We start from the raw sequence: 57671 nt of genomic DNA, 5'->3' as shown, positions 1-57671 counted from the left end.
ACCGTCGAACACTTCAAGCTCCAATCCGGCCTTTCTGGCTCTGCCGCTTCCTTCCAGCGTCCTGCAAAGCTGGTATCTGCCGTCATGGACGTTTTTGAGAAGCCTGTTTGCTTCGGCGGTGACGCTGGAAAGCATAACGCCCAGCACGTAGCGCCTCAGGGAGATTCCCTTGTCGCCTCTTAATGTGACTCCGAAGCTGTTGTATGAGTCGTACTTTCTTATGAGCTCCAAAAGCAGCTGCTGTTCTTTTTCAATGCGCCTTATGGTTTTTTCAAACCTTGATTTTTTGTCGTTCTGTAAAGCCGATTGTTTTTCAAGCCCCTTAAGTTTGCTCTCAAGAAGCAAGACATCTTTTTTCAGGTACTCGATGTCCGGCTTTTCCTTGTTTTGTGTAAGCTTCGAAAGCCTTTCAAGGTTCTTTTCCACGGATCCCTTTTCGATGATGTAATTCTGCACTTTTTTGTCCCACTCATCCAGCGTATCCTGTGAGGCCAGGCACTGCTTGAACTCCTGAGTATCGGCAAATCCGTAGGCCATGAGCGTTTCAAGATATTCAGCCTTCTTATTTTCATATTCGGCTGTTTTCGCTTGAAGGTCTTCATCCATAAGCTTCAGTTTTGCATTTGAAGAGCTCAGGTCCTTATCCATGATTAGCTTTTTTTCAGACAGCAAGGAAAGTTCCTGCTCGTAGCTCATGATTTCTTTTTTCAGAGATGACAGCCTTTTGTTTAACGCAGCCTCATCTTCAATTCCTTCGATTTTTCTTGAGCACAGGGAGTTGTATGCAGCAGCGCTCTCTTCCTTGAGCCTGCTTTGTTCTGTCAGTCTGAGGCTGATAGTAGACAGCTCCTTTTCAAGCAAATCTGTTTCTTCCGCCAGTCTTTTGTGCTCCTGGGTGATTGTATTTAATTTTCCAGCTTCATCCTGGGCAGTCTTAAGTTCTGACAGTATGTCTTCCTTTCGGAAATTTCCCAGCGACATTAAAGTTTCATGTCTTTCTTCTTCAAGACCCTGCAATTTTTCGGCTTTAGATGATTTTGAAGCATCTATGACCGCTATTTGGTTGTTAAGCTCTGCAGCCTCGCCGTTTAAGCTGTCCAACTGGGCCCGGATTTCACTGATGAGGTTCTCATCAGCCTCTTCTGCTGATTTTTCGGCTTTCATAGGGTGGTGGATGCTGCCGCACACAGGGCAAGGCAATCCATCCTCGAGGTTTTCGCTTAACAGAAATGCTGTCTGCCTTATGTAGCCAGAGTAGGCTCGGTCGAATTTTTCCTTGTGAAGGAGGACTTCAGTCCTGTTTTTTTCCAGTGCGCCCTTAAGCTTCTTAAGGTAGATTTCGATTTTTTGGATTTCAAGCTTAGTTTCATCTATTTCAGTTGATTTTTTGTCCAACACCTTCAGCTTTTCAAATTTTTCTCTGAGTTCCGGAAGCTTTACGCTGTAGTTGTTGAAAATGTATTCTTTCTTTTCTGCATATTGTTTGAGTTTTATTCTTTTGGCAGCCAGCATGTCCTGCTTTGCTGCTTCCTGTGACTTCATTTCTTCGTATGTCTTGCCCTGAGCATCAGCTTCGGCTCTTGAGCTTGTAATCTGCCTGTAGACGTCAGCAAGGTTTTCAGTCTTAATCTTGTTCTCTCTTAACATTTCTATGCGTTCTTCGCCTTTTTTAAGCTCCTCAAGGGACGCCTGAAGCTTTTCACAGGACAAGGCGTAGGCGGAGTTCTTTTGTTTCTCATTTTCCAGCCTTGCGGAAGCTTCCTTGAACTGATTGTGAGCGCTCATGGCCAGCGAATATTTCTGTTCCACAGAAATTGCCTTTCTTCCTTTTTCAAGCTTTGAAGAAAGGATGGCTACTGTGTTTTCCTGTTCCCGTATGATTTTAAGTTCCTTTTCGGTCCTGGCCATTTCTTCAAACAGTCCGAACAGGTCGTTTTGAAGCTGCAGATTAGTTTTTTTCTGTTCCAGCTCCGACGAAATGCCGGATATGACAGCAGCGGTTGCTGCAATTTCCAAAGAGAGATGTTCTGCCTGGGCAATAAGGTCTTCTGTAGTTTCCGCATTTTCGGTTTTAAGCATCACATTGATGCCTTCCCGTTTGACTGATATGTCTCTGCTGATGTCCTTAGCTCTGCTGCATATCCACTCTGCAGCCTCCTGCCACTTTTGGGCATTGAACAGGGTGACGAGGATTTCTTCCTTTTCTTCGGATTTGGCAACCAAAAGCTTTTCAAATTTTCCCTGGGGAAGCATTATTACCTGAATGAACTGCTCGTGGTTGAGCCCTATTATGCTGCAGGCCTTTTGTTCCACGTCCTTAATTTTGGGATTTTCAAAAAATGGTATGAATATTCCGTTTCTGTCTTCGTACATGGCATTTTGAGTTACGCTGTATTCCTTTGTGCCGTTTCTTTTTGTGCGTATGTTAATGGTTCGGGTGAATCTGTATGTTTTTCCAGCTACCCTGAATATGAAGTCCACTTCGGTGGGAATGTCTTCTTTGGCCATCTGGCAGCGCATGGCTGTGATGTCACCTCGCTGGCCGCCGCTGGATTTGCCGTACAGGGCATAAGTGATGGCGTCAAGAATGGTTGTTTTTCCGGAGCCGGTTATGCCGTGAATCAGAAACACCCCCGAGTTTTCAAAATTGGAAAATTCTATTTCCTGCTTTTTTACGTATGGTCCGAAAGCCTGAAAGGATAAATAAACGGGTATCATTGAAGTCCCTCCTCTTCTTCAATTGCTGCCAGTGCCCGGTTGAACAGCTCTATCTGCTCAGTGGTGACATCATCTCCGGCTACTTCCCTGTAAAACTTTCTTAGTATGTCATCGGGGGAAAGGCTGTAAAGTTCGTCCACAGTAAGCTGATTTTCTGCTTCATCGTTCATTCTGCCGGTTATATTAAGAAGGTTAGGGTAGAAGGTCCTGAACAGCTCCACCGCTTCCATGCCGGCATAAACGTCCGTTATTTCTATTTTGACATAATCATCCCTGCTCCTGTCGTTTTGAGCAATCTGAAGAACCTCGTCGTATGTTCCTCTGATTATTTTTGTTTCTCTGAGAGGCGTCACTTCGATTTCATAGGCATTGATGCTGTCATGTATTTCAAGAACGGTTATTGATTTTTTGTGCTCTGCTTCGCTGAAGGAATACTTCAGGGGTGAACCGCTGTACCTTATGTTCGTGCCTCTGTCCTGAGGTTTGTGAAGGTGGCCCAGAGCCACGTAGTCGAAGCCGTCAAAAACTTCCGAAGGTACTGAGGATGAACCTCCAACCATGGCTGTCCTGTCACTTTCTGACAGCACAGAGCCGCTGACAAAGCAGTGGCACATGAGAATGTTTATTTTTCCTGGCTTGAACTTTTCACGGATGTTTTTCAGCACGATGCTCATGGCGTCGGAATAGTTTGAAATTTTTTCATCGGGATAAAGAGATTTCACCTCGTCCATGTTGAAGTAGGGCAGGGCATAGATGCATGCGTTGCCGACTTCCGTAAACTGTATTCCGGAGGACAGCTTTCCGTATATGTGAAGGCCGGATTTCTTCAAAAGTTCGCTGCAGGATGATAGCCTTGCAGCTCCGTCGTGGTTGCCGGCAGATATTACAACGGGGATGCCCACATCCTTGCACAATGTCGTAACAGCATAGTTGTAAAGGGAAATTGCTTCGGCACTTGAAACGGAATGGTCAAAAATATCACCTGCTATTATGACGGCATCTGCCTTTTCTTCCCTTGCGGCTTTTATGAGGAAGTCCACGAAGTGTCTTTGCTCCTGTGCCAGGGATGCGTTGTGCAGGCTTATTCCCAGATGCCAGTCAGATGTATGGATTATTTTCATAAGCTGTAATGATGCTGTAAGCATCTTCTCCTTAAAATATTTAAATTAACGCAAATAAAATGATTCTAAAATTAAGAATCATTTGTCAGCGTTATAATGTTGTCTATTTAAAAATTATACACCATGTCCCAATAATCCGCAATTGGTATTGAAAGAAGAGTAGTTTGAGAAATATCAGAATCTGCGGCCGAGCATATAGTTTCGCTATTTCAGAAGCTTTTTTATGTCCTCCGTCAACTTTAACGATTTGGGGTTGTTGAGTTTCTTCGCACATTCCTGGGCATGCGCCAGATGGGAGTTCGCCTCGTCAAAATTCTTCTTGTTTATGAGAAGCAAAGCCAGGTAGCATTCTGCCATATCCCTTCCCCAGATGCATTCGTACTTGTGAAACAGATCTATGGACAGCCTTATGTAATATTCTGCCTCATCGTATTTTTTTGTTTCATACAATGATTGGCCGATGTTGGAATAAAAAATTTCCAGTCCCTTAGAAATGCCGTTGTCCTTGCAGAGGTCGACGGCTTTTTTGTAATATGCAATGGCTTCCTCATGCCGGCCCAAGGCTGCTCTTTGCTGGCCCAGGTAATTGTAATTGGCTGATATGCTTAAGGTGTACCTGCTGTTTATCTTGTTCAGATTGTTGAAAATATTTATGGATTCATTGAAGAGCGTTTCTGCTTCATCATATTTTTTTATTTTATTGTAGTACAATCCTTTCAGCCTCAGCATGGTTCCTCTTTCTTCTATGTTGTCGTACTCGGAAAGAAGCTTGAGACTCTTGTTTATGTACTTGAACATGACTGGTATGTCATTGACCTGTATGGCATAAAAAATCATCTGTTTGTAATTGTTAAGCAGGTATATGTAATTTTCAAGCTTGTCGGCAATGCGTAGGCTGCTGTCTATGTTTTCAAGGCCTTTGCCGTATTCGCCCACGGCAATATAGTACCTGCCTGCCAGATAGCAGAACTCCATTCTGATTTTAAAGTACTCAGTGTCATTGTCATCAAGCTTTGCCAGATCATCACTGATTTCGTTCAGCTTTTCTTCTACATTGAAAATATCTTGAAAGTCGCTGTAGACAGAAGATTCAAATGAGAAAACCGGGTATGTCTCATGGTACATGGTGTAGAGATCCGTGAGATTTTCTATCTTGTACTTCAGCGACTTGTACTTGTTGCCGCATTTTTCAAAGTGGTATATAAGGTTCGGATACAGGTTCTTGTTGCCTGAAGATTTGAACCTATCTTCGAAATAATTGCCTATTTTTTCATGCAGCATCATTTTTTTGCCGGCTGACTGGCTGTCGTAAATAAATTCGCGGATTTTCTGATGGGTGAAGCTGTAAAATATATCCTTGTCCGTTATGAACTCCCGGATCAGATCCTTTTCCTGCAGCGATTCGATGATTTCGAATACTTCCATCTCATCAAAAGAAACCAGCATCTTTAAACAGTCGATGCTTACCTTATCGAAAAACAGGGAAATGTAATTGAGCAGCATTCTTTCATGTTTGTTTAAGTCCATGATTCTGCTGTTTATTATGTTTGCAGCCTTGAAAGACAATTCCCTTGTGTATCCCTTTTCCTTTATGGTCTTCAACAGCTCTGTCAGGAACAGTGCATTTCCTTCAGTGTCCTCATAGATGTTGGCCAGAAGAGAATCGGATATTTTGAATGTTGGAAGATATTCTTCAACGATGCTTCTTGTTTCATCAAACGTAAATCGGTTAAGCTTAATTTTCATGAGAAGGTCCGATTTTACCAGCGGTATGATGAAGGAATTCAGCTTGCTTTCAAAGTCGCTGCGGTAAGCTCCGAGAAAAAGGATGTTTGTGTTACAGAAACGGGATATAATGTTTGAAATGAGCATTTTGCTCATTTTGTCCATCCACTGAATATCATCGAAAACGAATATTATTTGCTTCTTTTCTGAAAGCTTCTGCAGCATCCGGATAATGACATCCACAGCCAACTCAAATATGGTGTTTTCATTTTTGTTCATGATGTCAGATTTATTGTACTTCATATCTCTGTTGAAAAGAGGAAAAACGTAGCTGATTATTTCTTCCTGCTGGGGAGAAATATATATTTTTTCTGACCTTACACAGTCGCCAAGCATGGAGAAGATATTGTGCCATGGCTTCAGAAAAAAGTCTTCTTCTGCGCTGTAGCAGGAGGACCTCAGTATGATTGTTTTATCGCTATCCAGGGAAGCGGCTATTTTATCCAGCAGCGCGGTTTTTCCTATGCCTGCTTCGCCGGTGACAAACACTGATATCCCTGATTTTTCTGCAAAGTCATAAAGATTGCTGCTTATGGAAAACAGCTCATTGTATCTGCCGTAAAAATACTGCATGCTGCCGCTTTTATCAACGGCCATGTCCTTTAATTTCAGAATCTCGCGGAACATTTTTTTCGTTGCGGATTCAGGACCTATTTCCAGGTCCTTTTTCAATATATCAGCCAGTTCATAGTACAGTTTGATGGCCTTGTTGTAATCCCCTGACAGGGCGTAAATCTTCATAAAGTATCTGTACGTCTTCTCATTGTACGGGTCGCTGCTTATCATTACCTTGCTGTAATTCTGTATGCTTTTGAAATCCCCCATGTTGACGGACTCATTGACTTTTTTTGAAACTGCATTCATGTAAAGGTTCCTGTATTCTTCCTTTTTCTCCAGAATCCAGTTCTCGAACTCCAGACAGTTTTTTATTAAAAAGTTTCCAAGAAATTCACCGCCATAGTACTCCATGATGTTTTCCTGGCTTACCATATCCGTATCTGTCTTTACCTGGATTTCGCTGTTAAGCTCTATGGAGGATTTCGAACTGTCAACAAAGACATCATCGCCAAGCACCTTTTTAATCTTGTAGATGGCATCCCGAAGATTTTTTCTTGCGGTTTCTTCCGATGTTTCAGCCCAGAACATGTTTATGGCTTCCTGTCTGGAAACCTTTTTGGTTATGCAGACATAGTAAAAAAGCCCTTCCGCTTTTTTATAAGGGAAGAACACTTCTTTACCGTTTATTTTTACTGACGGCTCTCCAAGAAGCCTTACTGAAATACTGTTCATGGTATCATTCCTTAGTTATTTGTAATATACCTTTGTATAGACAAGGGGAACCAATATGCCTCCGCCTATGAAATTTCCGATGGTTACAGGCAAAAGATTGTTCAGGACCAATTGAGACAAATTTATGGGTGCATTCAGCATCATGCCCATGGGAAGAAAAAACATGTTTGCAACGCAGTGCTCGTATCCGCAAAGAACAAACAGCATGACCGGAAACCAGCATCCCAGAAGCTTTCCTGTGGTATCCCTGGCCGTTGTGGCAAACCATACACCCAAAGAAACCAGTATGTTGCACAGTATTCCTTTAAAAAGGGCTTCAGAGAATGACAACGATATCTTATTCTTTACAATAGTTTCTATGGTCTTTGCCAAAGCCGGATTCTTATATATGCCGCTGAAATAAAGCAGGAACACTGCTATCAATGCACCGGCGAAATTGCCGAAATAAACCTGTATTAAGCTTTTAAAGTAATCTCTGCCGCTTATTTTTTTCTGCAGAAATGCAAACGTCATAAGACAATTGCCGGTAAACAATTCTCCGCCTACCAAGACTACAAGCATGAGACCTACTGGAAAAACCGCTGCTCTTAGAAATAAGCTGTCAAAGGTTACTATAAATCCCTGACCGCCCAGTGCTATATAAAGACCAGCCATAATGCTCATCATGATTCTTTTTTCAAAGGCTAATGAAGCCTTGTTTTGTGCCGATTGTATAAGAATGTCAGAAGTTTCTTTTGGTGACAGACAGCTGTTGTTCACTTTCATGCTCCTTTCGTTGTATGCAAATGTATTACAAATTAATGATATAATATTGCGGAAATAAAATCAATTAATATGTAATGGTTTTAAGGCAAAAAAAATAAATTCCTGTAGACGTTTTTTAGACGAAGCACTTTTATGATTATATAAAAATACATCCGGGAGGATTCTATGAATTTTTTAAGTGATATCGAAATAGCTCAAAAGGCTGAAATGAGAGTAATTAACGAAGTATCCGATAAAATCGGAATTCCAGACCAATACGTTGAAAATTACGGAAAGTACAAGGCTAAAATTGATTTCAGATATTTGCAGAAGGAACTAAAGGACAATGAGGATGCCAAACTGATTCTTGTTACTGCCATCAATCCCACGCCGGCAGGAGAAGGAAAGACCACCACTACCATAGGATTGGGAGACTCGCTGTCAAGATTGAACCAGAAGACAATCATCGCCCTAAGGGAACCTTCGCTGGGTCCGGTGTTCGGCGTTAAGGGCGGAGCAGCCGGAGGAGGGTATGCCCAGGTTGTACCTATGGAAGACATCAATCTTCACTTCACAGGAGATTTTCATGCCATAGGTGCAGCCAACAACCTGCTTGCTGCCATGATTGACAACCACATCCATCAGGGCAATGAGCTTGACATCGACACTCGCCGCATCGTGTGGAGAAGGGCAGTGGACATGAACGACAGACAGCTCAGACACATAGTTGACGGGCTTGGAGGAAAAACAGAAGGAGTTGTTAGGGAGGATGGATTTGATATAACCGTTGCATCAGAGGTTATGGCTGTATTTTGTCTTTCCAATGACATCAATGACCTGAAGGAGAGACTGTCAAGAATTGTGGTGGCATATGCCAGGACAGGTGAACCCGTTACCTGCGGACAGCTGAAAGCCCACGGAGCCATGGCGGCTCTTTTGAAAGACGCATTGAAACCCAATCTGGTACAAACTCTCGAAGGGACACCGGCGTTCATTCACGGGGGACCCTTCGCCAACATAGCACACGGATGCAATTCGGTCATAGCAACGAGAATGGCCAGCAAAATTGCAGACTATGTTGTTACGGAGGCAGGCTTTGGGGCAGACCTGGGAGCAGAAAAATTCATAGATATCAAGTGCCGCATGACAGGACTTAAACCCAGTGCCGTAGTCATAGTGGCATCTGTTAAGGCCCTGAAGTACAACGGAGGAGTTTTAAAAGCAGAGCTGGGTGCTGAAAATTTACAAGCACTGGAAAAAGGAATACCCAATCTGCTAAAGCACGTGGAAAACATAACGCAGGTGTTCAAGCTTCCTGCAGTTGTAGCCATAAACAAGTTCCCAACCGACACAGAAGCTGAACTGAACTTCATAAAGGACAAATGCATGGAACTGGGCGTGAATGTGGCGCTGTCAGAAGTGTGGGGCAAGGGCTCCGAAGGCGGATTGGAACTGGCACAGGAGGTGCTGAGGCTTACCGGGTCCGAAAACCAGATGGAATTCGTGTATGACCTTAACAAGGGAATAAAGGATAAGATAAGAAACATAGCAACAAAACTTTACGGTGCAGATGATGTGGAGTTTTCTACTTCAGCAGCCAAGGAAATATCCAATTTGGAAAAGATGGGGTTTGGCAGCCTGCCCATATGCATGGCTAAAAACCAGTACTCCCTCACTGACGATGCCAAGGTTTTGGGAAGACCCACAGGATTCAAAATAACCGTAAGAGATATAACATTGTCAGCAGGAGCCGGTTTCATAGTTGCCCTCACAGGCAGCATCATGAAGATGCCGGGGCTTCCAAAGGTACCTTCCGCTGAAAACATAGACGTGGATGTTGACGGAAAAATAAAAGGGCTGTTCTAACAGATATATAAAATTAGTGACTGGCTGAAAAACTAAAAACCTCCTGCTTTTGAAAAATGATTTTCTAAGCAGGAGGTTTGTTTTATTTGTTTTGCTTTTTCTAGAAGCCCAGGTTTTCACCAACCAGAATAACCTTGATCTTGTTGGCTGGTTTGCAGTATCTTGTTACAAGAATCTGGCAGCATATGGTTTCTGGAGACACGCACTCAGAACACTTGCCTGTTGAGCGGCACGGAGTGTTTGAATTTGTTCTGAATGTGTTAGGCACTGTTGCTTCCGTTCTGGCTCTTTTAAGAGCAATGTCCAAATCAGTCACAACCTTGTTCATTCCTGCTATGACTATAACGCTGTCTGGTCCGTAGCAGAAAGCTGCCAGGCGGTTGCCGTTTCCGTCAATGTTCAGAAGCTCCCCGTCCATGGTTATGGCATTGGTGCTTGTCAGGAAAATATCCGCAGTCAGAGCCTGTTTCATGAGCTTTACTCTTTCTTGGGGGGAGGTGGCCTTGTCTCTGTCTATAACTGCTATCTGCTTTTCTTCAAGCATTTTCTTTATTCCAAGTTCGTCTATGGTGTAAGAGCCTCCCCACGACACAACCTTGTCCTCATCTATCATGGACATGGCTTTTTCGACTGCTTCTTCTCTGGTGTCGAAGTAGTATCCTTCCATGCCTCTTCTTTGCAGGTTTTTGATTATGGTGGCGCTTTTTACCTTGTATGATTCCTTTAGAAAATCCATATATCCTCCTCATAAAATTAATTTACTTCCACTAATTATATAATAATACGCGGGAAAATACAAATGCAAAATTAGGTTCATTATCACCGAAGAGAATTATGCATTGGTAGAATAATTTTGCATTCTTGATTAGGCTTCAGTGCGGTGCTATAATGATGGAAGAACGGAAATTTTTTATAGGAAGGATGTAAAATGAAAGTACAAGACAGATTTTTAAGTTATGTTAAGTTTGATACGCAATCGGTTCCTGACGTTGAAACAATTCCAAGCAGCGAGAAGCAGAAAAAGCTTGGAGCATACCTTGTTGAAGAAATGAAAGAGCTTGGAATCAGCCATGCAGTCATGGATGAGCACGGATATGTCTACGGCACTTTGGAAAAAAACACGCATCGGGAGCTGCCGGTCATAGGGTTCATAGCTCACATGGATACATCGCCTGACATGCCGGGGGACGGAGTAAAACCAAGGGTTGTTTTAAACTATGACGGCAGCGATATTGTGCTGAACCAGGAAAAGAACATAATCATGAAGACTGAAATGTTTGAACATCTACAAAGCTATGCAGGAATGGACCTTATTGTAACAGACGGAACGACATTGCTGGGAGCAGACAACAAGGCAGGAATAGCAGAGATACTGTCCATGGCGGAATACTACATTTCAAATCCGGATTTGGAGCACGGCACCATAAAGATTGCCTTCACTCCTGACGAAGAGGTGGGAAACGGTGCAAATCTGTTTGACGTGGAAGGGTTCGGGGCAGATTTTGGATACACTGTAGACGGAGGAGCACTGGGCGAAATAGAATACGAAAATTTCAATGCTGCCAGCGCCAAGGTTACTGTCTGCGGTGCAAACATACATCCGGGTTCCGCAAAAAACAAGATGAAAAATTCCATATTGGTAGCTATGGAGTTCAACCAGATGCTTCCTGTACACGAAAGACCGGACAATACAGAAAATTATGAGGGATTCAGCCACCTGAACGACATGAGTGGCGATGTGGAAAAAACATTCCTCAACTACATAATCAGGGACCACAGCATGGAGAAGTTCAGCCTCAAGAAGGAAAGATTTCTTAAAATAGCAGACTACCTGAACGAAAAGTATGGAGAAGGGACAGTGGTGGTGGAACTGAAAGATTCCTACTACAACATGAAGGAAAAAATTCTGCCTCATATGCACATAATCGAAACAGCGAAACAGGCCATGGAAAACATAGGCGTTGCACCGGTGATTGTGCCCATAAGGGGAGGAACAGACGGAGCAAGGCTTTCGTACATGGGACTGCCGTGCCCGAACCTATGCACCGGCGGCCACAACTTCCATGGAAGGTATGAATACATACCAGTTCAGTCCATGGAGAAGGTAGTGGAGCTTCTGACAGAAATAGTGAATCTGTATTCGAAATAAAAAAACCTTCGGGAGCTTCATCCCGAAGGTTTTTTTGTCTATTCTTTTACTTTCTTTAAAATTCCTGTGTAGGTGTCATCTATCAGCGACTTGTTGGTTTTGTACGCTGCAAATGTCTTGATGATTTCATAATCGTTGATTCCTTCAACGAATGCTCTTTCTTTTTCTCCTATGAAGTTCAGAACATACAGCCTGTTTGCGGAATACTTGGAAAATATGCTTTGATAGTCTGTAAGGCTGGCAGTTGAAGGCTTTTCTGCCTTTTCAACCAGCAGCAGATTTACCAGTTCCACTATTTTTGCATTGTAGTTAATTGTAACCAAAGGGTTCAGCGAATATCTGTAAAGAGTGGTGTCTTTGTACAGCGAGAAGCTATACTTGCCGAAGCTGTAGTTACGAAAATCAACCGGTGTTGAACCTGCCGTGAAACCCCAATGTATATCCAAAAGAGAAGGTATGTCGTTTGCTTTTTTTAAATCGTCATATATTAAGGTTTTCAGCATTTCCTTGTTGTTGTTCTTAATGTAGTAAGCATACCTGAAGAAAAGTATGTTTGCCTTGGCATTGTCGTTGGCGGTCAGGCTGTACCATTTTTCCAACGCTCCCATGTAAAGAGTTTCTTTCACGTCATACTTGCTTACGGTTGTAAACAGCTGCATGAGCTCAGAATCCTTGAAGTCGTTTCTTGCCATTATGTTTATCAAAATCTCGTTGGCAAATTGTGCTTTTTCCGAATCCGTGTAGCCTCCGAAGGTCATCATGTAGAAGTTTGTTCCTGCCACATTGTAATAACCGCCTAAGCGGAGGGCTGCCATTGTTTCAACCGCGTTCAAATCGTAAAGGTGTGAATCCTCGGGGAAAATATATCCGCCGAAGGATACATATTCCAGAGTGTCCTTGGCTTTGATAAATTTTTTGTCGTTTGCGTTTGTAGTATTTAAGTTATAAGTGCCAAAATATGAATACATGTCTTCGCCTTTAACAGGCATAAATTCAAGTTTAGTAAGGTACTTGCTTGCATCGCTGGTCTTGATGTCAAGGTAAACCCTTTTAATAAGTGCAGCCGATTCGGCTCTTGTAATATTGTTGCTTCCTCTGAATGTGTTGTTAGTGTAACCTACAATTATTCCGGCGTTGCTGAGTCTTTTGATTTCATCGTAAAACTTGTTGTTTGTGCTGACATCTGTAAGGTTCAAAGGATTGTCATAGATGGAGTCACTGCAGAATACCGCTATCAGAGCTGCCGCTTCCTCCCTGGTTACGGCCTTGTCGGGATAGAAGTTGTTTCCTGGGAAAATGTCCTTGAATGAATAATCCCCGTTTCCTTTGAAATGTTCATACATTGAGATAACAAAAGTATAAGACCAATGACTGCTTGACATGTCCGCATAGTTCATGTCGCTTCTGTAAACTTCGTTCATCTGATTTTGCCTGTACCCCGTCTTGGAAAGAATGGTGATAAACTCTGCTCGGGTTATGTTGTTTTCCGGCTTGAAAGTGAAGTCCCCATAGCCTTTAAAAACTTTCAGGGTGTTAGAAGCAAAATCAATGTCGCTTTCTGCCCAATGATTATAAGTGTCATAATACACTGTCTTGGCAAAGGCGGTCTGAACTGAGAATACGGAAAAAATAAAAATAAGTAATAAAAGCTTGTTAAATTTTCTCAATTAACGTCATCACCTTTTTTGTATATATTTATATATAATGTTTTTTACCTCCTCTTCGTTTATATTAAACACCTTTTTCAGGAATATTTCAACACTAATTTTTCCCAAATCAGATAAATTTAGTTGAATGTTTTCCTGCGGGAGATAAAATTTAATATTATTCAGTTTGTTGGGATAATATTCGTACAGGCCGTTTCCTACCTTTTTCGCCTGGCTCTTGAAATAAAATTCAAACATGCTTGAATTCAAGTATGACACCAGGTAATCCGTATTGACGCCGCTCTTTATACCGTTCATCAGGTATACGTCTGCACTGCAAAAAAATGCATTTTCGTCATAGTAGAAGTTGCTGTTTTTGGCCTTGTATGGGAAAATTATCTTGTGGTTTTCAAAGTCATCTTCAACACGCCCCCACTGAAGCTCATACCATTTTCTGTAACCTCTGAGGCACTCTCTTCTGCCTGCAAGCTTTTCTCTATATGCAGAAAGGTATCTGATGGCATTGGGGCAGTCTTTTTCATCGGTAATATTGTTGGAATATATCAGGTACAGATTATTATATTTTATGCCTGATTCCCTTATGTTGCTGTTTTTAATCCATTTTTTAAGCAAAAAACTCTCTATACCGTATTTTTCGATTGTTTCTTCATCAACTATGAAAGCTTTGTCTAAACCTGTAATGATCCCCTGTTTGATGGTGCACACATCTTTTAAGTATGTGTTGGAAAGTGCTTCAATCCTGTCAAACAGATTCTGTTCTTCGTCCCTTAGAATAATCCAGCCTGAGCTCTTAAGGTTGTCCTGTTTGCAGGGATACTTTTCAGCATTTAGTTCCTCATGGTATTTGACGTAGGAAAAATCATTTTTGTTCCATGTTTCTTTTGACAGAACTATTACGGCAGGACTGACCATAGCGTCTGAAAAAAGGTTGTTTCCGCTGTAATCGGTCAATGAAACTATCCTGAAATTATTTTTTAAGAATATTCTAAGCCTGTCCGCATACATGGCTTCCATGAAGTACCTGGAAGTGATGAAAGAAACTATTCCGTCTTGCTTTACAACGTCATGGCTTTTTTTGAAAAAGCAGTAGGAAATATCAGACTTGTCATAGAAAACGTCCGGATAGTTGTAATAAAGAATCTTCTTGTAGTCAGATACGGAGTTCTTGTGTCCCACGTACGGAGGATTACCAACAACAATATCAAATTTTCCCAGATCTAAATCTTCTGTCAGAAAATCATTCTTATATATGTTCAGGCAGACGTCCTTTTGTCTGCTCAGGAAGAGCATGCCCATTTTAGCCAGAAAAACAGAAAAATCATCCACATCTACTCCGCACAGCATATTTTCAGCTATATATCTGTCATCAACGCCTTCCAGGTTCATTTCTTTGATTTTCCTGAAAGCTTCAACTAGAAAATATCCGCTTCCGCATGCAGGGTCCAGTATGCGCGTATGTTTGTCCACTTTCTTAAGCTCAAAGGCCTGGGTTAGCATGCTGTCAATAACCTCTTTAGGAGTGTAAACCTGACCGAGCTTTTTTTTCTCTTTTGATGTCAGCAGAAGCTCATAGAGTTCGCCGGGTTGGAAACAATCCGGATCAAAGGCATCTGAGTGTTTCATTGCAAGATTTCGGATTTTTTCTTCAGTCTTGCTGTCTTTAAGATCATATTCTTCAAATCCTGAAAATAAATTCGACAGCTGTCCTGAAATTTCCAGGGTCGGGTCAAAGCTGTCCATGAATCTTGGACTGCAGAGAAATCTGCATATGAAAAAAATCACATATTTAACCTTGAATATATAATCCGAATGTTCGATTTCATTTATAATTACAGTTACTTCCTTCGCCAGCGACTTGTCCATAAATACCTCTTGAATCAGCTTATTTAGCCAATATTATCATGATATGAAAATTAAATCAATAAATTTGCACCTCACATGCTATATAGTATTTGAAAGGGAGGTGATAGGATGGCAGTAGCAGCAAATCAGGCGGACTCAAAATTGAAGCTGGTGTTCAATGCAGGCGTGGACGAAAACAACAAGGATATCACGAAGAGTAGGACCTACGCAAATGTAAAGACAACGACAACCAATGAAAATCTGTACAACCTTGCATTGTCAATTTCAGACCTTCAGTCCTACGCATTGTCCAACATCGTCAGATACGAAGAATACCAGCTGGTAAATGAAATTTAAGGATAAATAAGAAGAAACAGTAAATAATGAAAGGGGTGATAGGATGGCTAAAAGACTGGTTATGACCTTCGTTACGGCGCAGGGTACAAATTCCTCAATGACTGTGGATGAGCCCAAGGACGAATTGACAGAGGCAGAGGTAAGGACTGTTATGGAATCAATCATAACACAGAATGTGTTCAACACTGCCAAGGGAGACCTGACAGAAATAAAATCGGCTGAAATAATAACCACAACAGAACAAATTTTAATATAACAATTTCCTCACTTATGATATAATTATAGGAAAATAAAGTCAAAATCTATAAATCTTCAACTGAAGGACCTCTTCAGAGGTCCTCAGTTTTGGCAGGTATAAGCTATATAATAAAACACGGTCCAGGAGGAATCCATGAATAAAGATGAACTCATAAAAGACAACAAAGAGCTTAAGAGAGTATCAGAACTTAAGGAGGTGCTGTGGCTCAATCCCAGGCTCCTTCCATACCATGAAGCAGCAGAAAAGATCAAAATGGATCTGTCAGCCATTGATGACGCAGAGAATCGCCTGAAAAAATTTGCCCCGCTCATTGAAATACTATTTCCTGAAACAAGATCATCACATGGAATCATCGAATCTTTGCTGAAGGAAATTTCGTCCATGAAACAGGAGCTGGAATCCTTCTATGGCTGCTGTATATCAGGGAGGCTTTTGCTTAAGATGGACAGCCACCTGGCCATTGCAGGAAGCGTCAAGGCAAGGGGCGGTATTTACGAAGTGCTTAAGTATGCTGAAACTCTGGCCCTGCAAAACAACCTCATAAAAGAGGATGACGACTATTCGGTGCTGGCCGGGCAAAAATACAGGGATTTTTTCAATCAGTACAAAATTCAGGTAGGCTCCACGGGAAATCTGGGCTTAAGCATCGGTATAACCTCAGCAGCGCTGGGATTCAATGTTACAGTACACATGTCATCAGATGCCAAGCAGTGGAAGAAGGACCTTTTGAGATCCAAGGGAGCAGAGGTTGTAGAATACGACAGTGATTTTTCCAAGGCTGTTGAAGAAGGCAGGAAGCTTTCGGATCAGGACCCCATGAGTTACTTTGTGGATGATGAAAATTCCATGAATTTGTTTTTGGGATACAGCGTTGCTGCTAGAAGGCTTAAGAAACAGCTGGATGATTTGAATGTAACTGTCGATGATGAGCATCCCCTGTTTGTGTACCTGCCCTGCGGAGTTGGCGGAGCGCCTGGAGGAATCACATACGGTCTTAAGTCAGTATACCGGGACAACGTGCACTGCTTCTTTGTGGAACCAACCCATGCACCCAGCATGCTGGCAGGCATGGCCACCGGACTTCACAACGACATATGCGTCCAGGACCTGGGCATAGACGGCAGGACACACGCTGACGGTCTTGCAGTTGGAAGACCTTCAAAGCTGGTAGGGAAGATGATGGATTATGTGCTGGGAGGCATATTTACAGTTGACGATTACAAGCTGTACGACAACATGAGACTGCTTCACAGCTCAGAAAACATAGATATAGAGCCCTCTGCCTGCGCGGCCTTTGAGGGAGCAGTCATGCTTGAAAAATATGCTAGCGGCAAAACGTACATAAATAATCATGGCCTTGCGGATAAGATGGCAAATGCATCCCACATAGCATGGGCAACAGGAGGAAGCTTAGTTCCCTATGAAATAAACAGACACTTCCTGGATACGCATCTGGATAAGCAGGTGTAATGCCGGAAGTCGATTCTGAGCGCAGCGAAGAATCTCATCTTTTTGATACACTTGGTTAACGGTCATGATTACAGCATGAAGAACGCTTATTAAAAAAATATTGTAATTGCAATTCATATTTGATAACATAGAAAATAATTAAACGCATAACGGAGGTTTATATGAAGGTTAACTTTAACCCTGCCAAGGGCATGAGAGACATCACGCCGCAGGAAAAGGAAGTAAGGGATTACGTGGAAGGCGTGATAGTGAGTACATACAAACAAAGCGGATTTGAACTTATTGAAACACCGGTTGTTGAAAACATAGAAAATTTGATTGGAAGCAAGGGCGGAGAAAACCTTAAACTGATATTCAAGATATTGAAAAGAGGAGAGAAGCTTGACTTCGCCAAGGAAGGGCTCACAGAGGAAGAACTGGCAGACCTGGGGCTTAGATATGACCTTACGGTTCCCTTAAGCCGTTTCTACTGCAACAACAGAGCAAGTCTCCCTGCAGTGTTCAAGTCCATGCAGGTTGGCAACGTGTTCAGGGCTGAAAGGGCGCAAAAGGGAAGATACAGAAGCTTCAAGCAATGCGACATAGACATTATCGGCGACGGAACAAAAGCTGCGGAACTGGAACTTATTGCCACAACTGCAAAGGCGCTGACAGCTTTAAATGTTACAAACTTCGTTGTAAGATTCAATGACAGAAGAGTGCTGAAGTCAGTCATACTAAACTGCGGATTTTCCGAAGAAGAGTTCGACGGAGTATGCATAGTGGTCGACAAGCTTGACAAGGTTGGACTTGATGGCGTAGCGAAGGAAATGAAGGAAAAAGAATACAGTGAGGCTGCCATCTTACAGTTGGTGAAAGCTCTTGAAAGTATAAATGAAAAGGGAACAAAGTGTCTGGCCCAGTACGGAGTACCGGAAGATGTTGTCAGTGATGTGGAAGAAGTATTGAATCAGGCAAGAGAGTTTGCCGGAGGAAAGTACGACGTTGAATTTGACTTTACCCTCATCAGGGGCATGGGCTACTATACAGGTTCCATATTTGAAATAGCCTACAAGGACCTGGGATATTCCATTGCAGGCGGAGGCAGATACGACGAGATGGTTGGAAATTTCATCGGTGAAAAGATTCCGGCCATAGGTTTTTCCATAGGTTTTGAAAGGCTTGTAAACCAGCTCATGGATGAAAAGTTCAAGGTTCCGAACCTTGATAAGGTGGTTCTTCTGTATGAACCATCCGACAGGTACATAGATGTGCTGAAAAAGGCAGACGAACTGAGAGCAACCGGCTGCACAGTGGCTGTGTATGAAAAGGCAAAAAAGCTCGGAAAACAGCTTAACCAGTTTGCAGATTACGGCTACAGCAAGTTTGCTGTTTACAGCGGGCAAGAAACAGAAGTGAAGGACTTGTCCACAAATTAAGATGTTCCGGCTTTTAGCCGGAACATTTAATTTTCATTTTTTTCTGTGTTTTCAGTTTTCATTGCCCTTGAAAATATAAAAGTAATTATGATTGCTGAAGCAAATCTTGCAGACAGCATGGCAATCGGATTAGCTCCTGCTGCCACAAAAATTATGGTATCTTCTATGATTGCATGACACATGGAAAGGAACATGCATATGAGGAAAATGCTCCTTTTGTCAAGGTTGTAATCCTTGGTGCTCTGAATGACCGCTCCGGCTCCGATGGTCAGCCCGAAGATCATTCCGAATACTAGAGAGATGCCGGACTGCTCGCTTAAGGTAAAAAAGTTTGAAACAGGTTTGAAAACCTTAGAGATTTTGTCGATGATTTTTGTGTCCTTGAATATTTCGATTGCAATCATCATCGGTATGAGTATTCTTGCAATGCTCCATAAAAACGAAATTAAATTAGTAATCAAATCCATTATCATTTCCATAATATCACCCGAAAATCAAATTAAATAAAAATCCTGCTATTAAAGAAAACAAGATCCTTAACAAAACGCTTGCCATTGTACTCACACCAAGCTTTTTGACTACAGCACCCTCCGTGATGAGGCTGTGTGCTATTGTAACCATTATAGAAACGGTTGTAATCTGAATGCTGGTCAATTTGATTACAGCCATGGCGCCCAAGGCCGCGTAGCCTCCTGAAAAATATCCGAGAATCAAGACCAGGGAAGTCTCTCCCGGAAGGCCGAATACTGACATGGCAGGTGTAAAGAAGTCTGCCATTATGCTTAAAATTCCGGAAACAGAAAGCAGCTGTACTCCTAAGTAAACCGGCACAAGAATCTTTGATAGTTCGAAAAAAGTGGTGATGCCCTTGTAAAAACCTCTCTTAAATGTGTCTGTGGTAACCATGATATCCTCCTTGACGTAAAAATAATTATAACATAATCGGTATTCATAAACAATTCAATCTTAAAAAATGTTGCGTAGTCAAAAACTGGAAGCACATAATATGGTAATTTATAAATGCTTCAATTGACATGGCTCACGACCTTTGCTAAAATTATGCAGTGACATATGGAAATTCGACAATTTAGACAGGATCGATTCCAAAAAAAATAATAAATAGGGGTTTATATGAGACTGAAGAAAACATTTATTTTGATTGCTGTTTTTGTCATGGCTTTTTCATTCAACACATCATATGCCGATGCAGCGGACGGGAGTACAGTATTAAGCGCTTATTCATCTGTTTACAACAAGTACACCAACAATCCTTACGGCTATGAAATTACTCTTTTAAACGGGCTGTCTCTCGATGAGGACATAGCCAGCGTGAAGAGCAGGTTTGAATCCGAAAATCTGGTTGTGGAGGTCATGCACGATTATTTCGATAATTTTAATTCAAGCTCCACATATTTGAATTACAGCAACAAGGGAATAATGAAAAATCCGGAGTTTAAAATAACAGCCGAATACAATCACAGCTTCGGCGGACTTACGGGTAAGATTACCCTTTATGAGAGGAAAAAAATCGAAAACATAAGCGATGATAGAAACTACTATGCAACAATAACATTTGTCAGAAGCGCAAAGGAAGCGGTGACGGTCTTCATGAAATCATCGCAGCCCCTGTACATAGAATACATCATGCCGAGCTTCAGATTCATGGAAAAGTCCGGCACCATGAAAGAAGACAAGGTTTTTGAGCCGGTGGATAAAAACTTCGACGCTCTTACACAGAAGTTTTATGAGGATTACCTTCTGAACAACGAGAAGGTTAACTTCGGAATATTCGAGCCCACTTACCCTCTGTACGCCTACAGACTGGCTCAGATAGAGCAGAAACTTGACTACAATTTTCCTGTTGTTCTTTTGTACAATTCATTTTCGCTGCCTTTCAAGACAGACTACATGAACAAGATAAAGGAACAGGGAAAGGTTGTGGAATACACCTTGTACACAACGGACATAATAAACGGTACGGAACAGGATATAACCCTTGAAATACTTGAAGGAAAGTATGACAGCTACCTGAACAGTTTGGCCGACAGCTTCAATGAATATGATTTTCCGGTTCTTTTCAGGCTAAACAACGAAATGAACGGCGAATGGGTGCTGTATTCATCACACAGGATAGGAAAGGACACTGACTTGTTCATAGAATGCTGGAGATACATCTACGACCTGTTCAGGGACAAGGGCGTAGACAACCTGATTTTTGTGTGGAATCCAAACGAGAAGTCATTCCCCAACTTCGCCTACAACAACTACCTGTGTTATTACCCGGGCAATGAATATGTGGATGTTGTGGGGCTTACAGCATACAACACTGGAAACTACTACAGAGGTGAAGTGTGGAGGAGCTTTTCTGAAGCCTACGATCATTTTTACTACGACTACGCAAAAAGGTTCAAACATCCAATGATGATAACGGAGTTCAGCTGTGCCTCATCAGGAGGAAACAAGAGCCTTTGGCACCAGGATATGTTCAGCATCATAGAGAAGTATGACAGAATAAAAATTGCAGTGCTTTGGAACGGTCAGGATTACGACACATCAAAGCCGGAAAGGACAGTTTCCCGAAACTACAGGATAGACATTGAAGAAGAGGTAATGGAAGCTGTGCGAAGAGGACTGCAAAATTATAAATAAAATTATGGAGGGCGAAAGCTCTCCTTAGTTTTTATAAAACCGGGGATACTGTCATCCTGAGAGTCAGCGAAGGATCTCCCTTTACTTAAAGTTAATATTTGAACTTTTTTAAGACATGTGCGTCTAACAGTAAGGAGGTATTCATATGAACAAAAAATCAATAATCTGGATAATAGCGCTTCTCGTATGTGCTGCTATTGTTTTGACCGTTGTGAACAAGCTCATGGAAAAAAAGGAGAGCACAAATGAAGTATCATTTACGGCAACGGTTCTTGAGAACAAAAAGACAACGCTGCTGGTTGAACCTGAAAAGGGTCAGGACGAACTTAATTCCAGCGATAGGATTTCCGTGTCCGTTGTGAAGGACGGTGAAGTATTCGAAGACTTGTCGCAATTTACAGAAGGAAGCAGGGTAAAAATAACCTATGACGGAACCATAATGGAAAGCTATCCTGCACAAATTCGCGCCTTCAAGGTTGAATGGGCAAAATAGTCATTTTTTATGCAGGGAAAGTGCCCCTGGTTTCCAGTTTGTAGCCCATGCCACGTATGGTCAAGATCAGGTTTCGGTACTTTCCCAGGTTGTTTCTCAACATCTTTATGTGAGTGTCGACGGTTCTGTCTATGCCGTAGAAATCATAACCCCACACATCAGACAGTATTTTTTCCCGGGACAAGGCCACATTCCTGTTCTTTATCAAATAAACGAGCAGGTCATATTCCTTGGGTGTAAGATCTGCCTTCACACCGTCTATGTACACGCCCCTTCCGGCCATATCTATTTCAAGTCCGCTGTATTTAAATGCACTTTCTTCCTTCCGGCTGCTTTTGCTGTTTCTTCTCATAATCACATTCAGTCTGGCTATGAGCTCCTTCGGAGAAAACGGCTTTACCACATAATCATCTATGCCAATGTCAAAGCCATGGAGCTTGTCATACTCCTCACCTCGGGCAGAAAGCATTATTATCGGTATGTCCTTTGTTTTTTTTATTTCCCTGGAAGCGTAATATCCGTCGATTTTTGGCATCATAATATCCATGACTATTATGTCGAAATCGTTATCCCTGCAAAGATTAACCGCTTCAAGTCCGTTTGATGCTTCTGTTACGCAAAACCCCTCAAATTCAGCGTATTCCCTTATAACTTCACGAATTTTACATTCATCATCAACAATTAAAATTCTGTACAAGGCTACCTCTCCTTTGTTTTCGGATAATTAATTATAGCATATTTATAATTGACTATAAATATGTAAAATATATTTCACAAAATTATCATAAATCAATCATCATAATTTCACAAAAAGGATATATCATTGAAGTGAAAACGATTACTCGTTAAAAAAGGAGGAGGAGTACATGAAGTCAAAAATTGCTTTGTTATTAGTTGCATTAATGCTGATTGCTTCAATATCCGCGGGATGTACCAGCAGTCAGACACAGGCGCCGGCAGAACAGCCTAAGACCGAAACGCCTGCAACACCGGCAGAACAGCCAGCAGCCGGTGAACCGGTTAAGGTGGGTGCAATATTGCCGCTGTCAGGCTCAGCTGCCGCAACAGGGGTCAAGCTTAAGTATGCCATTGAGGTTGCACAGGAAATCATAAATGGCGAGCATCCGGAGATTGCGTTGCCGCTGGCTGAAACCATGGGTCTAACAAATCTTGGAAACGCGACTGTGGAAGTGGTATTTTCAGATCATCAAGGCAATCCTGAAATAGCCAAGACAGAAGCCGAAAGACTCATTCAGAATGAAGGCGTGGTTTCTTTAATTGGTGCATATCAGAGTTCATCTACAAAACCTGCCAGTCAATCAGCTGAAAGATTCAAGATTCCGTTTGTTGCAGGATCATCAAGTTCAGCGGCACTTACGGAAAGAGGACTCAAGTACTTTACACGTATTGCTCCCAATGACGACATGGAAACAGAGGTGTTTTTTGAATACCTGAAATATCTGAATCAGGAAACAGGAGCAAACATAAAGACTGTGGGAGTTGTTTACATTGACAACGAATACGGTGTTCATGCTGCCGAAATGGTAGACAAGTGGATAGAGGAAAAATACGGAGCTGAGGGATTTGAAAAGGTTGTGGCTGTGAAGTATCCCACAGACGTAACAAGTGTTGACACGGAAGTTCAGCAGATTAAGGCAGCCAATCCTGACGCTTTGTTCCATGCTTCCTACATAGGAGACATAACTCAGTTCGTAAAGAAATACAAAGAGTTTGAATTCACACCAAAGGCAGTCGTAAACTACTGCGGAGGATTCCAGGACTCCCAGTTCGTGGTAAACCTCAATAAGGACGGAGACTTCTTCTCAGGGGGAGCTGCCTGCGCACCGACGCTTTTCGATACGATGGAAGTTGTAAATCAGATAAATGAATTGTTCAAGGTTAAATCCGGAGGAGAAAACATAGATGGTCCGGCTCTTGAGGAGTTTGCATCACTTATGGTTGTTGCCGATGCCATCAACCAGGCCAAGTCCACAGACGGAGATGCCATCATGGAAGTTATAAGGACGGCCAAGTTTGACGCTCCGTATTTCTCAACAGGAGCTGTACAGTTCAATGAAAAAGGCCAGAACATATACTCTGCGTCATTCATTGTTCAAACCCAGGATGCCCAATACCAGGCTGTTTATCCAACAGACATTCAGACTGCAAAACCTGTAGCTCCGTTCCCTGCGTGGACACAAAGATAGTAACTTAAATAAGTTCAGTGCTGAGCCCAAAGATATTTGGGCTCAGTATGACTGATAAGGAGGAATTATGTTAGGGCAGATTATAAGCAATGGAATACTTATGGGATTTATATATGCCTTGGTTGCCGTAGGATTAACCCTGACCTGGGGCGTAATGGACATCACAAACTTCGCCCATGGAGAAATGCTGATGCTCGGCATGTATTCTGCGTTCTGGATGTTTCAGCTGTACTCGGTGGACCCGCTTTTATCCATACCCATAAGCGCAGCTGTCATATTCATCCTGGGGGTTTTGATATACAAGCTGATCATCAAGAAGGTTTTGGGCGGAAGCGGACTGACAGCCCTGCTGGCTACGTTTGGTTTGAGCATGTTCCTTAAGAATCTTGCGCAGTTTCTTTGGACACCAAACTACAGATACATCAACGGAGCCATGGTAACTGACAAGAAGATAATGGCTGGAGGCATAATTCTCGGCATGCCTCAGATTGCTGCCGCCTTAGGAAGCATAGTAATGACTGTAATCATAATTTATTTCATGAACAAAACAAAGACCGGAAAGGCAATTCAGGCAACCGCACTGAGCCGCAGCACGGCATCACTCATGGGAATCGATACTGATAAAATATATGCCATAACCTTCGGATTATCCGGAGCCTGTGTGGGAGTGGCCGGAGCATTGATGTCATCATTTTTCCCCATATATCCTCAATCCGGAGCGCTGTACAGCATTCTGGCATTCGTAATCGTAGCCCTTGGCGGATTCGGAAACATCAAGGGTGCGTTGTTTGCAGGATTGATCATCGGACTGACTGAGGCTGTGGGAGGATATTTTCTGGGAACTCAATTCAAATACGCACTTGTATTCCTGATCTATCTCATTGTGATACAAGTCAGACCAAAGGGGTTGTTCGGATGGTAAAGGATAAAAAGACACTGACAATTTTGGTTGCCGCCATTGCGGTGCTGCCGCTGATATTCAAGTCGGACAGCTTCCATAACATCCTGGTGCTGCTGCTTATATATGCAACTCTCGGAGAAGCATGGAACATCATAACAGGATTTGCGGGACAGACATCCTTCGGACACGCTGCCTTTTTCGGCATAGGAGCATATGCATCCGCGGTGCTGTTTTACAAATTTGACATAAGCCCATGGGTGGGCATGTTTGCAGGAGGGCTGCTGGCGGCAGGAGTAGCTCTCATCATCAGCTACCCCACCTTCAGGCTCAAGGGAAGTTACTTTGCCATTGCCACCCTGGCCGTGGCTGAAATCATTAAACAACTTTTTGTAAGCTGGAATTTCGTGGAGGGGGCCACAGGCATATCGCTGCCCATTGTCAATGACAGCTGGCTGTGCATGGAGTTCCACACAACGAAGCTTCCATACATATACATAGCGCTTGGATTGTTTGCAATAGCAGTGTTTGCCTGCAGCTATATTGAAAATTCTAAGATCGGTTTTTACCTTAAGGCAATAAGGGAAAGTCACGAGGTTGCTGAATCCATCGGAATCAATACCACCAACTACAAAACAGCGGCCATGGTCATAAGCGCGTTTATTTCTGCTTTTGCCGGTTCCATCTATGCTCAGTACGTTTTGTACATTGACCCGTTTATGCTGTTCACCCTTGATATTTCCATAAAGATAGTTCTCCTGACAGTTCTTGGAGGTATAGGCAGCATCTATGGTCCTCTCATAGGAGCATCCATACTGATACCGCTGTCGGAAATAACGAGAGTTAAACTTGGCGGCACAGGCAGAGGAATCGACCTGATGATTTTCGGCCTGCTGGTAGTTCTGGTTGCATGCTACCAGCCCAAGGGAATCATTGGCCTAGTTAATAAATTAAAAAACTACTTTAAAAAGGCAGGTGACGGCAAGGTTGAAGCAAATTCTTAACATAGACAACATAACCATGAAGTTCGGAAGTCTGATTGCAAATGAAGATGTGTCCTTTGCCATACATGAAAATGAAATAGTCAGCCTGATCGGACCCAACGGAGCCGGAAAGACCACCCTGTTTAACTGTATAACAGGGTTTTACAAGCCATACAGCGGAAAGGTTTCCTACAGGGACAAAGACATAACAGGTTATGCACCCTATGAAATATGCCGGATTGGAATAACGCGCACGTTTCAGATTGTGCAGACACTGAAGGAAATGACGGTGGAGGAAAATGTGATGACCGGAGCATTTCTTCATGCAAAAGGCAGGAAGGAGGCTCAGAGCATCGCCGAGGAAATAATGGAAATGACCGACCTTACAAAAAAAAGGCACGTGGTTGGGGGAAGTCTCACAATCGTTGACAAGAAAAGGGTTGAAATTGCAAGGGCGCTGGCAACCAGGCCTCAGATACTCATGCTTGATGAATGCATGGCAGGGCTCAACCAGACTGAAATAAAGGATGTTATGAACCTATGTCTCAGGCTGAAGGAAAATGGTCTGTCGCTTCTGGTGGTTGAACACATAATGGAAGCAATCATGCCCATCTCAGACAACATAGTGGTTCTCAATGCCGGCAGAAAGATTGCCGAGGGCATTCCTTCCGACATTGTGAACAACGACGAAGTAATAAAAGCTTATCTGGGGGATAAATATCATGCTAAAAGTCAAAAATCTTAAAGTCGGATATGATAATGTTCCTGTTATCTTTGACGTGTCCTTTGAAGTTAAAGAAAAAGAAGTTGTGTCCATTGTGGGGTCAAACGGAGCCGGAAAATCAACCATACTAAGAACCGTTTCAGGGCTGTTGAAGCCCATGCACGGAGAAATTGAATTTTGCGGGGAGCGGATTGATACATTGAAGCCGCACAGGATAGTGGAGAGGGGAATTTCCCACGTGCCTGAAGGCAGGCATGTTTTCGGTAAGCTCAGCATCAGGGACAACCTGCTGATGGGTGCCTATGTAATCAAGTCAGAAACAGAGAAGGACAGGAAGCTTGGAGAAGTTTACGAGATATTTCCGAAGCTGAAGGAAAGGGAAAACCAGAAGGCTGAAACATTAAGCGGAGGGGAGCAGCAGATGCTTGCCATAGCCAGAGGGCTTATGTCAAATCCCAGACTTCTGATGGTTGATGAAATGTCGCTGGGGCTGGCACCGCTTATGGTAGAAACGGTTATGCAGGCATTAAAGTACGTAAGCTCAACAGGACTGACGGTGCTGCTTGTCGAGCAGAAGGTGCAGGAAGCCCTGGAAATAGCAGACAGGGGCTATGTGATTCAAAACGGAAGAATAGTCACGGAAGGTACCGGAGAAGAGCTGATGGAGTCGGACCTGGTCAAGAAAGCATATTTGGGGTTGTAATAAATGAGGACTCACATGGTGAGTCCTTTTGCTTCAGGCTGACTGTTCTGGATCTTATTAAGTTCAAACCAGAATGTGCAGCCTTTTCCTTCATCGCTTATGACGCCGTAATCGGCATTGTGCAGCTTGAGTATGTTTTTTACGATTGAAAGCCCCAATCCTGTTCCGGCAGCAGGACGGGTTCTGTGCTCGCCGGAGCGGTAGTATCTTTCCCATATTTTTTCCATCTGATCCGACGGAATTCCATGTCCGGTGTCGGTTATTTCAACCCTTATCTTATTTCCAAAATCCTTCAGTGCCACTGATACGTTCTTGTTCTCGCCCGTGAAGTTAGCTGCGTTTATGATGAGATTGTATAAAACCTGCTGCAGTTTCTTTTCATCGCCTTCAACAACTGCTTCACAGTCATGGTCGAAGGAAAACACATAACCTTCATAGGAGTACATTTCGCTGAACGCCTTTACGATATAGCCGGTCATTTCCGTTAAATTTACCTGGCTCAGCTCTATTTCAACATTGCCTGATTCGTATTTCGATACGGTAAGAATGTCGTTCACCAGCTCCGTAAGCCTGTTTGACTCGTTGATAATCACGTCCAGATGAGCCTTCCGTTTTTCTGAGTTTGAACCGGTTATATCCCTTATCATTTCCGCATAGGCCTTAATCATTGTAAGAGGAGTTCTTAGGTCGTGGGACACGTTGGATATGAGCTCCCTTCTGAGACTGTCGGTCTTTGAAAGCTCGTTTTTGGCGAAATTCAGCGCATCGGCCAGTCTGTCGGCTTCCGTATACACACCGCCCTGAAACGTTACGTTGTAATTACCTTCAGCCAGCAGCTCCGCCGTATCAGTAAGGTGAGTGAGAGGCCTAACGAGATTTGACGATATGAAAAACGAAAGTATGACTGCAATTATGAGTGAAATAAGCGTTATGATCACCAGCTGCTGTTTGAGGACCGAAGAGGTGTTTTCTACGGACGCCAGCTGTGAAAAAATATAAAGATATATGTTTTCCTGTTCTGTTGAACCTTCCCTTAGCATCATGCCGTAAACCAGGTACTCGGAACCTTCTGTGCTGGGGTTCTCAACTATGTGGTATACACCGGAGCCATTATCTTCAGGAAGGATCTCCGAAAACAAAATTATGTCTATCGGATCAGGGTTAGAAAGTTTCAGAAGCGAAGAAGAAAGGCCGGATAAACCGGTTTTGTTGAAAATCCGCACAGGCATGCTTCCGTAGTTTGTTTTTCTGTACACGTCTCCGTGAAATGTTTCAGAATTGTTTTCCTTGATCAGTGTCTGACCTATGTTAATGATTTCCCGCTCCTTAAACCTTATGTAGAACTGGTTGAAAAAAACTATCTGAAAAAGCCAGAGCAGGATGGCTATTATGATTATAAGGAAAACAAAGCTGTACCAAATTTTAAATTTAAGCCCGTGTCTGGCAGGTCCGGTTAAATTCTTGTCCATAATGTCTCCTTGTAATTTGCTGATTTAAGTATATCAAAATTCTGCATCTTATGCTATAATATTGTTTTAGAAATACCACTTGCGGAGGACGAAATGAAAATCTGGCAGCATCTGCCCAAAATAGGTGTAATATTGACAGCATGTGCAATATTGTTTGTAAGCTTGTTCATTGTAAATCAATACACAAAGGATGATACGGTAAAGATAGGTGTGCTGCTTCCGCTGACCGGACCGGCAGAATCTACGGGAACAAAACTGAAGTATGCAATTGAAACCGCAGAAGAAATAATAAATGGCCGTTACAGCAGTGCAAATCTGGAGCTGGGACCTTCAGCAGGACTTCCGAATATGGGCGGAAAAAAGGTAAAATTTATTTTTGCAGACCATAGGGCCAATCCTGAAACAGCAAGGACAGAGGCCATTAGACTCATAAAGGATGAGAAGGTTGCAGCGCTCATAGGTGCATACCACAGTTCAGCCACTAAGACTGCCAGCCAGGTGGCAGAGGAGTATAAAGTACCGTTTCTGGCAGGGTCATCCAGCTCAGCTTCCCTTACAACCAGGGGATACAGCTACTTTTTCCGAATTGCACCGGACGATAACCTTGAAACGGAATTTTTCTTTGAGTACATAAAGTATTTGAACGAAGCCCTGAATGCGGGAATAAAAACCCTGGGCATAGTGTACATCGACAACGAATACGGCACCCACGCCTCAGAGATGATAGACAAGTGGCTTGATGAAAGGTATGCAGACGAAGGCTTTGAAAAGGTTGTGGAGGTAAGGTACTCTGAAGATTTGAACAACATGGACGAAGGCATCGAAAAAATAAAGAAGGCAAATCCCGATGTGATTTTTCAGGCATCATACATAGAAGATGTAACACAGTTTGTAAAAAGGTACAAAGAGGAAAACATAGTGCCCAAGGCAGTTCTTAATTACTGCGGGGGATTTCACGACCCGTACTTTATAGATGCCTTAGGGGCTGACGGCAATTACTTCTCAGGTTCCAGCGCCAGCCTGCCGTCAGCCTTGAATAACGAAACTGCAAACTTCATAAACAACCTGTACAGGGAAAAATCCGGAGAAGACATTGACGGTCCTGCGCTGGAGGAATTTGCATCTGCACTCATTATGGCCGATGCCATAAACACATCCTCATCCCTTGAAGGAGATAAGATAACCAACGTATTACGAACAAAGGAGTTCCTGGCACCCTACTTCATTTCAAACACAATCAGGTTCAATGAGGCAGGACAAAACATAAGAACCATATCTTTCATGGTTCAGATTCAAAACGGCAGGTATGAGGCTGTGTGGCCGTTGGAAATGCAGTATAGAAAGCCCCAGATACTGTCAAAATAGCAAGAACAGAGTTGCACGGCAGCTCTCAGACGATTGGCAAACTACAAATTTGTCATCTTGAGCGGTAGGGAAGAATCTCTTAATGTTGAAATGATGAGATTCTTCGGGCTACGCCCTAAGAATGACATAGTCGAAGGATATTTTGTCGTCAAACTGAGATTAGCACAGCAACTCTTTTATTGTATGGGAATTTTTAATGTTGTAGTTTTTTTGGTGTACATGGTATAATGTGTTTAATTATCATAGGAGGTTGTTATGAACATACTGGTGTGTGATGATGATATTGAGATTGTAGAAGCCATTGAAGTCTATCTTAAGGGCGACGGATACAACATAATAAAGTGCTATTCAGGGCTTGAGGCAGTAGAAGCTATCCAGAACAATGACGTGCACCTGGTTATTATGGATGTGATGATGCCTGGAATGGACGGCATAAAGGCTACAACAAAAATCAGGGAGATTAAAAACATCCCCGTCATAATGGTTACGGCAAAATCTGAAGAAAGCGACATAGTGCTGGGACTGAACATGGGTGCTGACGACTACATAACGAAGCCCTTCAATCCACTTGAACTTATTGCAAGAGTCAAGTCGCAGCTGCGCCGCTACACAACCCTTGGCGGAGCATCCGAAAAGGACAAGAAGGACTGCTACAAAACAGGAAATCTGCTTATTGACGACGAAAGAAAAGAAGTCACCATCGATGCAGAGCCTGTTAAGCTTACCCCCGTTGAGTACAAGATACTTTTGTTCCTGACGAAAAACAAGGGCAGGGTGTTTTCCATAGACGACATTTACGAAAATGTATGGAACGAACCTTCCTTCAATCCGGAAAACACGGTGGCTGTCCATATAAGAAGAATCCGCGAAAAAGTAGAGATAGATCCTAAAAATCCGAAATACCTGAAGGTGGTGTGGGGTGTTGGTTATAAAGTGGAAGACATATAAAAGAAAAAGGGTCACAAAGATTGCAGCCTTCGTGCTGCTGATAGTATGTCTTCTCATAGGAGTTTCATCGTCTCTTAACATCTACCTGAACGTGCAGAACTACGAAAGCATAGCCGTTAAAAGCTACATGAAGAGCAACACTCTCAGCAATGAGCTTAGAAATGCGGCAAACAAGCTGGACCATGTGCTTCGGGTTTACAAAAGCGAAAAGTACATCAGGGATGGCAAGACAGTCAAATACATTGACATTGAAGACAGCTGGCAGCTTACCAACCTTTACAACAATTACCTGGCAGAAAAGGGATACGAGGACAACTCAGAGTCTGAGGAACGTTTCTGGTATGAGAAAGCCAAGGAAATTGAAGACATTAAGGAATCGATCCAGAAGACGGATCTTTCTAACTACCAGAATATCATTGGCGAGCTGAACAATCCCGACGGCCTCATTTACTACGCAACCGACGGTTACTACGAGTGCACGAACACAGGCAACGAAGACAGAAATTATTACTTCATAAGAAATGCCTATGTGCTTGTTGACGGCAAGGGCGTGAAACTGGAACCCGACAACGGATATTCCAACTATTTTGCTTCGCTCATTGAAACCTATGAATCCATTGAAGGCGGCAGAGACAACATTGTTATTTATGCCGCACTGACTGATGAAGGACTTGCCCTTCGGGTTGACAAGTGGCTCTCAGACAGGAACATTCTAATAAAAAACACATGGATAATATTATTGTGCCTTCTGACTGCTGCAGCATGCCTCATATATCTGTTGGCTGAAACAGGGAAGTTTGCCGGCGACGAAGAAGTGCACATGTGCGGCTTCGACAGAATTTCACCGGACATAAGCCTTGCGGCTGCAGCAGGAGTTGCCTCCGCAGTTTACTCACAGTTTTACAGCATTTTGAACATACGCTATACGAATGAAAGCCTCATGAGGCTTGCAATTCTCGCATCAACGGTCGCCGCCGCATCTGTTTTCATGGTCCTCATACTTTCTGTGACCAGGCATATAAAAAACGGGACGGTCATTAAAAAATCGCTCTTGTATATGCTGCTTACCAGAGCTGCAAAAATCGCCAGGAAGATTGCTGCAAGCGGACCATTGATGTTCAGATCCTTAGCAGCGACAACCTTTCTAATAGCAGCTTCGGTGTACAGCGCCGGAAATCCGGTTCTGATTACCGTTTTGTTACTGGCTGCAGGAATAGTTGTATACAAGAAGGTAAGAACCTTCCAGATTATTCAGGAAGGCCTTCAGACTGCAAAACAAGGAAATTATGACTTCAAGATAAACATAGAGGGAAGCGGTGAGTTCAAGCATCTTTCCGATGACATAAACACCATCACCAGCGGACTTAACATTGCCGTTCAAAATGAGGTGAAAAGCGAAAGGTTAAAAACAGAGCTTATAACCAACGTGTCCCATGACATAAAGACTCCGCTGACATCGATCATTTCATATGTGGATCTGCTTAAAAGAGAAGGCCTTTTGTCACCCAATGCACCAAAGTATCTGGATGTGCTGGACAGAAAGTCAAGCAGGCTGAAGACTCTCACCGAGGATTTGTTTGAGGCTGCCAAGGCTACAAGCGGCAGCATTGAGGTACACTTTGCAAAGGTCAACGTCAATGCGCTCATATCGCAGATACTTGGGGAACTGGATGAGAAAATAAACGAATCGGGACTCATATTCAAGGTTACATCATCCCGGGACAGGATTTACGCCAAAGCTGACGGAAGGCTGCTGAGCAGAGTTATGGAAAACCTCCTTTCGAACATATTCAAGTATGCCCTGAAGGATTCGAGGGTTTACATCGATATCAGCGAAACCGAAAAGAAAGTTTTTGTTTGTTTTAAAAACGTATCAGCCTTTGAACTGAACATTCCCGCAGATGAGCTACTTTTGAGGTTCAAGCGGGGAGACGAATCAAGAAGCTCGGAGGGAAGCGGCCTTGGACTCGCCATAGCAAAGAGCCTCATGGAGATACAAAACGGCATACTAGACATAAGCGTTGACGGTGACCTGTTCAAGGCAGAGGTAAGGCTTGAAAAGTATCAGCATGAGTGATGATTGTTTCAGCAAATCACAAAAATATTTTTAAATTCCATGCATAAAATAATCATCCGGGTCAATAATACAATTACAAAAAGAAAAAGCGTGTAACATTTAAATATAAATAACGTCCCCCTTTATTTTAATCAATACGCTTTTTCTTTTTTTATTTTTTGCCTATGAAAAAAATTACTTTAAGTAAAAATTTGTAATTGAAATGTTATGTTAAAAGTGATATTATAGTCAAGTCTTTAAATTAACTTAAGAAATTGAATGCAAAAAATGATTTTGCAATACATAAATTAACTTTTGAGGAGAAACATGGAAAGAATCATAGTTAAGAAAAGCTCTGGACTTAAGGGCAGCATAAGGGTTGACGGTTCGAAAAATTCAATCCTTCCTATTCTGGCGGCAACACTTTTGTCGGATGAGGAATGCATAATACACGACATACCATACCTTCAGGACGTAAACGTAATGTGCAGCCTGCTGGAGGTGCTGGGAGCAAAGGTAGAAAAACTGGATGAAAACACGCTGAAAATTAAAGCTGAAAATATAACAACCTGCGAAGCGCCATACGAGCTCATCAGCAAAATGAGGGCTTCTTTTCTGGTGATGGGGCCTCTTCTCACCAGATGCAAAAGCGCAAAGGTGTACATGCCCGGGGGATGTGCCATAGGTACAAGGCCCATTGACCTTCATTTGAAGGGGTTCAAGTATCTGGGAGCGGAAATAAAATCAGAAAGCGGATATGTCAATGCATCATCCGAAAGGCTTGTTGGAAGGGACATCTATCTTGACTTTCCAAGCGTAGGAGCAACTGAAAACATAATAATGGCTGCGGCTCTGGCCGATGGTGATACGGTGCTGGAAAATGCAGCAGAGGAACCTGAAATTGTGGATCTTGCAAATTTCATCAACAGCATGGGCGGAAACATTGTTGGAGCCGGAACAAAGACCATCAGAATAAAGGGAGTGAAAAAGCTCCACAAGACCGAACACACGGTAATACCCGACAGGATTGAGGCAGGCACATACATGGTTGCAGCTGCAGCAACAGGCGGTGACGTAATTGTGGAGAATGTGGTTTCAAGCCACCTCCAGCCGGTGATTGCAAAGCTTCGCGAAGCAGGTGCCGTTGTTGAGGAATTCGACGACAAGATAAGGGTTCACTCCGACGGAAACATAAAGCCGGTTGACATAAAGACTCTTCCATATCCGGGTTTTCCCACAGACATGCAGGCTCAGTTTATGGCTATGCTGTCGGTGGCTGAAGGGACAAGCATCATCCACGAAACAATATTTGAAAACAGGTTCATGCACGCCAACGAGCTTCTGCGCATGGGAGCCGACGTCAAGATCGAGGGAAGCAGCGCAGTCATGAAGGGAAGGTCAGGCCTCAGCGGAGCAAAAGTGAAGGCCACTGATCTTAGAGCCGGTGCAGCCCTTATAATCGCAGGGCTTCTGGCAGACGGCGAAACCGAGGTTTCGGAAGTTTACCACATAAAACGAGGATATGCCAACATAATAGAAAAGCTGCGCAACATAGGCGCAGACATAACATACGAAGTATAACAATAGGGCTGTTGCATTAAGTACATGTGACAGCCCTTTAAATAACTATATTTCTCCGAAGAAACTTATTCCAAGTCTTATTCCGTAGTATATTATGACCAGACCGCACGCTATGTTTATAATCTTCAGAGCCTTTTCGCTGAACGCTTTCCTGAACACGCTTACAATAGTTCCAAGAGCTAAAAACCACACAACGGAAGCCATTGAAGAGCCAACCACGAAAAATTTCGCCATATCAGCAGGAAGCGATGCCCTGAAACCACCGAACAGCATGGTCCCGTCAATTAGAGCCTGCGGGTTTGCCCACGTTACCAGGAAGCAGGAAAGAACAACCTGGAGCAGTGTCTTTTTGGTGTCCATGGAGCTGTCAAGCTTCGGAGCCGAACGCATGAGGCCTATTCCAATCCAGATAATTGCCAGTGAACCTAGTCCCAGCAGCAGTATCTTCACAAATGGTACGGCCTCTATGAGCGCCCCCATGCCGAAAAAGCATGCCAGCGCCAGAGAGATGTCAAAGAAAATCGTTATGAGCGCAACCGTATAAAGTCTTGCCTTTGTCTGAGTCATCGCCGTGTTGATGACGTACATGTTCTGCATACCAATGGGAGCCACATATGCGATGCCCACAGTGAATCCTTTCAGAATCGTTTGAATCATAATAACCTCTCTTAAATTTATTAAATATGCCCAAAAAAATCATAGCAGTAATACAAGCCTTTGTCAACATTCCGGCGTAGTTTGAATGATTCCGAATTTGCATATCATAATTTTGCCATACCACGTTGACACGTGACGTCACCATGTTATAATTGAGTATCACAAAAAAAGAGGTGCCTATGAAGCTTCGTATAGATAAAATGCTCGCAAACACGGGAATCGGTTCCAGAAAGGAAATCAAACAGGATGCAAAAAAAGGACTTGTCACGGTAAACGGGACTGTGGTAAAGGACAGCTCAAAAATAATTGACACGGATACGGATGTGGTTAAGTACAACGGGGAAATTGTAAGGTACATCCAGCACATATATCTCTTGATGAACAAGCCTCAGGGAGTTGTATCTGCCACTGAAGACAACTATGACAGGACGGTAGTAGAATTGTTAAGCGAAGAGGACAGGTTTTACGAGCCGTTTCCTGTAGGAAGGCTTGACAAGGACACCGAAGGGCTGCTGTTGATCACAAACGACGGACAGCTGGCCCATGATTTGCTGTCTCCTAAAAAACATGTTGACAAGACGTACTATGCTGAGGTTGCAGAGGAAGTTACCCGGGAAGATGTGAAGGCTTTTGAGGAAGGAATAATTCTGACGGAAGAAAACTACAAGACATTGCCTGCAAAGCTGGAAATCATAGAATCAGGCTATCCATCCAAATGCCTTGTGACCATCAAGGAAGGCAAGTTCCACCAGATCAAGAGGATGTTCAAATCAGTAAACAACGAGGTGGTATTCCTAAAGAGAATATCCATGGGGCCCCTGAAGCTGGATGAAAATCTTAAGCCGGGAGAATACAGACATCTTACCGAGGAAGAAATAAACAGTCTGTTACAGCGAAAATAAGTTTCAGGAACGGATACACAGTTATATTTTATTTCCGGAGAACCATTAATTTCCTATTCAGCACAAATTAAAGTTGAAATAAAATTCAAAAAGTTATATTATTATATAAAAATTTAGGAGGATACCAATGAACAATTTCACTACACCATTCAGTTTCACGCTGCCCACAAAAATTGTGTATGGACCTGGCTGCCTCAAGTCCTTAAGTGAAGAGCTGAAGTCATTCGGAGGGAAAAGACCGGTTATTGTAACCGACAAGGGCGTTAAGAACGCGGGCATACTTGACAAGGTTACAGCAATTCTTGAGATGGACAAAACAGAATACATAGTGTACGACGGAGTAGAGGCAAATCCAAAGGACGTCAACGCCGAGGAAGGCGCTAGAATTGCCAGAGATTTCAATGCAGATTCCATTATTGCCGTGGGTGGGGGAAGTCCCATCGACTGTGCAAAATCTGTGGGTGTTTTGCTGGCCCACAACGATGACAACATAAAAAAATATGAGGGAAAGACAGCAGCAACAAAGCCGCTGCCTCTTCTCATAACCATACCGACCACTGCCGGCACCGGAAGCGAGCTCACATTTTCTTCTGTAATAACAGACACGAAAAACAACTACAAGATGACTGTGAAAAGCCAGTACACTGCAGCAAAGGTTGCCATATGCGACCCTGAACTGACTCTGACGCTGCCATCCCACATCACTGCGTCTACCGGAATGGATGCACTTACCCATGCAATAGAAGCATACACAGCCACATGTGCCGAGCCCATCAGCGACGCGGTTGCTCTTTATGCCGTAGAGCTCATAAGCGGCAGCCTGTTAACTGCTGTAAACGAAGGCGAAAACCTTGAGGCAAGAAGCGCCATGCTCCTGGGAAGCATGCTTGCAGGAATTGCATTCAGTCATTCGGATGTGGCTTCAGTCCACTGCGTTGCCGAATCACTGGGAGGGGTTTACGATCTGCCTCACGGAGTGTGCAACGCCATATTCCTGCCTTATGTGATGGATTACAACATGAACTGGTGCATGGAGCGATATGCCAGAATAGCCAAAGCCATGGGAATAGAGTTCAAAACCGTGGAAGAAGGAGCCAAGGCTGCAGTAAATGCTGTGAAGAAGCTGGCCGTAGATGTGAAGCTTCCGTTGTTCTCAAGCCTTAACGTCGATGAAAAGAGCTTTGAAAAACTGGCTGAAATGTCAGCAAGAAACATATCAACAGAAAGCAACCCGCGGCCTATGACCAAGGAAGACTACATGACAGTTCTGAAAAATGCCTATGCAGGTAATCTGTAAGAACAGCCTTTACTCAGGCATTGTCATGTTATAAATTAGATAATTACAGACTGAAAGGAAATGTCATGAAAATAGTATGTTTGGGCGACAGCCTCACTTACGGATTCGGAGTAAAAAGATCAAAAATCTGGACCAAACTTGCCCAGGATAAGCTGGGATATGAAATAATAAACGAGGGAGTAAACGGGGACACAAGCGGAGGAATGCTAAGCCGGTTCCATTATTCAGTGTACCAAAAGCAGCCTGATGCAGTGTTCATAATGGGGGGCGTAAATGATTTGATAGTGGGAGCGGACATCGGAGTCGTTAAGGCAAACATCATGTCCATGGCTCACCAGTCGGCAGCAAGGTACATTGACCCCATAATCGGAATCCCTACAAAAATTGATCTGGAAAACATAAGGCAGGACTGGGCTGATTTTGCTGATTTTACACTGGTTGCAGAAGAGGTTTCAAAGTACCGCCTTTGGATAATGGAATTTTGCAAAACATTCAACTTCAAGTACATCGATTTTTATTCCGAGTTTGAAAAGTCGGCCGGAGTTTTCGCAGGCGACTATTACATGGACGGACTGCATCTCAATGAACAGGGAAACGCCATAATGGCAGAAATATTCTGCAGCGGGATGCAGAGCTTAAAGAAATAATAATATAAAAAAGCGAGAGTGCAATCAATACAGCACTCTCGTTTTTATTATTTGAAATTTTCAACCATTATTATGCTGGCTATCTTTGTTACCTTTTCATAATTCTTGATTTCTGCCAGAGCAGCGTCGATTTTGCTTCTTGGAGCTTCGTGAGTTATGAATACCAGCGGAGCAGTTTCGTCTCCGTTCTTCTGTCTTTGAACCACAGAAGCAAGGCTTATGTCGTTCTTTCCGAAGATGTTTGCTATGTGGGCCAGAACTCCCGGCTTGTCTATCACTTCAAAGCGGATGTAGTACTGCTTGTAAGCCTTGTTGGCAACCACATATCTGTTTTCCTTTTTTGGAGATAAGCTGCTTGCAGCGCTTACTGCTTTTACAATGTTTATAACATCACCGAGAACTGCGCTTCCTGTGGGCAGAGAGCCTGCACCTTTGCCGTAAAGCATGAGCTCTCCCACGGCGTTTCCTTTCAGATACACCGCATTGTATTCGTTCTTAACGGTGGATAGAGGATGGTTTTCAGGAACAAAAGCTGGATGAACCCTGAGCTCTATTTCATTTCCGTCCCTTGAGGCCGATGCCAAAAGCTTTATGTTGTAGCCCAGTTCCTTGGCGTAGCTAATGTCTTCCTTGGATATTTTCGTGATGCCTTCCTTTGGGACATCTTTCACATTGATTCTCTGGCCGAAGGCAATTGTGGACAGTATGGTAAGCTTGTAAGCCGCGTCATCTCCTTCAACGTCGGAGGAAGGGTCAGCCTCAGCAAATCCCAGGGCCTGTGCATTTTTTACAGCCTGCTCATACTCGAGTCCGTTTTCAGTCATCTGAGTAAGTATATAGTTAGTGGTTCCGTTTATGATTCCTATGATACTGGTGATTTCATTTGAGCAGAGATTGTCCGTCATTGTGTTGATGATGGGGATGCCTCCTGCAACGCTTGCTTCGTACATGAGTTTTACTTGGTTTTTCTCTGCAAGCTCTTCCAGTTCTTCGCCGTGGGTTGCAATCAGAGCCTTGTTTGCTGTAACCACGTGCTTTTTGTTGTTCAGGGCAGCCTTTATGTACTCGAATGCCGGGTTGATGCCTCCAATAAGCTCCACAATAATGTGTGAATTTTCATCGTTGATTACTTCATAGGGGTCTGTTGTGTAAACTTCCTGTGGAAGATTTACGTTTCGTTTTTTGTCAAGACTTTTAACCAGCACTTTGCTCACTGATAATTCTTTATTTAAAGTTCCAGTTATTTTGGAATTGTTAAATTCAATTATATTAATAAGTCCTGATGCCACGGTTCCCATGCCTAAGATTCCTAATCGTACTGTTTCCATAATTACCTCCGTTTATTGTTCTCTGTACAAATACAGTGTGTCTTAAATAAATACCAGACTAATATAACACAAGTTTCCAGCAAGTTCAATATGTATTTATGGAATTTTTCAAAAAAATATTTAAAGCGTCAAGGTGAGGAAACAATCAATCGTAATATTTTTTGTTGAAATTAACGGGCAAAATAATCAACGCAACAGAAAATGCCTGCAAAACACGCACGCTGTTTGCGTGCACATACCGCAATACACGGACAGCGCGACTCCAAATAAAAAAGCACACTCCGGTGTGCTTATCTCCTCAGTCTTATGTCATTATTTCATATTATAAATATACGCAGCAAAAAGCGAAGTGATGGGGACGGCAAACAGTATTCCCATGCTTCCTATTACAGCCTGGATAATTTCAAACACAATCATTTCCAGATTGAACAGCAGCAGTTTGTCTCCATAATTGGCCACAAGCAGCAATACCACCGCCAGGGAGCTTCCGATGTAGGCAAGGATAAGGGTGTTGGTCATGGTTCCTATGGCGTCCTGTCCTATGTTGAGTCCTGACTTTAAAAGGCTCTTGAAATTCTTGTCGTACATGTTTTCAGCCAGCTCATTCATTGCCGAAGCTATGGACATGGACACGTCCATAACCGCTCCCAGGGAGCCGATGACTATGCTTCCCCACAGTATGGCCAGAAGGTCAATAGGCTTTTCCGTGTTCAGCATCAAAAGGAACATGGTGTCATCGTCGATGATGCCAGTAAGGTTAAGAACCTTGCTGATGAAAAAGGCAAGAATTCCTGCTATGAAAAGACCGCCCAGATTTCCTACAATTGCGCACAGCGTCTTTTTGTTAGCGCCGTTAAGGAGAAGCAAACTCATAAATATAATGAAGAAACTCACCACTATGGATGAAAGGTAAATGTTGTTTCCTTTGAGTATGGAAGGCACAAACACCATGAAAACTGCCAAGCAGGTGAACACGAGAGAAATGATTGTATTCACGCCTTTTTTTCTTCCGAACACAATAATCAGAAGCAAAAACGAAACCACAAGCCACACCATGGCCATGGTCCTGTCATATTCAAGGAATGTCCATTCCTCGCCGACACCGGATCTTGCAGTAAGGGATGAAATGAGTATCATGTCTTTTGGTTCAACCATCTTTGGGTTAACAGCCACTATCTCGTCCATGTACTGGCTTGCGTTAACGGTTGTTCCCTTCAGTTCGCCGTTTGTGATTTTTGCCGTGAACCTGATGGTCGTGCTTGAAAGGTCTTCATATTCGTATTCGATTTTTTCTTCAGTGATGTCATTTATTGAAACAACTTCCGCCTTGTAGGATTGGCTGTACTCCTGCAGAGCGAAGTCGACCTTGTTTAATTTGTAGCCAAAGGCAATGAATGCAATGGACAAAATAATTGTCAGAATGTACACAGCTTTGTTTTTGTATGAATTGTTGAAGTTTTTAAGTTCCATATATCCTCTCTTATTGTATATTAATATTGATATGCCATTCAACGTAGCGTATCCTGAGCGTAGCGAAAAATCGCACAAGATTATTTCGCTTGATTAATTCATAGCTATTTTATCATAAAAATGAGAATAATCAAATGAAACTGCACAAAAATATAAGCAGCACCCAATTTTCTTTTCAATTCGAAAATTGGGTGCTACTTATTTGGGTTTTCTAGTTCAAATCCTGTTGGAATCACCTCATTCGTCACCAACCACATTTCAAATTTCTGCTGTATCCATTTTCATTTTCTGATACTTTGACTGCTGCCAGAGCTTCCTTTGGAATGCTCAACTCTTCAACCTGCCGCAGTGATCTGTTGGAATTACTCATAGACTTTGTTTCAGCAAATCTTTGTATTATATTAATACCCCAAAGATAAATTCTTAAACATGAAATTGGTTTTTAATAAATTATATGCAGACAGGAAAAACAAGTTACTAATTCACAAAAACACAAGCAATAAGAAACGGGGCGTTTGCATTGGCAGAAAAGCACTTAATGCAACAGCCCCATAATTTTTATTCCTTGCGGCCCCATTTCATTTCTGTGCCGTGCTTGTCATATTTCTTTCTTTTTCCCGTAACGTGTTCAATGTCCAGTCTCAGCACATATGTTACGTTGTAGCTTACATCAACGGCAGCGTCGAAGTACGGCATGTCTTCGGGAGTGTATTTTTCGCTTATAAGCCTCAATCCCAAAACTTTTTCGTTCTTGTCCTCAACGATGCTCACAGTGCCGAAAACAACGGCAGATTCATACTCTGTTGTAAATCTGGTTTCCAGAGTTTTTTTGATTTCCTGGTTTACATCTGTGTTCTGGTTTAATTCAACAGGTACATGCACATCACCGACAAATGACATGCAGACCTTTGGATTCCTATTGATATTATCGATCTTAGTGCCGATTTTGGCGGAATGAAAGTAAATCTTATCATCTCTTCTGACGGGAGAAACAGGGATACAGTAAGGGCTTCCATCTTCATTGACTGTAGCCATGGTACCATACTCTGCCTTGTCAATTATGGAGTATGCAAAGTCCTTGTCCATCTCACGGTCTTTTCTTCTCATTGGATTCATGAATACACCTCTTTTCTGGTTAAGTCCGCTGATTTCATCAGTTAAATAACTGAATACACGTTCGTTCCTCTGCCGGCTGCGGCAAAGTATTTCAGCTAAGCGGCTGTTTTCTACATTGTATAATTTATGACAAGTTTTTGCAATAAAAATTAACACTATATGATAAATATTCCAATTACTTTTTCTTCCAGTTGTCCGATATATATTAGGTACTACAGCGGTCAGAAATATTAAATATTCTAAGAAATCAGAATTTTAATATATGTAAAATATTGTTTTAATTTGTCGAAAATAATAATATAATATTTAAAATATTTTCACTATGGTCAAGGACAGAAAGGAAAAAGATGAAAGAAACCCAAACAGGTAAAAAAACCATATCCATAAGATTCAGTATAATAATTTTGTTCGTGTCGTCCATGCTGATAACCGTAAGCTACATCGGTTATCAGGTGTTTTCGGGCTGGATTGAATCTACGGACAATAATATAAAGATAATAGCAGAGAACACAAATGCGGAAATATATAATCAGGTGAGTGAATTCATCAAAAACCCGCTTCACATGAACGAATCAAACTACATGCTCATAGAAAATGGAATAATTAATCTGCATAACGAAAAGGAAAGAGAAAAATATTTTGCCGGTATACTGAAGTCTCATGAAGGGGACTATTTCCATAGCTTTGCCATAGGGCTGGAGACAGGAGAGTATTACGGAGCAGTGAAAAAAGAGGATGGAACAATTATACTGGCAAGAGAGAACCAACAGACCGGAGGGGAAGCTTGGTATTACAATGTTCAAGAAGATCTGACCGCAGGAGATTTTGTCGAAAGCTACGGAAAATATGATCCCAGAACCAGGGAATGGTATCAGGCTGCCAAGGGAAACAAGGAAACAGTGTATTCAAAGGACTTTAAGCATTTCTATGTTAATGAGATGGTAATTTCAGCTTCAACTCCAATTTATAACACTGATGGAAATCTGAAAGGTGTTCTTGCGACACACCTGACCTTGTCCATAATAGACGACTACATTAAAAATATTGTCATCGGTAAAAACATGGAAGCTTACATTGCTGACAAGGAAACCGGAAACCTCATCGCCAATTCTGTCGGGATTGACAACTACATCATACTTGAAGAAGGCAGTGTCACAAGATACAGCATAAGCGATTTGGGCAACGGCTTGATAGAAGAGGCATATGAAAAGTTCATGAGAGACGGCACTAACAGCATGAAACTAAAAACAGGGGGGGATTACCTGTATGTCAAAATAAACGAATATCAGAACAACGGTCTTGACTGGATATGCATAACTGCCATGTCGGACAGAATGTTTATGAAAAGCATAAAAGACAACTTTACACAAACAGTTCTGCTGGTACTTTTTGCATTGATTCTATCACTGCTGGTTTACCTGGCATTTACTTACAAGGCTTTCAAGCCTATGGAAGATCTTATAGAAACGACGGAGAAGTTTGCCAAGGGGGACCTTAAGCAGCGGGCTACGGTTTTCAGGGACGACGAAATAGGCAAAATAACCGTCTCGTTTAACAGGATGGCAGACACAATGTACCAGCTGGTAAACAACCTTGAGGAAAAGGTTCGGGAAAGAACCCAGGAGCTTGACAGAACCAACAATGAGCTGAGAGAAAATGTGGAGCAGATAAAATACCTGAGCTATCACGACTCACTGACGGGACTGTACAACAGAATGTATTTTGAAGATGCGCTGAAACGACTGGATAAAAATGAAAACCTGCCCATATCCATAATATTCGGCGATGTCAACGGCCTGAAACTCACTAACGATGTGTTTGGTCATGGTGCAGGGGATGAGCTTCTGAAGAAAGCAGCAGAGACCCTTAAAAAAGCATGCAGGTCAAAGGACATTGTAGCCCGCATGGGGGGAGATGAGTTTGCAATCATACTGCCTAATACCTCCAGTGAGGATGCGGAAAATATAACCGCTAGGATCCGAACCGAACTGACTAAGGAGCAGATTTCAGCTATAAAATGCAGCATGTCGCTGGGGTTTGACACGAAGGAGGATATGGACAAGGATCTGGTGAGAATCTTGGAAAATGCTGAAGAGTTTATGTACAAGTGCAAGACTCTCAACAGAGAAAATGTGAATTCGGAGCTGATAAAAACCATAATTGCAACTCTTCATAAAAACAGCCCCAGAGAGTTGCAGCATTCAGTCAATGTTGGCAGCATTTCAGCAGCCATAGGAAAGAAGCTGGGACTTCCTAAAGAAGAAGCTTTAAAGCTCAGGCAGGCAGGATACATGCACGACATAGGCAAAATAGCAATCAGAAAAGAGACAATGGAAAAAAACCATGATCTAAGCAAGGAAGAAAGCAAGGAAATGCAGCAGCATACGGTGGCAGGCTACAGGATATTGAATCTGTTCGACGAGACCATGAATCTGGCAGAAAGCGTAATGAGTCATCACGAAATGTGGGACGGAACAGGATATCCCAACAGGCTTAAGGGAGAGGAAATTCCGTTGTCGGCAAGGATAATAGCTGTGGCTGAAGACTATGACATATTGACAAACCCGGATTACGGCAACAATAAGTCCAAAGAGGAAGCCCTTGAAGAAATCAGGAGGCTGTCAGGCACAAAGTACGATCCGAATATTGTCGATGCGTTCGTAAGTACCATGGCAGAATAGTTAAAAATGCATGGGCACGTCATCCTAAGCGTAGCGAAAGATGCCCTCAAAACAAAACCCCCAGCAGAGCATAATCTGCTGAGGGTATTTTTTACTTTGAAATTAGTCTAATGCTTCAGCAAGCAATTCGTACAGGCACTCATACACGCAGCGGCATCTGTTTCTGATTCTGTCGCCTTCCGGGCTTACATCATTGCCGTTGTGGTGATGATGGTGATGGCACGGTCCGTCATTTTCTTCGAGAGCATCTTCCAGTAATTGCAACAGGCACCAGTATACGCAGTCGCAGTCGCATCTGATTCTGCCTGTTTCACCGCCAACATTTCCATTGCATTTTCTTCTACCGATTACTCCGGCAACATTTCCGTTATTATTTGGTCTGCTCATTCAAAACACCTTTTTATATAATTTTGAGCCAAGCTCATTAATATCATATGACCGTGTCCCAAAAGTGTGACAAGGATAAAAAGAAAATAATTTTTTACATAGTTTTATGCATCCTGGAACACAAACTTTGCGTCGTCCTGAGCGAAGCGAAAGATGCCCTAACCCTATTTTTCAGGTTTTTTGAAAAATAGCGGTAGGTCATTCGCAATGAGCAACTAATTTATGTGAGCGAAAGCGAACAAATAAATTAGCATGCGAAACTGCGGGATCTCCCTGATTATTCGCATTAACAAAAAATAAGGATAAATTTCACCAAAGTTTTACATATTGACTTCAATTCCATTTATTTTTGTTTGCAATTGAAGTATGCCGTGTTATAATATATAGGCATAATTTAAACGTGTCTAAATCAATTACAATATGGGGGAACAAAGTGAAAGCTAATAACAATGCAAAAAAAGAACCATTAAAAATAGATTACGAAAACAAAAGACTGTCAACATTCTACTTCTTGCCTCTTTTATTAATTGCTGGATTTATTCCATTGATTGTATACGGCAAATACTTGTACCTTTCGGGAACAACTCAATCATTATATTGGACAGGCCAGCAAAAGTATCTGGATTTCTTCAGCTACTGGAAGTCACGCTGGGTGATTGCGCTGACAATGATTGGATTAGTATTTTACATCATATTATATGTGCAAAAAAAATTACCTTTCAAGAATTTAAAACAATACTACATTCCCCTTGGAATTTACGCAATATTTGTAGTTGTATCAACCATATTTGCAAAAGACACTCAAACAGCGCTTTGGGGTTTTGTGGATATGTATCAGGGTATGTTTGTGCTGTTAAGTTACGTAATCATCACATTCCTGACTATTAATTTCGTAAACAATGAAAGGGATGTGAAATTGTTTGTAAAGGCATTTACATTTTTGATGATTGTTGAAGGCATTTTCGGCATTACACAGTACTTCGGATTCGATTTTTTCCAGACAGCTTTAGGAAAGAAACTTATTGTTCCAAGCGATGTACAGGTTGAAAACCTCTCATTTTCCTTTGGACCAAAAACAATCTACGGTACGCTGTTCAACCCCAACTTCGTTGGAAGCTTTGCTACATTGATGCTGCCGTTGGCGGTGGCATTTCTGTTATTGGCAAAAACAAAAAAACAAAGAATATTGTATACAGTAATTGTCGCGATGATGATTTTTACTTGTATAGGAAGCAATTCAAGGGCTGGCTACTTAGGTGTGGCTGTTTCAGCTTTGTATGTCCTTTGGCTGTTCAGAAAAAATGCCATCAAACATTGGAAAGGTATAATTAGTATTTTTGCAGCATTTGCTATTTTTCTGGTTGGTTTGAATGTAATATCACAAGGTGCAATATTTAGCCGATTAAAAGAATTCAATATAAAAGAACAAATTGAAATTACCCGTGCCACTAATGAGAATGCATTTAAAATAGAAGATATCGCATTAGGAAAAGATTCATTTTCTATTACAACAAGCAGAGAAAAATTAAATTTTAAAATTGTTGGAGATAAACTTTATTTCTCAGATCAAGACGATAAAGAATTAAGAATTGAAACTAAAGGAAATAAAATTACTATAAATGACAACAGGTATTCAGACTATAAGATAATTATTGCAGATAACTACCCTGGAATTACCGTAGAAAGATCGAGCAGAGTAATGAATTTCTATTTTTCTGAAAATGGTGTCAGATTAATAGGTACCGGTGGAAAATTGATAGAACAGACAGTTCCTGCAGAGTCATTTGGACCATTAAACGGATTGGAAAAACTGGGCTCAAACAGAGGCTATATTTGGGGAAGAACAATCCCATTGTTAAAAAACTATATGTTCTATGGAGCAGGACCTGATAATTTCCCGATGGCATTTCCACAAGATGACATATTGACTAAGATTAATGTTTATATCGACTCTAACATTGTAGTTGATAAGGCTCATAGTTTATATTTACAGATAGCAGTAAATACAGGTGTGTTGTCGCTGTTAACTTTGCTGGCAATCTGGGGTTACTATATCTTCAGCAGCTTTAAGTTGTACAATAAGGTTGAACTGAATTCTCTGGAAAGATATGTTGGTGCATTTTGTTCTGCAGGAATATTGGGGTACTTGGCAGCAGGTATTTTTAACGATAATGTAGTCAGTGTATTTCCAATATTCTGGATTATATTAGGTATGGGAATCAGCATCAACATGCGTATAAAGAATAAATTATCTGACAGAGAACCTTAGGTAAGTATTATATAATTTTATTACTTTAATGAAGCTTTTGGTATTAGAAGAGGATATTTGTATCACTGTAAAATAGAATGAGGTGTTTTAGTGAAGAATAATATTAAAAAAGACGGATATATGTTTAAAATACTGGAGGAGCTAATATATATAGCCTGTGTCTTGCTTGGGTTCTATATAGCCTTTTTAGTAAGATTTAACATGAATCCTTCGCTTTTTAACATAAAACCATTTTATGATAATATTCATTATATTGTAATTGCTTCAGTAGTTGTGTTTTATCTATATAATATAGTTTCGACAGTAAAGAATACTCTGTTTGAAAATGCTTTGATAATAGCTATATCTTTAGTATTAATCAATATGATAGTAATAGCTGTAGTGTTTTTTGACAGGGGTTTTTCATTTCCGCGAAGTGTCTTCTTGTTAGGTCTTCCTATCCAATTTGTTTTTATGTTTATTATAAAGATTTTCATAATAAAATATATTAAGCACTACAGAAAATCTAAAAACATCATGATAATAGCTTCTAAGAAAGAAGCTGAGAGAATAGCAGTGAAATTATTATTGGATAAGTCAAACCTGGATAATGTAAGGTATATCTGCAATGAAATAAATGATGACATATATATGTTTATTAATAGTTCCGACAAAATTTACATTGGAGATAATGTAAATAATGAAGACAAATTAAACATTATGAAATACTGCTCCATTATGAACAAGGACGTTTATTTGATTCCAGGCTTGTTTGAAATATCAATGGTTAATTCCAAGACAACTCAGATAGATGATATGCTCGTTCTAAAAATAGACCGATTGGGATTGTCTTTTGAGAGAAGAATTGTTAAAAGAATCATAGATATAGCTGTTTCTTTAATTGGATTGATTCTCACTGCACCCGTCTTGCTGCTTGTTTCAATTGCAATTAAGCTATTTGATAACGGCCCGATTTTCTTCAGGCAAGAAAGGATAACTGAGGGAAATAAAGTGTTTGATTTGTACAAGCTAAGAACAATGGTGGTTGATGCGGAAAAACATTCCGGTCCTGTACTGGCAACTGATAAAGATACCAGAATCACTCCGCTGGGAAGGTTTTTGAGATCTTCCAGGCTGGATGAAATTCCGCAGCTCTTAAACGTTTTGAAAGGTGATATGAGTATAGTAGGACCGAGACCGGAAAGACCTTATTTTGTTGAAAAATACAATGAAGAAATAGAAGAATTCAAATACAGAGTTTTCGTAAAAGCCGGAATAACAGGCTTAGCGCAAATAATGGGTAAATATTCCACTGATGCAAAGAATAAAGCAAAGTATGACTTGCTGTATATAATGAATTATTCCTTGATGCTTGATATTAAAATAATTTTTAATACGGTCAAGATAATGTTTATGAAAGAAAGTTCAGCAGGTGTTGCTGATGACAAAAGACTGGAAGACATCATTAAAGAGCTGAACTTAAAAACATATGAAGAACTCGGTGTTACCAAAGTAGACAACATATAATTGATACTGAATAGTTTAATAACAGGGGTATTTATGAAAATCATCGAACCGACAGTAAGTTTAATTACCGTTTCATTTAACAGTGAAAAAACTATTGCTGATACAATTGAATCTATATTAAAACAAACATATGATAAAATAGAATATATAGTTGTTGATGGATTATCATCTGACAATACTGTGAGCATAGCGAAAAGTTATGAACCTCTTTTTTTAAAAAAGGGTTATACATTTAAACTGGTATCTGAAAAAGATAAAGGTTTGTACGATGCTATGAACAAAGGCGTTAAATTGGCTGGCGGTGACATAATAGGAATCTTGAATTCAGATGATTTTTATGTTGATGAATTTGTAGTTGAAAAAGTTGTGAAGAAAATGACTGAAGATAGTGCTGACTGCCTGTATGCTGACTTGCTGTATGTCGACCAGGATGATACCAGCAGGATTGTAAGAAGGTGGAAGGCTAAAACGGGAGATTTCAGATTAGGTTGGAATCCTCCTCATCCCACGACATTTATAACTAAAAAGACTTACGATAAATTTGGCCTTTACAAGTCTGAATATAAAATATCCTCAGACTATGACCTGCTATACAGGGTTATCCATAAGGGAAAAGCAAGACTGTCATATCTCGAGGAATATATTGTAAAGATGCGGGTTGGAGGCAAATCAACCAGCGGCATCAAAGGTAATATTGTCTCTAATAAGGAAATATACAATACACTAAAAGAAAACAATCAGCAATTTAAGCTATTAATTATATTTATAAGATTGTTGGTAAAAATTAAACAGTTCCTATAACATGATTCCATATTTTACAAGGAGATATAAAATGAATAAAACAGCATTAATAACAGGGGTTACAGGCCAGGATGGTTCATATCTGGCAGAATTTTTATTGGACAAGGGGTATGAGGTTCACGGATTAGAAAGGCGTTCTTCTGTCGATATGCACGAGAGAATAGAGCACATAATTGACAATGAACATTTTCACATGCATTATGGCGATTTGACTGATTCTTTGAGTCTTGTAAGAATTATTTCTAAAGTGAAACCAAACGAAATATACAATTTAGCTGCGCAAAGTCACGTGCAGGTATCATTCGAAGTACCTGAATATACAGCAGATGTTGATGCGGTTGGTGTTTTGCGAATTATCGAAGCAGTTCGCCAGCTGAATATGGAAAAAACATGCCGAATCTATCAAGCTTCCACTTCAGAGTTGTTTGGTAAGGTTCAGGAAATACCTCAAAAAGAGACCACTCCATTTTATCCCTATTCCCCTTATGCATGTGCAAAGCAGTATGCATATTGGATTGTGAAGAATTACAGAGAAGCTTATGGCATGTTTGCTGTAAACGGAATATTATTTAATCATGAATCTGAAAGAAGAGGGGAAACATTTGTAACCAGAAAAATTACTCTTGCTGCCTCAAGAATATCAAAAGGACTGCAGGAAAAATTATACCTTGGGAATCTTAACGCACTGAGAGACTGGGGATATGCAAAGGATTATGTTGAGTGCATGTGGATGATGCTGCAGCATGAAACGCCGGAAGACTTTGTAATTGCAACAGGAGAACAATACTCGGTAAAGGAATTTTGCGAACTGGCCTTCAAGCATGCAGGCATTGATATAGTCTGGGAAGGAAATGGTATCGAAGAAAAAGGTATAGACAAGGATTCAGGTAAGGTATTAATAGAAGTTGATCCTAAGTATTTCAGACCAACTGATGTAGAAACATTGCTGGGTGACCCCACAAAAGCAAAGACACTGCTGGGCTGGAACCCACGAAAAACATCATTTGAGGAATTGGTAAATATTATGATGGACAATGACATGAAGCTGGCAGATCGTGAGGTTAAAACGAAATGCTGAAAATGATGGGTAAGGACGAAAAAATTTATGTGGCCGGTCATCGCGGTATGGTTGGTTCAGCAATAGTACGCAGACTGCAAAGTGAAGGATATACAAACATTATAACGCGTACTTCAAAAGAGCTGGATTTAAGGCGTCAATCCCAGGTTGAGGATTTTTTTGCAGAAGTGAAGCCTGATTATGTATTTTTAGCAGCTGCAAAGGTGGGCGGTATTGTTGCCAACAATAGTTTTCCGGCGGATTTTATGTATGAAAACATGATTATGGAAATGAATGTAATAAAAAGTTCATTTGATAATAAAGTAAGAAAACTACTGTTTCTGGGTTCTTCCTGCATTTATCCGAGACTGGCGCCGCAGCCGATGACCGAAAGTTGTCTGCTTACAGGAGCTTTGGAAAAAACCAATGAGGCATATGCCTTAGCCAAAATTTCAGGACTTAAATACTGCGAGTTCCTAAACCGTCAGTACGGGACAGACTATATCAGTGTAATGCCAACAAATTTGTACGGCCCAAATGACAACTATCATCCGGATAATTCACACGTAATTCCCGGATTGCTGAGAAGATTTCATGAAGCGAAGCTGTCTTGTGAAAAAGAGGTAGTTGTATGGGGGACAGGGAGAGTACTAAGAGAGTTTCTATACGTTGATGATCTGGCAGATGCCTGTGTCTATCTTATGAATTCATATTCAGGAAATGAAACTGTAAATATTGGAACAGGAAAGGAAGTAACAATAGCCGAGCTTGCTGAAACAGTAAAGAGTGTTGTGGGTTTTAATGGTAAAATAACTTATGATACCACAAAACCGGACGGGACCCCCAGAAAGCTGCTGGATGTCACAAAGCTTACAAATATTGGCTGGACATACAAAACAGAGCTGGAAGAAGGTTTGGCTATGGCTTACAATGATTTTATAAGCAGTAATATCAGGACTGAAAGATAAATAAAAAGTTAATCTCAGGAGAATATATTTAATGAATGTAATATTATTATCAGGGGGATCGGGAAAAAGACTTTGGCCTCTTTCAAATGAAACCAGATCTAAACAGTTTTTAAAGCTGCTCAAAGATGAGAGCGGCAATACTGAATCAATGGTACAAAGAGTTTACAGGCAGATAAAAGAAGCTTCAATAGATGCAAACATAGTTGTAGCAACAGGAAAATCACAGTTGGATTCCATCAGAAGCCAGCTGGGTAACAGTGTAGATGTTGTTATTGAACCAGACAGGAGAGACACATTTCCTGCCATAGCTTTGTCCAGTGCATATCTTAAATATGAAAAGAACATGGATGACGAAGAGGTGGTATTAGTTTTGCCTGTTGACCCGTATGCGGAACTGAATTATTTCAAGACATTGACAAAAATGGAAGAAATGGTAATGCAAGGTGTTTCAAACATGTCGTTGATGGGAATTAAACCGACATATCCTTCTGCAAAATATGGATATATTATTCCAAGGAAGAACAGCTGTTTAGTGGAAAAGTTTCAGGAAAAGCCCAGTGAGGAATATGCTGAAACGTTAATTAAAGAAGGAGCAATTTGGAACGGAGGCGTATTTGCCTTTAAGCTTGGATATCTGATTGACATAATAAAAAAATATATTAACTTCGATTCTTTTAAAGAAGTAAGAGACAATTATGACAGTTTGCCCAAAATCAGCTTCGATTACGAGGTTGTTGAAAAGGAAAAATCAATTTCAGTAGTGGAATACGAAGGTATCTGGAAGGACTTGGGAACATGGAACACCCTTACAGAAGTCATGGATGACAATACACTTGGTCATGTTATAATTTCTGAAAGCTGCCAAAATACACATGTTATTAATGAGCTGGATATACCGATAGCTGTCTTGGGTACCAAGGATATAGTTGTAGCCGCAAGCCCGGATGGGATATTGGTATCTGATAAACACCAAAGTTCATACTTGAAAACATACGTGGACAATATCCATCAACGCCCTATGTTTGAAGAAAGACGCTGGGGAGAATACAAGGTGATAGACTATGTGTCATACGGTGACGGCACCTCTTCTCTGACAAAAAGCCTGTTTATGAAATCCGGAAAATCAATAAGCTACCAGTCTCATTCAGTTCGTGATGAAATATGGACTATTGTTGATGGCACGGGAGATTTGGTTATTGACGGACATGTGCGAAACGTAAGAAGAGGAGACGTGGCTTATATAACCAAAGGGCAAAAACATGCAATCAGAGCAAATTCTGATCTTAGATTCATAGAAGTGCAGATAGGAACCGAATTGCTTGAAAGTGATATAGAACGGTTCGAGTGGGAGTGGAACTGATTAAGTCCAGAAATCGGAGTTAAGATATGAATAAATTAAAAATGATTATAAACACATTTCTTTTCAGATTTAAACTTCTAAAAAGAAATATCAATATATCAATGCTGGCATTCCTTGATAATAGATGTAGTCTTACAGATAATATTAAGGTGGACAGGTTTTGCGTGCTGCACAACGTCTCTATTGAAAAATATTCGTATATAGGGTTTAATTCACATATAAAAAACTGTAAAATAGGTAAGTTTTGTTCCATTAGTTCGGATGTGAAAATTGGACTTGGCAACCATCCAACTCAAATGGTATCAACTTCTCCGATATTCTACAGCAATGATAATCCATTTTCCTTGAAATGGGTCAGCAGCAATTCCTTTGAGGAATACGAAGAGGTCAACATAGGAAATGATGTATGGATAGGAACCAATGTTATCATCATGGGCGGTATAAACATAGGAGATGGTTCGATAATAGGAGCAGGATCCATTGTAACCAAAGATGTAGCCCCTTATTCAGTAGTTGTTGGCGCTCCTGCAAAAGTGATCAAGAAAAGATTCAAAGAAGATGAAATTGAAGCTCTTCTAAAAATGCGATGGTGGGAATGGGATGATGAATTACTAAAAAACAAAATTCAATGCTTCGCTGACATTGAATCTTTTATTAATGATTATAAAATAAACGGGTGATATAATGGGAAAGTTCCAATTGTTATTTCAAGTTGATAAATTAATGATAAACATTGCCGGTGCCTGCATAAGTTTGGTAAGGACACCAAAGCTGTTAAAATACAGAAAGCTTCTGGAGAAAAATAAGACACTGAAGGAAAACAGAGTGTCTGATAAGTGTTATATTTGTGGATTGGGGCCGTCACTTAAGTCAGTTAACCTGAATGAACTGGATGGAGACACAATAGTTGTAAACAGGTTTAACCGTTTTGACAAGGAAAAAAATTTCAGTCCAACATATTACTGCATTACTGACAGCGGTTTTTTAAGCCAGGAGAACCAAAAAGAACTGATTGAAGCAACGAGCTACTACAAAAACACAAAATACTTTTTGAATGCTGCATTTTTTGATTTCATAAACGATAAGTCCGACAACAGTGAAAACTTATACTATTCATGTAACTGGAAAGGCTCCTTCAGCCATAAAAATGAAATAGATTACGCAAAAAATGAATCCGTTATGGAAAATGTTGTCTGTTATGCAATAAGTCTGGCTTTATATATGGGGTACAAGGAAATTATCCTGCTTGGATGCGATTATAACACTTTTGCCACTCAGAAGCCAATACACTGTTATGGCGAGGAGGACAGCCGAAAAATAAGTTTATCATATGAATTGTTCTGCTATTCTTTTGTATCCGACACACACTATGAACTTGATAAGTATGCAAAGAGACATAATGTAAGAATCATTAACGCGACACCAGGCAGTTTAATAGATGCCTATGAAAGAGATGATAATTACATTTCAAACATCCGGAATGCTAATAAATAATTTAAAACAGAGGTTAGTAAATTGAAGGTATTGCTTGCGGCACCATACATTTATATTAAGGGACATAAACACGGATCAAGGAATCAAAGCGGACTGGCCTATATGATCAGAGATATTGCAGAAATGTTATCAGACCAGGGAGCAGAAGTTTATGTTTTGACCCAATCAGTATTTACTGAAAAGATGAAGGTCGGAAATATTAATATGTTGCCAAAACAACTTATCCATATGGTAATCGGATGTAAGCCGGCATATTTAAAGTATGCACTGAAGGCTATACGAAAAGAAAGTTATAGCATAAGCAAGAAAGTACGCATATTGATGTATTTCCTTACCGGTGGATATTTGGAAAGTACAATAAATAGGATTAAACCAGATGTAGTTCATATTCACAGCATAGGCCTGTATACATTGCCTTTTATCATGGCCTGCATCAGAACCGGTACCAAGTTTGTTGTAACACTGCATGGTCTGGTATCTTTCACAGAATACGAGAACAGCGGCAAATTAGAGAAATCATTAGAAAAGGAATATCTGAACTTTGCTCAGAAGTTTGATGTCACAACAACAGTTGTAAGCACAGGAGTCAAAAATAGAATTGAGAACTGGCAAAAGGGGAATTCTGATTATATAAAGGTAATATTGAATTCGTTTAAACAAGATTGTGTAAAAGCAAAGACAAATAATGATAGTAATAAATTAATACTATGTGTCGGTAGTTTGTCTGACAGGAAAAATCAGCTGCAGGCCATAAGAGCTTTTGAACTGTTAAAAGATAAGAGAAAAGAAGGATATAAACTGTTATTGGTGGGTGATGGCCCCAAAAGAGAAGAGTTAGAAGGTTATATCCGTGATCATAATTTACATGAAGTGCAGTGCGTTGGAAAAATCGAAAGGTCTCAAGTACAGGAGTTGTATGACAGGGCTTCGCTACTGGTAATGTCAAGTATCGATGAAGGATTTGGTCTGCCGGTTATAGAAGCATATTCAAAAGGTATTCCGGCAGTTGCATTTGCAGATTTGGATGCAATACCTGATTTATACAATGAAGATACAATGATTTTAGTAGATGAACGAACAGATATTGCTTTATCAAAAGGTATTGAGCAGGCACTTGAAAAAGAATGGGATAAAGAAAATATAAAGAGCTATTATAAAAAATTTCAGCCGTCTGCAATAGGATTTCAATATTATGACTTGTTAAGCAGCTGTGAAAAAACTCATGCCAAAACTGAAGATTTTACCGATATGTTACAAAATTTATTTTAACTCCTAAATAATTGAAAATATCGGTGAGTTCTTATTAAAATTTTCAAAATTGAAAAGGATTAAAGATGATTGAAAATTTAACGAATATCGGGAAAAAATTATACGACAACATATTTTCATATTTTTTAATATTTAGTATATGCATAGGCGGATATGTTTTGCCAAATACAAGCTTTTCGCTTGGACTTTTTGTTTCCTTTGTGTTTTCAGTAGTAGTTTTTTTGTATTATATTATTGCTAAAAAGCATGTATTTTTGTTTGATAAAGGATTGTTCTTATTTATATTTTATATCTTCTTCAGCCAACTTGTCTTGTCTATAGCCAGCGGCGAAATTGTAATAATAAAAAGACTTTTTATCGTAATAGTTACATCCTTCACAATATTTGTTTTTTACAACCTTATAAGTGAAGAAAGCTTTTTAAAGGCATATGAAGTAATCGGAATAATTTGTTCAATAGGATTGCTGTATCAAGCCTTGATGGTATATATTCTCAAGCACCCTGTAAGCCCAATAGTAATATTAAGCAGAGTATTTGTTCCAAAAACAAACTGGGCATCAAATATTTTAAGACCAATGTCGTTTTTTCAGGAACCTCAGGCATATGCAACATTTATGCTGCCACTGCTGGCATATACATTAAATCACAAAAAATATCTGTTAAGTATTTTTTTTGTAATATGTATTTTTTTATCCACTTCTACAACAGGTGTAATAATGGCAGTTGGCATATGCTTATATACAGCCTTAATAATAAACAAACATAAACTTTCATCATATATTTTCCTGATAATTATGATAATAATTTTTCTGTTGATTGTCAGAAGCGATATATTCATTTATACAATTAACAAGGTAATTAACATAAGCTTTAACAATGAAAGACTTTCAAACGGGTTTACAATACTCAAAAATCTGGATTATAAACAATTGATCTTTGGAGTAGGTGCGGGAAACATTTATAATATAATGTTCAATCAATCAATAAAATTGCCCAAGTATTACTCGACATTTTCAGGAATAATCATTGATTATGGGATTTTGGGATTATTTCTTTATTGTTTTATGCTTTACAGGCTTTTTAGAAGGCAAAACAAAATTGGCAGACTATTTGTAATTATGATTTTTATTTTATCATTTACACAGACCATTTTGTTTAATACAGCGTTTGTTAATTTCTATACGGCATACTTCATATGTTCATTGAATGAAGAAAAAAACTTTTACAAACTTGTTTTCAATTCTCATAAAGGGGGGGAACCATCATAATAGTTGCACATATCGAGTCAGGTCTGGGCAATCAGATGCTGGACTATGCAGAATACCTGGCATTAAAAAGGTCTAATCCCAACGAAAAGTGTTATATTGAGAATCTTATATATGAAATAGGAGACAGTCAATCTGCAATCAGCATGTGGAATGGCTACGAACTTGAAAGTGTATTCGATATTAAAGCGCCTAACATTAAAGAAATCTTCAGCGAAGATCAGTGGAACGAAATAATAAATCATGTGAAGGAAAGCAGGTTCTGGCTTGACAATTGGCGTTATTCCGATGCTGTATGCAAGGCTTTCGCAAATGAGGGAGTGCTGCTAAAGCCATTGAATAACAGACCTTCTTTGGAGGAAAAAGAAAAAACAAACGGAATCCTGAAAAGGACTAGAACGAGATTTGCAGGAACATATATTGGGTATTCCGTTA

General features: G+C 41.0%; 48 protein-coding genes (2 of these 48 only partly in view). 32 read left to right on the top strand and 16 right to left on the bottom strand.

Annotated features, from left to right (window positions below; translation table 11 throughout):
- From AAGU76_RS08135 to AAGU76_RS08120, 4 genes are all read right to left on the bottom strand, one after another.
- A protein-coding gene (locus AAGU76_RS08135; protein ID WP_342484977.1) for an SbcC/MukB-like Walker B domain-containing protein crosses the window boundary here: on the bottom strand, positions 1 to 2718 show its 5' portion. The gene continues 321 nt to the left of window position 1, outside the view; only the first 2718 of its 3039 coding nucleotides appear in the window; its start codon is at positions 2716 to 2718; its stop codon lies off the left edge, out of view.
- Positions 2715 to 3863: an exonuclease SbcCD subunit D gene (locus AAGU76_RS08130; RefSeq protein ID WP_342484976.1), complete on the bottom strand. Its 1149-nt coding sequence runs from the start codon at positions 3861 to 3863 to the stop codon at positions 2715 to 2717. The genes AAGU76_RS08135 and AAGU76_RS08130 overlap by 4 nt, the downstream gene beginning before the upstream one ends.
- Before the next feature lie 180 nt (positions 3864 to 4043).
- Positions 4044 to 6914 carry a tetratricopeptide repeat protein gene (locus tag AAGU76_RS08125; RefSeq protein WP_342484975.1) on the bottom strand — a complete coding sequence of 957 codons (2871 nt, stop codon included), beginning with the start codon at positions 6912 to 6914 and terminating at the stop codon, positions 4044 to 4046.
- Positions 6915 to 6929: 15 nt separating this feature from the next.
- Entirely contained in the window at positions 6930 to 7673 is a 744-nt protein-coding gene (locus AAGU76_RS08120) for a formate/nitrite transporter family protein (protein ID WP_342484974.1), read from the bottom strand.
- A gap of 171 nt (positions 7674 to 7844) precedes the next feature.
- Here AAGU76_RS08120 and AAGU76_RS08115 point away from each other — a divergent pair, with 171 nt between their 5' ends.
- Positions 7845 to 9524, top strand: coding sequence for a formate--tetrahydrofolate ligase (locus AAGU76_RS08115; RefSeq protein ID WP_342484973.1), 1680 nt, complete (start codon positions 7845 to 7847; stop codon positions 9522 to 9524).
- 100 nt (positions 9525 to 9624) lie between these two features.
- On the opposite strand, the gene AAGU76_RS08110 is transcribed toward AAGU76_RS08115, so the two are convergent.
- Positions 9625 to 10260: a lactate utilization protein gene (locus AAGU76_RS08110; RefSeq protein ID WP_342484972.1), complete on the bottom strand. Its 636-nt coding sequence runs from the start codon at positions 10258 to 10260 to the stop codon at positions 9625 to 9627.
- 192 nt (positions 10261 to 10452) lie between these two features.
- Between AAGU76_RS08110 and pepT the strand changes: the two genes are divergently transcribed.
- Positions 10453 to 11673: a peptidase T gene (gene pepT / locus AAGU76_RS08105; RefSeq protein WP_342484971.1), complete on the top strand. Its 1221-nt coding sequence runs from the start codon at positions 10453 to 10455 to the stop codon at positions 11671 to 11673.
- Between the two features lie 38 nt (positions 11674 to 11711).
- Here the strand turns inward: pepT and AAGU76_RS08100 are convergent, their stop codons facing one another.
- Together AAGU76_RS08100 and AAGU76_RS08095 are read right to left on the bottom strand one after the other, a co-directional pair.
- Positions 11712 to 13340, bottom strand: coding sequence for an S-layer homology domain-containing protein (locus AAGU76_RS08100; protein WP_342484970.1), 1629 nt, complete (start codon positions 13338 to 13340; stop codon positions 11712 to 11714).
- Positions 13341 to 13349: 9 nt separating this feature from the next.
- Complete coding sequence (locus AAGU76_RS08095) at positions 13350 to 15203, bottom strand: N-6 DNA methylase (protein ID WP_342484969.1); 1854 nt, start codon at positions 15201 to 15203, stop codon at positions 13350 to 13352.
- A gap of 108 nt (positions 15204 to 15311) precedes the next feature.
- Between AAGU76_RS08095 and AAGU76_RS08090 the strand changes: the two genes are divergently transcribed.
- The 4 genes from AAGU76_RS08090 to hisS all read left to right on the top strand — a co-directional run bounded on the left by AAGU76_RS08090 (position 15312) and on the right by hisS (position 18686).
- Entirely contained in the window at positions 15312 to 15539 is a 228-nt protein-coding gene (locus AAGU76_RS08090) for a DUF1659 domain-containing protein (protein ID WP_342484968.1), read from the top strand.
- Between the two features lie 43 nt (positions 15540 to 15582).
- The gene (locus tag AAGU76_RS08085) at positions 15583 to 15795 is read left to right on the top strand and encodes a DUF2922 domain-containing protein (RefSeq protein WP_342484967.1); all 213 of its coding nucleotides are present in this window, start codon (positions 15583 to 15585) and stop codon (positions 15793 to 15795) included.
- Between the two features lie 135 nt (positions 15796 to 15930).
- Entirely contained in the window at positions 15931 to 17268 is a 1338-nt protein-coding gene (gene dsdA / locus AAGU76_RS08080; RefSeq protein WP_342484966.1) for a D-serine ammonia-lyase, read from the top strand.
- A 161-nt stretch (positions 17269 to 17429) separates the two neighbouring features.
- Positions 17430 to 18686, top strand: a complete 1257-nt coding sequence (gene hisS / locus AAGU76_RS08075) for a histidine--tRNA ligase (protein ID WP_342484965.1) — start codon at positions 17430 to 17432, stop codon at positions 18684 to 18686.
- A gap of 26 nt (positions 18687 to 18712) precedes the next feature.
- On the opposite strand, the gene AAGU76_RS08070 is transcribed toward hisS, so the two are convergent.
- Together AAGU76_RS08070 and AAGU76_RS08065 are read right to left on the bottom strand one after the other, a co-directional pair.
- Positions 18713 to 19165 (bottom strand): nucleoside recognition domain-containing protein, encoded by a 453-nt coding sequence (locus tag AAGU76_RS08070; RefSeq protein WP_342484964.1) that lies wholly within the window; start codon positions 19163 to 19165, stop codon positions 18713 to 18715.
- 4 nt (positions 19166 to 19169) lie between these two features.
- Positions 19170 to 19592 carry a nucleoside recognition domain-containing protein gene (locus AAGU76_RS08065; protein ID WP_342484963.1) on the bottom strand — a complete coding sequence of 141 codons (423 nt, stop codon included), beginning with the start codon at positions 19590 to 19592 and terminating at the stop codon, positions 19170 to 19172.
- 225 nt (positions 19593 to 19817) lie between these two features.
- On the opposite strand from AAGU76_RS08065, the gene AAGU76_RS08060 reads away from it, so the two are divergent.
- Positions 19818 to 21335 carry a glycosyl hydrolase gene (locus AAGU76_RS08060; protein WP_342484962.1) on the top strand — a complete coding sequence of 506 codons (1518 nt, stop codon included), beginning with the start codon at positions 19818 to 19820 and terminating at the stop codon, positions 21333 to 21335.
- Positions 21336 to 21480: 145 nt separating this feature from the next.
- Positions 21481 to 21828, top strand: coding sequence for a DUF3221 domain-containing protein (locus AAGU76_RS08055; RefSeq protein ID WP_342484961.1), 348 nt, complete (start codon positions 21481 to 21483; stop codon positions 21826 to 21828).
- 7 nt (positions 21829 to 21835) lie between these two features.
- On the opposite strand, the gene AAGU76_RS08050 is transcribed toward AAGU76_RS08055, so the two are convergent.
- On the bottom strand, positions 21836 to 22525 hold the full coding sequence (locus AAGU76_RS08050; protein WP_342484960.1) for a response regulator transcription factor: 690 nt from the start codon (positions 22523 to 22525) through the stop codon (positions 21836 to 21838).
- Between the two features lie 169 nt (positions 22526 to 22694).
- Here AAGU76_RS08050 and AAGU76_RS08045 point away from each other — a divergent pair, with 169 nt between their 5' ends.
- The 5 genes from AAGU76_RS08045 to AAGU76_RS08025 all read left to right on the top strand — a co-directional run bounded on the left by AAGU76_RS08045 (position 22695) and on the right by AAGU76_RS08025 (position 27343).
- Positions 22695 to 24035 carry an ABC transporter substrate-binding protein gene (locus AAGU76_RS08045; RefSeq protein WP_342484959.1) on the top strand — a complete coding sequence of 447 codons (1341 nt, stop codon included), beginning with the start codon at positions 22695 to 22697 and terminating at the stop codon, positions 24033 to 24035.
- 67 nt (positions 24036 to 24102) lie between these two features.
- Positions 24103 to 24957 carry a branched-chain amino acid ABC transporter permease gene (locus tag AAGU76_RS08040; protein WP_342484958.1) on the top strand — a complete coding sequence of 285 codons (855 nt, stop codon included), beginning with the start codon at positions 24103 to 24105 and terminating at the stop codon, positions 24955 to 24957.
- Entirely contained in the window at positions 24951 to 25937 is a 987-nt protein-coding gene (locus tag AAGU76_RS08035) for a branched-chain amino acid ABC transporter permease (protein WP_342484957.1), read from the top strand. Before AAGU76_RS08040 ends, AAGU76_RS08035 begins: the two co-directional genes overlap by 7 nt.
- Positions 25921 to 26661 (top strand): ABC transporter ATP-binding protein, encoded by a 741-nt coding sequence (locus AAGU76_RS08030; protein WP_342484956.1) that lies wholly within the window; start codon positions 25921 to 25923, stop codon positions 26659 to 26661. The genes AAGU76_RS08035 and AAGU76_RS08030 overlap by 17 nt, the downstream gene beginning before the upstream one ends.
- A complete protein-coding gene (locus AAGU76_RS08025; protein ID WP_342484955.1) occupies positions 26639 to 27343 on the top strand; it encodes an ABC transporter ATP-binding protein in 705 nt (234 codons plus the stop codon). The genes AAGU76_RS08030 and AAGU76_RS08025 overlap by 23 nt, the downstream gene beginning before the upstream one ends.
- A gap of 11 nt (positions 27344 to 27354) precedes the next feature.
- Here the strand turns inward: AAGU76_RS08025 and AAGU76_RS08020 are convergent, their stop codons facing one another.
- Positions 27355 to 28812 (bottom strand): HAMP domain-containing sensor histidine kinase, encoded by a 1458-nt coding sequence (locus AAGU76_RS08020; RefSeq protein WP_342484954.1) that lies wholly within the window; start codon positions 28810 to 28812, stop codon positions 27355 to 27357.
- A 93-nt stretch (positions 28813 to 28905) separates the two neighbouring features.
- Here AAGU76_RS08020 and AAGU76_RS08015 point away from each other — a divergent pair, with 93 nt between their 5' ends.
- From AAGU76_RS08015 to murA, 4 genes are all read left to right on the top strand, one after another.
- Positions 28906 to 30177 (top strand): ABC transporter substrate-binding protein, encoded by a 1272-nt coding sequence (locus AAGU76_RS08015; RefSeq protein ID WP_342484953.1) that lies wholly within the window; start codon positions 28906 to 28908, stop codon positions 30175 to 30177.
- Positions 30178 to 30432: 255 nt separating this feature from the next.
- Positions 30433 to 31125, top strand: a complete 693-nt coding sequence (locus tag AAGU76_RS08010; protein ID WP_342484952.1) for a response regulator transcription factor — start codon at positions 30433 to 30435, stop codon at positions 31123 to 31125.
- On the top strand, positions 31097 to 33202 hold the full coding sequence (locus AAGU76_RS08005) for a HAMP domain-containing sensor histidine kinase (protein ID WP_342484951.1): 2106 nt from the start codon (positions 31097 to 31099) through the stop codon (positions 33200 to 33202). The genes AAGU76_RS08010 and AAGU76_RS08005 overlap by 29 nt, the downstream gene beginning before the upstream one ends.
- A gap of 306 nt (positions 33203 to 33508) precedes the next feature.
- Positions 33509 to 34762 (top strand): UDP-N-acetylglucosamine 1-carboxyvinyltransferase, encoded by a 1254-nt coding sequence (murA, locus tag AAGU76_RS08000; protein WP_342484950.1) that lies wholly within the window; start codon positions 33509 to 33511, stop codon positions 34760 to 34762.
- A gap of 45 nt (positions 34763 to 34807) precedes the next feature.
- Here the strand turns inward: murA and AAGU76_RS07995 are convergent, their stop codons facing one another.
- Positions 34808 to 35419 carry a LysE family transporter gene (locus AAGU76_RS07995; protein WP_342484949.1) on the bottom strand — a complete coding sequence of 204 codons (612 nt, stop codon included), beginning with the start codon at positions 35417 to 35419 and terminating at the stop codon, positions 34808 to 34810.
- A gap of 179 nt (positions 35420 to 35598) precedes the next feature.
- Between AAGU76_RS07995 and AAGU76_RS07990 the strand changes: the two genes are divergently transcribed.
- The 3 genes from AAGU76_RS07990 (at position 35599) to AAGU76_RS07980 (ending at position 38265) form a co-directional block, all read left to right on the top strand.
- A complete protein-coding gene (locus AAGU76_RS07990) occupies positions 35599 to 36321 on the top strand; it encodes a pseudouridine synthase (RefSeq protein WP_342484948.1) in 723 nt (240 codons plus the stop codon).
- A 127-nt stretch (positions 36322 to 36448) separates the two neighbouring features.
- Positions 36449 to 37618, top strand: coding sequence for an iron-containing alcohol dehydrogenase (locus AAGU76_RS07985; RefSeq protein WP_342484947.1), 1170 nt, complete (start codon positions 36449 to 36451; stop codon positions 37616 to 37618).
- Positions 37619 to 37683: 65 nt separating this feature from the next.
- Entirely contained in the window at positions 37684 to 38265 is a 582-nt protein-coding gene (locus AAGU76_RS07980) for a GDSL-type esterase/lipase family protein (RefSeq protein ID WP_342484946.1), read from the top strand.
- 47 nt (positions 38266 to 38312) lie between these two features.
- Here the strand turns inward: AAGU76_RS07980 and AAGU76_RS07975 are convergent, their stop codons facing one another.
- The 3 genes from AAGU76_RS07975 to AAGU76_RS07965 form a co-directional block, all read right to left on the bottom strand.
- The gene (locus AAGU76_RS07975) at positions 38313 to 39593 is read right to left on the bottom strand and encodes a homoserine dehydrogenase (RefSeq protein WP_342484945.1); all 1281 of its coding nucleotides are present in this window, start codon (positions 39591 to 39593) and stop codon (positions 38313 to 38315) included.
- Positions 39594 to 39905: 312 nt separating this feature from the next.
- Positions 39906 to 41063 (bottom strand): YibE/F family protein, encoded by a 1158-nt coding sequence (locus AAGU76_RS07970; RefSeq protein ID WP_342484944.1) that lies wholly within the window; start codon positions 41061 to 41063, stop codon positions 39906 to 39908.
- A gap of 558 nt (positions 41064 to 41621) precedes the next feature.
- Positions 41622 to 42179, bottom strand: a complete 558-nt coding sequence (locus tag AAGU76_RS07965) for a pyridoxamine 5'-phosphate oxidase family protein (RefSeq protein WP_342484943.1) — start codon at positions 42177 to 42179, stop codon at positions 41622 to 41624.
- Between the two features lie 347 nt (positions 42180 to 42526).
- On the opposite strand from AAGU76_RS07965, the gene AAGU76_RS07960 reads away from it, so the two are divergent.
- Positions 42527 to 44860, top strand: a complete 2334-nt coding sequence (locus AAGU76_RS07960; RefSeq protein ID WP_342484942.1) for an HD domain-containing phosphohydrolase — start codon at positions 42527 to 42529, stop codon at positions 44858 to 44860.
- 102 nt (positions 44861 to 44962) lie between these two features.
- Here the strand turns inward: AAGU76_RS07960 and AAGU76_RS07955 are convergent, their stop codons facing one another.
- Positions 44963 to 45247 (bottom strand): hypothetical protein, encoded by a 285-nt coding sequence (locus tag AAGU76_RS07955; RefSeq protein ID WP_342484941.1) that lies wholly within the window; start codon positions 45245 to 45247, stop codon positions 44963 to 44965.
- Between the two features lie 433 nt (positions 45248 to 45680).
- On the opposite strand from AAGU76_RS07955, the gene AAGU76_RS07950 reads away from it, so the two are divergent.
- The 11 genes from AAGU76_RS07950 to AAGU76_RS07900 all read left to right on the top strand — a co-directional run.
- Positions 45681 to 47516 (top strand): O-antigen ligase family protein, encoded by a 1836-nt coding sequence (locus AAGU76_RS07950; RefSeq protein ID WP_342484940.1) that lies wholly within the window; start codon positions 45681 to 45683, stop codon positions 47514 to 47516.
- Positions 47517 to 47606: 90 nt separating this feature from the next.
- A complete protein-coding gene (locus tag AAGU76_RS07945; RefSeq protein WP_342484939.1) occupies positions 47607 to 49022 on the top strand; it encodes a sugar transferase in 1416 nt (471 codons plus the stop codon).
- Positions 49023 to 49055: 33 nt separating this feature from the next.
- Positions 49056 to 49823 (top strand): glycosyltransferase family 2 protein, encoded by a 768-nt coding sequence (locus tag AAGU76_RS07940; RefSeq protein ID WP_342484938.1) that lies wholly within the window; start codon positions 49056 to 49058, stop codon positions 49821 to 49823.
- Between the two features lie 31 nt (positions 49824 to 49854).
- Positions 49855 to 50901, top strand: a complete 1047-nt coding sequence (gene gmd, locus AAGU76_RS07935; protein ID WP_342484937.1) for a GDP-mannose 4,6-dehydratase — start codon at positions 49855 to 49857, stop codon at positions 50899 to 50901.
- A gap of 2 nt (positions 50902 to 50903) precedes the next feature.
- Positions 50904 to 51848 carry a GDP-L-fucose synthase gene (locus tag AAGU76_RS07930; protein WP_342485704.1) on the top strand — a complete coding sequence of 315 codons (945 nt, stop codon included), beginning with the start codon at positions 50904 to 50906 and terminating at the stop codon, positions 51846 to 51848.
- 31 nt (positions 51849 to 51879) lie between these two features.
- A complete protein-coding gene (locus AAGU76_RS07925) occupies positions 51880 to 53208 on the top strand; it encodes a sugar phosphate nucleotidyltransferase (RefSeq protein WP_342484936.1) in 1329 nt (442 codons plus the stop codon).
- 26 nt (positions 53209 to 53234) lie between these two features.
- Entirely contained in the window at positions 53235 to 53888 is a 654-nt protein-coding gene (locus AAGU76_RS07920) for a CatB-related O-acetyltransferase (protein WP_342484935.1), read from the top strand.
- A 4-nt stretch (positions 53889 to 53892) separates the two neighbouring features.
- Complete coding sequence (locus AAGU76_RS07915; protein WP_342484934.1) at positions 53893 to 54702, top strand: hypothetical protein; 810 nt, start codon at positions 53893 to 53895, stop codon at positions 54700 to 54702.
- Between the two features lie 21 nt (positions 54703 to 54723).
- Positions 54724 to 55971 carry a glycosyltransferase family 4 protein gene (locus AAGU76_RS07910; RefSeq protein WP_342484933.1) on the top strand — a complete coding sequence of 416 codons (1248 nt, stop codon included), beginning with the start codon at positions 54724 to 54726 and terminating at the stop codon, positions 55969 to 55971.
- 65 nt (positions 55972 to 56036) lie between these two features.
- A complete protein-coding gene (locus AAGU76_RS07905; protein ID WP_342484932.1) occupies positions 56037 to 57239 on the top strand; it encodes a hypothetical protein in 1203 nt (400 codons plus the stop codon).
- Between the two features lie 35 nt (positions 57240 to 57274).
- On the top strand, positions 57275 to 57671 hold the 5' portion of the coding sequence (locus AAGU76_RS07900) for an alpha-1,2-fucosyltransferase (RefSeq protein WP_342484931.1). 614 nt of this gene lie beyond the right edge of the window; only the first 397 of its 1011 coding nucleotides appear in the window; it begins with the start codon at positions 57275 to 57277; its stop codon lies beyond the right edge, outside the window.

It is taken from the genome of Sedimentibacter sp., from assembly GCF_038562225.1.
GTDB lineage: Bacteria > Bacillota > Clostridia > Tissierellales > Sedimentibacteraceae > Sedimentibacter.
Note: the sequence above shows the minus strand (reverse complement) of the source record. Positions and strands in the feature narration are given on the sequence as shown.

Bases quoted from the DNA above. Each gene is read 5' to 3' on its own strand.
- AAGU76_RS08130 (WP_342484976.1), bottom strand. From the start codon at position 3,863: ATGCTTACAGCATCATTACAGCTTATGAAAATAATCCATACATCTGAC.
- AAGU76_RS08125 (WP_342484975.1), bottom strand. From the start codon at position 6,914: ATGAACAGTATTTCAGTAAGGCTTCTTGGAGAGCCGTCAGTAAAAATA.
- AAGU76_RS08115 (WP_342484973.1), top strand. From the start codon at position 7,845: ATGAATTTTTTAAGTGATATCGAAATAGCTCAAAAGGCTGAAATGAGA.
- AAGU76_RS08110 (WP_342484972.1), bottom strand. From the start codon at position 10,260: ATGGATTTTCTAAAGGAATCATACAAGGTAAAAAGCGCCACCATAATC.
- pepT (WP_342484971.1), top strand. From the start codon at position 10,453: ATGAAAGTACAAGACAGATTTTTAAGTTATGTTAAGTTTGATACGCAA.
- AAGU76_RS08095 (WP_342484969.1), bottom strand. From the start codon at position 15,203: ATGGACAAGTCGCTGGCGAAGGAAGTAACTGTAATTATAAATGAAATC.
- AAGU76_RS08090 (WP_342484968.1), top strand. From the start codon at position 15,312: ATGGCAGTAGCAGCAAATCAGGCGGACTCAAAATTGAAGCTGGTGTTC.
- AAGU76_RS08085 (WP_342484967.1), top strand. From the start codon at position 15,583: ATGGCTAAAAGACTGGTTATGACCTTCGTTACGGCGCAGGGTACAAAT.
- dsdA (WP_342484966.1), top strand. From the start codon at position 15,931: ATGAATAAAGATGAACTCATAAAAGACAACAAAGAGCTTAAGAGAGTA.
- hisS (WP_342484965.1), top strand. From the start codon at position 17,430: ATGAAGGTTAACTTTAACCCTGCCAAGGGCATGAGAGACATCACGCCG.
- AAGU76_RS08070 (WP_342484964.1), bottom strand. From the start codon at position 19,165: ATGGAAATGATAATGGATTTGATTACTAATTTAATTTCGTTTTTATGG.
- AAGU76_RS08065 (WP_342484963.1), bottom strand. From the start codon at position 19,592: ATGGTTACCACAGACACATTTAAGAGAGGTTTTTACAAGGGCATCACC.
- AAGU76_RS08060 (WP_342484962.1), top strand. From the start codon at position 19,818: ATGAGACTGAAGAAAACATTTATTTTGATTGCTGTTTTTGTCATGGCT.
- AAGU76_RS08055 (WP_342484961.1), top strand. From the start codon at position 21,481: ATGAACAAAAAATCAATAATCTGGATAATAGCGCTTCTCGTATGTGCT.
- AAGU76_RS08045 (WP_342484959.1), top strand. From the start codon at position 22,695: ATGAAGTCAAAAATTGCTTTGTTATTAGTTGCATTAATGCTGATTGCT.
- AAGU76_RS08040 (WP_342484958.1), top strand. From the start codon at position 24,103: ATGTTAGGGCAGATTATAAGCAATGGAATACTTATGGGATTTATATAT.
- AAGU76_RS08035 (WP_342484957.1), top strand. From the start codon at position 24,951: ATGGTAAAGGATAAAAAGACACTGACAATTTTGGTTGCCGCCATTGCG.
- AAGU76_RS08025 (WP_342484955.1), top strand. From the start codon at position 26,639: ATGCTAAAAGTCAAAAATCTTAAAGTCGGATATGATAATGTTCCTGTT.
- AAGU76_RS08020 (WP_342484954.1), bottom strand. From the start codon at position 28,812: ATGGACAAGAATTTAACCGGACCTGCCAGACACGGGCTTAAATTTAAA.
- AAGU76_RS08015 (WP_342484953.1), top strand. From the start codon at position 28,906: ATGAAAATCTGGCAGCATCTGCCCAAAATAGGTGTAATATTGACAGCA.
- AAGU76_RS08010 (WP_342484952.1), top strand. From the start codon at position 30,433: ATGAACATACTGGTGTGTGATGATGATATTGAGATTGTAGAAGCCATT.
- murA (WP_342484950.1), top strand. From the start codon at position 33,509: ATGGAAAGAATCATAGTTAAGAAAAGCTCTGGACTTAAGGGCAGCATA.
- AAGU76_RS07995 (WP_342484949.1), bottom strand. From the start codon at position 35,419: ATGATTCAAACGATTCTGAAAGGATTCACTGTGGGCATCGCATATGTG.
- AAGU76_RS07990 (WP_342484948.1), top strand. From the start codon at position 35,599: ATGAAGCTTCGTATAGATAAAATGCTCGCAAACACGGGAATCGGTTCC.
- AAGU76_RS07985 (WP_342484947.1), top strand. From the start codon at position 36,449: ATGAACAATTTCACTACACCATTCAGTTTCACGCTGCCCACAAAAATT.
- AAGU76_RS07980 (WP_342484946.1), top strand. From the start codon at position 37,684: ATGAAAATAGTATGTTTGGGCGACAGCCTCACTTACGGATTCGGAGTA.
- AAGU76_RS07975 (WP_342484945.1), bottom strand. From the start codon at position 39,593: ATGGAAACAGTACGATTAGGAATCTTAGGCATGGGAACCGTGGCATCA.
- AAGU76_RS07970 (WP_342484944.1), bottom strand. From the start codon at position 41,063: ATGGAACTTAAAAACTTCAACAATTCATACAAAAACAAAGCTGTGTAC.
- AAGU76_RS07965 (WP_342484943.1), bottom strand. From the start codon at position 42,179: ATGAATCCAATGAGAAGAAAAGACCGTGAGATGGACAAGGACTTTGCA.
- AAGU76_RS07960 (WP_342484942.1), top strand. From the start codon at position 42,527: ATGAAAGAAACCCAAACAGGTAAAAAAACCATATCCATAAGATTCAGT.
- AAGU76_RS07955 (WP_342484941.1), bottom strand. From the start codon at position 45,247: ATGAGCAGACCAAATAATAACGGAAATGTTGCCGGAGTAATCGGTAGA.
- AAGU76_RS07940 (WP_342484938.1), top strand. From the start codon at position 49,056: ATGAAAATCATCGAACCGACAGTAAGTTTAATTACCGTTTCATTTAAC.
- gmd (WP_342484937.1), top strand. From the start codon at position 49,855: ATGAATAAAACAGCATTAATAACAGGGGTTACAGGCCAGGATGGTTCA.
- AAGU76_RS07930 (WP_342485704.1), top strand. From the start codon at position 50,904: ATGATGGGTAAGGACGAAAAAATTTATGTGGCCGGTCATCGCGGTATG.
- AAGU76_RS07925 (WP_342484936.1), top strand. From the start codon at position 51,880: ATGAATGTAATATTATTATCAGGGGGATCGGGAAAAAGACTTTGGCCT.
- AAGU76_RS07920 (WP_342484935.1), top strand. From the start codon at position 53,235: ATGAATAAATTAAAAATGATTATAAACACATTTCTTTTCAGATTTAAA.
- AAGU76_RS07915 (WP_342484934.1), top strand. From the start codon at position 53,893: ATGGGAAAGTTCCAATTGTTATTTCAAGTTGATAAATTAATGATAAAC.
- AAGU76_RS07905 (WP_342484932.1), top strand. From the start codon at position 56,037: ATGATTGAAAATTTAACGAATATCGGGAAAAAATTATACGACAACATA.